The organism is Mesorhizobium sp. M0514 (genome assembly GCF_040321145.1).
GTDB lineage: Bacteria > Pseudomonadota > Alphaproteobacteria > Rhizobiales > Rhizobiaceae > Mesorhizobium.
The window spans coordinates 53,905-100,707 of sequence record NZ_JAMYQZ010000011.1; the positions used below are offsets into that span (position 1 = coordinate 53,905).

Annotated in this window: 44 protein-coding genes and 1 tRNA gene (1 of these 45 only partly in view); 25 read left to right on the forward strand and 20 right to left on the reverse strand. The window is 62.5% G+C overall.

What is annotated here, in order from left to right:
* Nucleotides 1–1,204 carry the 3' portion of an Asp-tRNA(Asn)/Glu-tRNA(Gln) amidotransferase subunit GatB gene (gatB, locus tag NKI61_RS07395; protein ID WP_023688375.1) on the forward strand. It extends 296 nt beyond the left edge of the window, so the window shows 1,204 of its 1,500 coding nt (coding positions 297–1,500); its start codon lies beyond the left edge, outside the window; it ends in the stop codon at nt 1,202–1,204.
* 4 nt (nt 1,205–1,208) lie between these two features.
* Nucleotides 1,209–1,697 carry a GNAT family N-acetyltransferase gene (locus NKI61_RS07400; protein ID WP_023710580.1) on the forward strand — a complete coding sequence of 163 codons (489 nt, stop codon included), beginning with the start codon at nt 1,209–1,211 and terminating at the stop codon, nt 1,695–1,697.
* A 16-nt stretch (nt 1,698–1,713) separates the two neighbouring features.
* On the opposite strand, the gene NKI61_RS07405 is transcribed toward NKI61_RS07400, so the two are convergent.
* The 4 genes from NKI61_RS07405 to panB all read right to left on the reverse strand — a co-directional run bounded on the left by NKI61_RS07405 (nt 1,714) and on the right by panB (nt 6,381).
* Entirely contained in the window at nt 1,714–3,114 is a 1,401-nt protein-coding gene (locus tag NKI61_RS07405; protein WP_352839093.1) for an ArnT family glycosyltransferase, read from the reverse strand.
* Between the two features lie 182 nt (nt 3,115–3,296).
* Nucleotides 3,297–4,457: a helix-turn-helix transcriptional regulator gene (locus NKI61_RS07410; RefSeq protein ID WP_023715794.1), complete on the reverse strand. Its 1,161-nt coding sequence runs from the start codon at nt 4,455–4,457 to the stop codon at nt 3,297–3,299.
* A gap of 224 nt (nt 4,458–4,681) precedes the next feature.
* A complete protein-coding gene (gene panC, locus NKI61_RS07415) occupies nt 4,682–5,539 on the reverse strand; it encodes a pantoate--beta-alanine ligase (protein WP_352839104.1) in 858 nt (285 codons plus the stop codon).
* An 11-nt stretch (nt 5,540–5,550) separates the two neighbouring features.
* Nucleotides 5,551–6,381, reverse strand: coding sequence for a 3-methyl-2-oxobutanoate hydroxymethyltransferase (gene panB / locus NKI61_RS07420; protein WP_023715792.1), 831 nt, complete (start codon nt 6,379–6,381; stop codon nt 5,551–5,553).
* Between the two features lie 322 nt (nt 6,382–6,703).
* On the opposite strand from panB, the gene NKI61_RS07425 reads away from it, so the two are divergent.
* From NKI61_RS07425 to NKI61_RS07435, 3 genes are all read left to right on the forward strand, one after another.
* Nucleotides 6,704–7,102 (forward strand): NADH:ubiquinone oxidoreductase subunit NDUFA12, encoded by a 399-nt coding sequence (locus NKI61_RS07425; protein WP_023667491.1) that lies wholly within the window; start codon nt 6,704–6,706, stop codon nt 7,100–7,102.
* Between the two features lie 115 nt (nt 7,103–7,217).
* Nucleotides 7,218–7,769, forward strand: coding sequence for a DUF2155 domain-containing protein (locus NKI61_RS07430; RefSeq protein WP_023681499.1), 552 nt, complete (start codon nt 7,218–7,220; stop codon nt 7,767–7,769).
* Nucleotides 7,770–7,844: 75 nt separating this feature from the next.
* The gene (locus tag NKI61_RS07435) at nt 7,845–8,228 is read left to right on the forward strand and encodes a hypothetical protein (RefSeq protein WP_023667489.1); all 384 of its coding nucleotides are present in this window, start codon (nt 7,845–7,847) and stop codon (nt 8,226–8,228) included.
* Between the two features lie 42 nt (nt 8,229–8,270).
* On the opposite strand, the gene aat is transcribed toward NKI61_RS07435, so the two are convergent.
* The 6 genes from aat to NKI61_RS07465 all read right to left on the reverse strand — a co-directional run bounded on the left by aat (nt 8,271) and on the right by NKI61_RS07465 (nt 13,620).
* Complete coding sequence (gene aat / locus NKI61_RS07440; protein WP_023681498.1) at nt 8,271–8,888, reverse strand: leucyl/phenylalanyl-tRNA--protein transferase; 618 nt, start codon at nt 8,886–8,888, stop codon at nt 8,271–8,273.
* Between the two features lie 27 nt (nt 8,889–8,915).
* Nucleotides 8,916–10,259 carry an acetyl-CoA carboxylase biotin carboxylase subunit gene (accC, locus tag NKI61_RS07445; RefSeq protein ID WP_023681497.1) on the reverse strand — a complete coding sequence of 448 codons (1,344 nt, stop codon included), beginning with the start codon at nt 10,257–10,259 and terminating at the stop codon, nt 8,916–8,918.
* 10 nt (nt 10,260–10,269) lie between these two features.
* Nucleotides 10,270–10,734 (reverse strand): acetyl-CoA carboxylase biotin carboxyl carrier protein, encoded by a 465-nt coding sequence (gene accB, locus NKI61_RS07450; protein WP_023681496.1) that lies wholly within the window; start codon nt 10,732–10,734, stop codon nt 10,270–10,272.
* Between the two features lie 26 nt (nt 10,735–10,760).
* Nucleotides 10,761–11,195 (reverse strand): type II 3-dehydroquinate dehydratase, encoded by a 435-nt coding sequence (aroQ, locus tag NKI61_RS07455; RefSeq protein ID WP_023667485.1) that lies wholly within the window; start codon nt 11,193–11,195, stop codon nt 10,761–10,763.
* A gap of 150 nt (nt 11,196–11,345) precedes the next feature.
* Nucleotides 11,346–12,149, reverse strand: a complete 804-nt coding sequence (locus NKI61_RS07460; RefSeq protein WP_023735368.1) for a DsbA family protein — start codon at nt 12,147–12,149, stop codon at nt 11,346–11,348.
* 58 nt (nt 12,150–12,207) lie between these two features.
* Entirely contained in the window at nt 12,208–13,620 is a 1,413-nt protein-coding gene (locus NKI61_RS07465; protein ID WP_023691221.1) for a M48 family metalloprotease, read from the reverse strand.
* Between the two features lie 144 nt (nt 13,621–13,764).
* Here NKI61_RS07465 and NKI61_RS07470 point away from each other — a divergent pair, with 144 nt between their 5' ends.
* A complete protein-coding gene (locus tag NKI61_RS07470) occupies nt 13,765–14,913 on the forward strand; it encodes a pyridoxal phosphate-dependent aminotransferase (RefSeq protein ID WP_023805263.1) in 1,149 nt (382 codons plus the stop codon).
* A gap of 11 nt (nt 14,914–14,924) precedes the next feature.
* Nucleotides 14,925–15,854 (forward strand): glutaminase, encoded by a 930-nt coding sequence (locus NKI61_RS07475; RefSeq protein ID WP_023667481.1) that lies wholly within the window; start codon nt 14,925–14,927, stop codon nt 15,852–15,854.
* A 93-nt stretch (nt 15,855–15,947) separates the two neighbouring features.
* On the opposite strand, the gene NKI61_RS07480 is transcribed toward NKI61_RS07475, so the two are convergent.
* The gene (locus tag NKI61_RS07480; protein WP_352839094.1) at nt 15,948–18,863 is read right to left on the reverse strand and encodes an Rne/Rng family ribonuclease; all 2,916 of its coding nucleotides are present in this window, start codon (nt 18,861–18,863) and stop codon (nt 15,948–15,950) included.
* 648 nt (nt 18,864–19,511) lie between these two features.
* On the opposite strand from NKI61_RS07480, the gene NKI61_RS07485 reads away from it, so the two are divergent.
* From NKI61_RS07485 to NKI61_RS07505, 5 genes are all read left to right on the forward strand, one after another.
* Nucleotides 19,512–20,771, forward strand: coding sequence for an N-acetylmuramoyl-L-alanine amidase (locus NKI61_RS07485; protein WP_023738932.1), 1,260 nt, complete (start codon nt 19,512–19,514; stop codon nt 20,769–20,771).
* A 213-nt stretch (nt 20,772–20,984) separates the two neighbouring features.
* A complete protein-coding gene (locus tag NKI61_RS07490) occupies nt 20,985–23,441 on the forward strand; it encodes a penicillin-binding protein 1A (protein WP_352839095.1) in 2,457 nt (818 codons plus the stop codon).
* 130 nt (nt 23,442–23,571) lie between these two features.
* Nucleotides 23,572–24,703 (forward strand): peptide chain release factor 2 gene (gene prfB, locus NKI61_RS07495; protein WP_352839096.1). Its coding sequence is split into 2 segments (ribosomal slippage): nt 23,572–23,637 and nt 23,639–24,703, totalling 1,131 coding nucleotides; the frame shifts between segments, so codons are not numbered across the junction.
* A 118-nt stretch (nt 24,704–24,821) separates the two neighbouring features.
* On the forward strand, nt 24,822–25,241 hold the full coding sequence (locus NKI61_RS07500) for a GFA family protein (RefSeq protein WP_023691227.1): 420 nt from the start codon (nt 24,822–24,824) through the stop codon (nt 25,239–25,241).
* A 288-nt stretch (nt 25,242–25,529) separates the two neighbouring features.
* Nucleotides 25,530–25,928, forward strand: coding sequence for a hypothetical protein (locus NKI61_RS07505; protein WP_023729805.1), 399 nt, complete (start codon nt 25,530–25,532; stop codon nt 25,926–25,928).
* 54 nt (nt 25,929–25,982) lie between these two features.
* Here NKI61_RS07505 and NKI61_RS07510 read toward each other — a convergent pair whose 3' ends face one another.
* The gene (locus tag NKI61_RS07510) at nt 25,983–26,852 is read right to left on the reverse strand and encodes an NmrA/HSCARG family protein (RefSeq protein ID WP_023667473.1); all 870 of its coding nucleotides are present in this window, start codon (nt 26,850–26,852) and stop codon (nt 25,983–25,985) included.
* A gap of 103 nt (nt 26,853–26,955) precedes the next feature.
* On the opposite strand from NKI61_RS07510, the gene NKI61_RS07515 reads away from it, so the two are divergent.
* From NKI61_RS07515 to NKI61_RS07530, 4 genes are all read left to right on the forward strand, one after another.
* Complete coding sequence (locus tag NKI61_RS07515; protein WP_023681487.1) at nt 26,956–27,846, forward strand: LysR family transcriptional regulator; 891 nt, start codon at nt 26,956–26,958, stop codon at nt 27,844–27,846.
* Between the two features lie 147 nt (nt 27,847–27,993).
* Nucleotides 27,994–28,362, forward strand: coding sequence for a GFA family protein (locus NKI61_RS07520; RefSeq protein ID WP_023667471.1), 369 nt, complete (start codon nt 27,994–27,996; stop codon nt 28,360–28,362).
* Between the two features lie 151 nt (nt 28,363–28,513).
* Nucleotides 28,514–29,086, forward strand: coding sequence for a YiaD family glycine zipper/OmpA-like lipoprotein (locus tag NKI61_RS07525; protein WP_352839097.1), 573 nt, complete (start codon nt 28,514–28,516; stop codon nt 29,084–29,086).
* 237 nt (nt 29,087–29,323) lie between these two features.
* Complete coding sequence (locus tag NKI61_RS07530; protein ID WP_023691231.1) at nt 29,324–29,932, forward strand: hypothetical protein; 609 nt, start codon at nt 29,324–29,326, stop codon at nt 29,930–29,932.
* Nucleotides 29,933–30,170: 238 nt separating this feature from the next.
* On the opposite strand, the gene NKI61_RS07535 is transcribed toward NKI61_RS07530, so the two are convergent.
* Together NKI61_RS07535 and NKI61_RS07540 are read right to left on the reverse strand one after the other, a co-directional pair.
* Nucleotides 30,171–30,440: a DUF2798 domain-containing protein gene (locus NKI61_RS07535; RefSeq protein ID WP_023667468.1), complete on the reverse strand. Its 270-nt coding sequence runs from the start codon at nt 30,438–30,440 to the stop codon at nt 30,171–30,173.
* A gap of 47 nt (nt 30,441–30,487) precedes the next feature.
* Entirely contained in the window at nt 30,488–31,372 is an 885-nt protein-coding gene (locus tag NKI61_RS07540) for an NmrA/HSCARG family protein (RefSeq protein WP_023691232.1), read from the reverse strand.
* Between the two features lie 119 nt (nt 31,373–31,491).
* Here NKI61_RS07540 and NKI61_RS07545 point away from each other — a divergent pair, with 119 nt between their 5' ends.
* The gene (locus NKI61_RS07545; RefSeq protein WP_023691233.1) at nt 31,492–32,385 is read left to right on the forward strand and encodes a LysR family transcriptional regulator; all 894 of its coding nucleotides are present in this window, start codon (nt 31,492–31,494) and stop codon (nt 32,383–32,385) included.
* A gap of 166 nt (nt 32,386–32,551) precedes the next feature.
* Here NKI61_RS07545 and NKI61_RS07550 read toward each other — a convergent pair whose 3' ends face one another.
* The 3 genes from NKI61_RS07550 to NKI61_RS07560 form a co-directional block, all read right to left on the reverse strand.
* Complete coding sequence (locus NKI61_RS07550; RefSeq protein ID WP_352839098.1) at nt 32,552–34,165, reverse strand: DEAD/DEAH box helicase; 1,614 nt, start codon at nt 34,163–34,165, stop codon at nt 32,552–32,554.
* 192 nt (nt 34,166–34,357) lie between these two features.
* The gene (locus tag NKI61_RS07555) at nt 34,358–35,125 is read right to left on the reverse strand and encodes an NAD kinase (RefSeq protein ID WP_023681482.1); all 768 of its coding nucleotides are present in this window, start codon (nt 35,123–35,125) and stop codon (nt 34,358–34,360) included.
* Between the two features lie 445 nt (nt 35,126–35,570).
* Entirely contained in the window at nt 35,571–38,546 is a 2,976-nt protein-coding gene (locus tag NKI61_RS07560) for a caspase family protein (protein WP_352839099.1), read from the reverse strand.
* Between the two features lie 285 nt (nt 38,547–38,831).
* Here NKI61_RS07560 and NKI61_RS07565 point away from each other — a divergent pair, with 285 nt between their 5' ends.
* The 5 genes from NKI61_RS07565 (at nt 38,832) to NKI61_RS07585 (ending at nt 44,232) form a co-directional block, all read left to right on the forward strand.
* Nucleotides 38,832–39,866, forward strand: a complete 1,035-nt coding sequence (locus NKI61_RS07565) for an extracellular solute-binding protein (protein ID WP_023688398.1) — start codon at nt 38,832–38,834, stop codon at nt 39,864–39,866.
* A 97-nt stretch (nt 39,867–39,963) separates the two neighbouring features.
* Entirely contained in the window at nt 39,964–41,391 is a 1,428-nt protein-coding gene (locus NKI61_RS07570) for an amidase (RefSeq protein ID WP_023688399.1), read from the forward strand.
* 69 nt (nt 41,392–41,460) lie between these two features.
* Nucleotides 41,461–42,150, forward strand: a complete 690-nt coding sequence (locus tag NKI61_RS07575; protein WP_023688400.1) for a TetR/AcrR family transcriptional regulator — start codon at nt 41,461–41,463, stop codon at nt 42,148–42,150.
* A 166-nt stretch (nt 42,151–42,316) separates the two neighbouring features.
* The gene (locus NKI61_RS07580) at nt 42,317–42,844 is read left to right on the forward strand and encodes a DUF2569 family protein (protein WP_245260196.1); all 528 of its coding nucleotides are present in this window, start codon (nt 42,317–42,319) and stop codon (nt 42,842–42,844) included.
* Between the two features lie 197 nt (nt 42,845–43,041).
* Entirely contained in the window at nt 43,042–44,232 is a 1,191-nt protein-coding gene (locus tag NKI61_RS07585) for an IS481 family transposase (protein ID WP_352839100.1), read from the forward strand.
* 43 nt (nt 44,233–44,275) lie between these two features.
* Here NKI61_RS07585 and NKI61_RS07590 read toward each other — a convergent pair.
* Nucleotides 44,276–44,351: transfer RNA gene (locus NKI61_RS07590), tRNA-Thr, on the reverse strand.
* Between the two features lie 158 nt (nt 44,352–44,509).
* On the opposite strand from NKI61_RS07590, the gene NKI61_RS07595 reads away from it, so the two are divergent.
* The 3 genes from NKI61_RS07595 to NKI61_RS07605 all read left to right on the forward strand — a co-directional run bounded on the left by NKI61_RS07595 (nt 44,510) and on the right by NKI61_RS07605 (nt 45,533).
* On the forward strand, nt 44,510–44,692 hold the full coding sequence (locus NKI61_RS07595) for a hypothetical protein (protein WP_023667458.1): 183 nt from the start codon (nt 44,510–44,512) through the stop codon (nt 44,690–44,692).
* A gap of 120 nt (nt 44,693–44,812) precedes the next feature.
* A complete protein-coding gene (locus NKI61_RS07600; protein WP_352839101.1) occupies nt 44,813–45,022 on the forward strand; it encodes a hypothetical protein in 210 nt (69 codons plus the stop codon).
* A 202-nt stretch (nt 45,023–45,224) separates the two neighbouring features.
* On the forward strand, nt 45,225–45,533 hold the full coding sequence (locus NKI61_RS07605) for a BA14K family protein (RefSeq protein ID WP_023667455.1): 309 nt from the start codon (nt 45,225–45,227) through the stop codon (nt 45,531–45,533).
* A 76-nt stretch (nt 45,534–45,609) separates the two neighbouring features.
* Here NKI61_RS07605 and NKI61_RS07610 read toward each other — a convergent pair whose 3' ends face one another.
* Both NKI61_RS07610 and bhcR read right to left on the reverse strand, forming a co-directional pair.
* Nucleotides 45,610–46,020 (reverse strand): hypothetical protein, encoded by a 411-nt coding sequence (locus NKI61_RS07610; RefSeq protein ID WP_023706967.1) that lies wholly within the window; start codon nt 46,018–46,020, stop codon nt 45,610–45,612.
* Nucleotides 46,020–46,803 (reverse strand): HTH-type transcriptional regulator BhcR (gene bhcR, locus NKI61_RS07615; RefSeq protein ID WP_352839102.1); only part of this gene is annotated, 784 nt, incomplete at its 5' end. The genes NKI61_RS07610 and bhcR, both read right to left, overlap by 1 nt.

Sequence of the window (46,803 nt, forward strand, 5' to 3'; positions counted from 1 at the left end):
CTATTTCTATCCCGACCTGCCGCAGGGCTACCAGATATCGCAGTTCAAGCAGCCGATCGTTGGCGAAGGCACGATCGTCATTTCGGTCGGTCCCGACCGGCAGGGCGAGTTCGAGGATATCGAGATCGGCATCGAGCGCCTGCACCTGGAGCAGGACGCCGGCAAGTCGATGCACGATCAGCATCCCACCATGTCCTATGTCGATCTCAACCGCTCCGGCGTGGCGCTGATGGAGATTGTCTCCAAGCCCGACATGCGCTCCGCCGACGAGGCCAAGGCGTATGTCACCAAGCTGCGCACCATCGTGCGCTATCTCGGCACTTGCGACGGCAACATGGACGAAGGTTCGATGCGCGCCGACGTCAACGTCTCCGTTCGCAAGCCCGGCGGCGAATTCGGTACGCGCTGTGAGATCAAGAACGTCAACTCGATCCGCTTCATCGGCCAGGCCATCGAGTTCGAGGCGCGCCGCCAGATCGCCATCCTCGAGGATGGCGGCAAGATCGACCAGGAAACCAGGCTGTTCGACGCCGTCAAAGGCGAGACGCGCTCGATGCGCAGCAAGGAAGAGGCGCATGACTACCGCTACTTCCCCGATCCCGACCTTTTGCCGCTGGAGTTCGACCAGGCCTATGTCGACGCGCTGGCCAAGGAGTTGCCGGAACTGCCCGACGACAAGAAGGCGCGCCTGATCTCCTCACTTGGCCTGTCGACATACGACGCCTCGATCCTGGTGTCGGAAAAGCCGATCGCCGACTATTTCGAGCAGGTGGCCTCGGGCCGCGACGGCAAGCTTGCCGCCAACTGGGTCATCAATGACCTGCTCGGCCAGCTTAACAAGGCCGGCAAGGGCATTGAAAATGCTCCTGTAACACCGGAGCAGCTCGGTGCCGTGATCGACCTGATCAAGGAAGGCACCATCTCCGGCAAGATCGCCAAGGATCTGTTCGAGATCGTCTGGAACGAGGGCGGCGATCCGCGCCAGTTGGTCGAAAGCCGCGGCATGAAGCAGGTCACCGACACCGGCGCCATCGAGAAAGCGGTCGACGAGGTGATCGCCGCCAACCCCGACAAGGTCGAGCAGGCTCGCGCCAAGCCGACCATGGCCGGCTGGTTCGTCGGCCAGGTGATGAAAGCCACCGGCGGCAAGGCCAACCCGCAGGCGGTCAACGATCTGGTCAAGGCCAAGCTCGGTATCGAATAGAACAATGTTCGTCCGCACCGCCAGCGAACGTGACCTTGCCGCTGTCCGCGCGCTGCTGGTCGAAACCTGGCACGCAACCTACGACGCGATCTATGGCGCCCAGCGGGTGATCGAAATTACCGACGACTGGCATTCGATCGCCTCGCTCAAGGCGCGGCTGACAAGGCCGAACTCGGAATTCCTGGTCGCCGATGACGGCAAGCGTATCGGCGGCATGGCTTTTGCCGCCGCAACGACGGATGCGAAGATCGTGCTGCTGAACCAGCTCTATGTACTGCCGGCCTGCCAGCGGCAAGGCATCGGCCAGGCCTTGCTGGACGAGGTCGAAGCCAGCTTTCCCGAGGCGAACAGGTTGCGCGTCGAGGTGGAAGAGGCCAACGTGCCGGCCATCGCCTTCTACCGTTCGAAGGGATTTTTGCCGGTCGGCAGCACCGCCGATTGCGGCGGCGGTTCGGGGTTGCCGGCGCTGATCTTCGAGAAACCGCTGGGATAGGCGCCCGACGAAACGCTCAGTGCTGTCCTTTCAGCACGACCAGATAGCCGCGTTCCACCGGCTGCCGGAAGGCGATCTGTTCGGATGTGCCCGGATCTTTCGATTGCTTTTCGATGACGTAGCCGCCGGGGTGAGACTTGAGCCATTCCTCAGGCTTGTCGGCGTTCTCGAATGGCTTCTCTATTCGCCCAAGGAAACCGACCTCGCCCTGATAGTCGTAAGCGACGGCCCAGTCGGCGTCCTTTCGTTCGTCGATGAAGCTCGCCAGCGGCGTGAGATCGTAGCGTTTGAACACGGTCGCCGAGGCGGCGGCGTGGCCGATGGCGAAAAGGGCAAGCATGACAAAGGCCGTCGCCCTCAGCCTGGCGACTGAAATCTCGGCCATGAAGTAGCCCAGCAGAATGGTCGCGAACGGTAGTGCCGGCACGACATAGTGCGGCTGCTTGCCGGATATGGCACTGAAGACCAGCAGCACCGCAATGAACGAGAACGACAGCAGGCGCAGGGCACGCAGATCCGGGGATTTCGTGTCGATCAGGCTGCGTATCCGGGCAGCCGGCTTTAGCCGCCACACCGGGGGGATAAAGGCCCAGGGCACGAACATGAGCGGCAACAGCATCAGGTAAAAGTAAAACGGCCGGCCATGCGAATTGTGCAGGCTTCCGGTAACCCGACCTGCCGACTGGTTCCACACGAGATCGTAGACGAAACTGCCCTTGGTCAGGATGGTCGCGGGCGCCAGCCATATGGCGACCGGGACAAGGGCGGCGAGAATTGCCAGGCCGGCTCCGGCAAAGAACTGCAAAGGGGCAAGGCCGGCTCGCCGGTCACGCCAGAGGGGATAGAGCAGGACGGGCGCGCCGATGTGAATGAGCACCACCGGGCCTTTGGCCAGCACGCCGAGCCCGATGAAGAGACCCGCCAGCACCGCCTGCCAGCGGTTGCCGGTCCTGGCGAAGCCCAGCAGCGCCAGCAGTGCGGCGACCACACAGGCCGTCAAAAGCATGTCGAACAGGATCAGGGTCGAATAGATGACAAAGACGGTGCTGCCGGCCACCAGCCAGGGGATGCGGCTGGCGATGTCCTGGCGCTCGGGAAACAGGGTTTTGGCCAGAAGCGTCGTCAGCCAGATGACCAGCGACGAGGCGGCGAAGATGACGAGCATCGCCGCCGCGCGGCTCACACCGAAGATGTTCCAAGAGAGATCGATGAGCCAGAACAACAGCGGCGGCTTCTGCAGATAGGGCGCAAAGTTCATCGTCGGTACGAAGACATGTCCACCGAGATACATCTCCCAGGCGACGCTGAGATAGCGCGTCTCATCGACCGGCAGTAGCGGACGAAAAGCGAGCGCGATGCAAAGCAGGGCCAGCAGGAAGAGGTAAGGCAGCAGCCGTTCAATTCGTGTCGGTATCAAGTTCGGGGACCGCCCAGGAAATGGTTTCCACGTCCGGTCGTGCATGATGCACCGTCTCCGGACCGGAGCAGAACCGCACCATGATTTTGGCCGAATTGCAACGATGCCGGCTTGGTATTGTGGATTACGCCTGCGTACCGGCAAATAGTTGAAAAATTTGACGATTGGCTCCGAGTATGGCTTCAGGCCGAGCGCAGCGGCGGCGTCAATTCGCGCATCAGGAGTTCCAGCTCTCGCTGGTCGCCGGTGGCGGTCTTGTCGAAGATGGTTGCCAGCTGTGATTTGACGGTGCCGTCCGAGACGCCGCTGGCAGCCGCGATTTCACGCCGTGTCAGCCCGGCGGCGACATGGCCGGCGACACGCTTTTCCGCTGCGGTCAGTCCGAACAGCGCAGCGATCGCTTCCAGCGCCGGCACTGATGCGGCGCCGGCGGCGGCAATGAAGATGGCCGCGGCGGCGCGCGGCGACATGCGGGCCGAAATGTCGCGTCGCGCCAGAGGCATGACATGCGCCACCGCCGGAGACATGGCCTTCACCAGCGGAATGTTGATGCCGGACGGTCCGAGCGCGAATTCGTCGCGCGTGCCGAGCTGGACGGCGCGGCCGATGGCGGTGTTGGCGTTGGCATAAGCGAAGGACAGCTGGCCGCGCACCGAGGACACTGAGGCGGTTTCGGTGAGCAGGGCTTCGGCTGCCCGATTGGCGAAAATGATCTGCATATCGTCGGCGACGATCAGCACCGGATGGTCGAGGCTCTCGAGGATGGAGCGAAAGACGTCGGCCTTGCGCCGCTCGGCCTCGAACAGGTCGCCGATGGTCACCGCACGCCGGACATGGGGGGCGAGCCTGGACATCAGGTCGATATCCCTGGCTGAAATCTGGGGCCTGTCCTTGTCGGTAACCACCATCAGCGTGCCGGTGCGCGCCGGCTGCTTCATCAGCGCCACCCAGAAGAAATCGTCGAGACGGTTGGGTTCCACCCACTCGCGCACGATGCGGCTTTCGAGCCAGTTCTGGCGGGCGTCAGGGCCTTGCAGGGCGTAGACGCTGTCGACGGTCAACGGTATGTCGACTTCCATCTTCGGCACCGCCTTGAAAAAGGGCACCTCGCAGGCGTAATCGCGCTGCAGCGGTTCAAGCAGGACCGGATCGCCGCAGGAAGTCGAAAACCGGGCCGAGTTGCTCGCCGTATCGACGACCGCCAGCATGGCAAGCCGGCCGAACGCCAATTTGCAGATTGATTCAAGCGTCGATGGCCAACGGCCGACATCGACAATCGAATCATAGATCGCTTCGACGATCTGCGGCAGGGCGCGACCGAATATGTTGGCCTGGATAGACACGTAGAGCCTCGTAAGTATTGCAGCGTAGTGGCAGGTCACACACTGTCTCCGCCTGGGGTCGCACACAACATAGCCGGGCTGGTTACGTCTGTGAAACGTCTCACAGCGGCGTTCGGTGTATTGTGAGCGCTTACGGGCTGGCCAGAACATGCCTGATGAGCCGTTGTCTAAGAGCGCTCGGGCCGGTCTGCGATACAAATCAAAGTGAACGGAATTGGAATTTCTCAGGGAATAAATGAGGAAACTTCCACATTGTCGATCAACCTGGTTCTGCCAAGCCACGCCGCGGCAAGCAGGCGGCCATCGCCGTCACGCCGCCACGAGGTGAGCGTCAGGCCCTCGCGCGCGGCGACATAGTCGACGCTGTCGAAGCCTGCCTCGAGAAGCGCGGCAGTGGCTTTACCGGTAACGCCGTTTTCATCGGCACCGGCCGCGAGCGCTGCCGCCGTCTGGCGCAAGATGACATTGAGCTGTCGCGCGACGTCGAGTTCGGCGGCGTCGAGATAGGCGTTGCGCGACGACATTGCCAGGCCGTGCGCATCGCGCACGGTTGGCGCGCCGACGATGTCCACCGGAAGGTCAAGATCGCGGCAGAGCTTTCGGACGACGCAAAGCTGCTGGTAGTCTTTTTCGCCGAAGATGGCGTAGTCGGGCAGGGCTTGCAGAAAGAGCTTGGCCACGACCGTGGCGACGCCCTCGAAGAAGGTCGGCCTGAAATCCGATTCCAGGCCAGAAGACGGGCCGCCGACCGAAATCTTCGTCGCAAAGCCTGCCGGATACATCTCGGAAACCGTAGGCGTGAAGGCAAGCTGTGCGCCGGCCTCGGTCAGCCGGTCGAGATCGCGGGCCAGCTGACGCGGATACTTGTCGAGATCTTCAGTGGGGGCGAACTGGGCCGGGTTGACGAAGATCGAGACGACGCAGCGATCGGCCGTTGCGAGCGCGGCCCCGACCAGCGAGATATGGCCGTCATGCAAAGCGCCCATGGTCGGCACCATGGCGACGCTCAGGCCTTCGCGCCGCCATTCGCGGATCTGCGCGCGAAGGCCGGGCACGGTGTCGACGACGAGCGGCTGGCGGATGGGGGGCCGGTTCATGCCTTGTCCTTGTCGCTCGCGGCTGAAAAGACGTGGCCCGGCCCGGGGAAGGTGCGGCTGCGCACCTCCGCTGCGTAGCGCGCTGCGGCATCGGCGACCACGCTGCGCAAATCGGCGTATTCCTTGACGAATTTCGGCACCCGGTCGACCGTCAGGCCGACCATGTCGTCGATGACCAGGATCTGGCCGTCGCAATCGCGGCTGGCGCCGATGCCGATGGTTGGAATGGCAATGCGCCGGGTGAGGTCGGCGGCAACAGTCTCGACCGTGCCCTCGATAACCAGCGAAAACGCGCCGGCCTTTGCGACCGCGTCGGCGTCGCGCATGAGCGCGGCCACATTCTCCGGCGTGCGGCCCTTGATCTTGTAGCCACCGTCCTTTTCCACCGATTGCGGCTGCAAGCCGATATGGCCCATCACTGGAATGCCGGCCGCGACGATTGCCGCGATCTGGAGGGCGACGTCGACGCCGCCTTCCAGCTTCACCGCCTGGCAGCCGGTTTCCTCAGAGATGCGGCGCGCCGAGGCAAGGGCTTGCGCGGCCGAAGTCTCGTAGCTGCCGGCCGGCATATCGACCACCACGCAGGCCTTTGATGAACCGCGCATCACGGCCTGGCCATGGGCGATCATCATCTCCAGCGAGGCGCCGAGCGTGGTCTTGTGGCCATGCAGCACCATGGCAACGCTGTCGCCGACCAGGAGAAGGTCGACATGATCGTCGAGCAGGCGGGCGACGGGATAGGTGTAAGCGGTAAGGCATACGATCGGCACGCCGCCCTTGCGGGCGCGTATTGTCTCCGCACTGATCCTGGCGACAGCTAAGGCCATTCCTCACCTCCCGCAGCCGGCGTTGACTACAGCGCCGCGCCCCGTGGACGCGCAAAGGACGCTGTAGCACTTGGGTTTGCGCATGATCCTTTCCGAAAATCGATTTCGATTTTCGGGGTCATGCGGCAGCGCCGGGCGATGAGAGCTTTAGGAAGACGCAGCCGGCTTGGCAAGCGTCGGTTCGCAGGTGCGAAATGGATCGGCCAATCACCGAGCGTTTCGGCATGCCGTCAGTGCCGCAGGCGCCGCAAAACCCTTGCCTTCGCCAAGGCCTGACGCCATAAGCAGGGACAGCCACCGCCGCGCGCCCGCGAGGATCTGAATGAAAACTTTCCTTCTGCAGTTTTTCACCTGGTGGAACCGCCAGACGCTGGGAACCCGTTTTCACACCTGGCGCCACGGCAACAAGGTCGGCCAGGATGGGGCCGGCAACGTCTACTACGAAGGCGGCGTCGATTCGGAAGGCCGCACCCGCCGCTGGGTCATCTACGCCAATTATTCGGAGGCGTCGGCGATCCCCCCGGGCTGGCACGGCTGGATGCATCACCGCGTCGATGTGGCGCCGCCAAGCGACGACTATCGGCCGCGCGAATGGGAAAAGGCGCATGAGCCGAACCTCACGGGAACACCGGCGGCTTATCGCCCAAAGGGTTCCGTGCTCACCAATCAGCACCGTCCGCAGGTGACGGGCGACTACGATGCGTGGACGCCTGGTTCTTGACCGCCGGCCGGTCCTTTGTCGCCACAATTGGCGTTTAGCTGCTTGCTGATATGACAACGGCGAATAGCCTTGGGCGTGACAGAATCACCCGGGCCCAAACCACCGGTATCTCCGCATGAACATTTTCAGCCTGACATCGATGGCCGGACTGGCGGCAATTGGCGCTGTCGCCATGTTCCCGACAGCGTTTGCCGCGGCGCAGGCGCCTGCGGCAGCACCCGCAATCTCCGATCGCATCACCAATCCGGTCGCCGAATTTGCCGGCATCGACAAGATCACCGGCCGTATCATCACCTTCGATGTCTACATCGACGAAACCGTGCAGTTCGGCGCTTTGCAGGTGACGCCGCGCATCTGCTATTCGCGGCCGGAGAATGAAGAGCCGAAGACCGATTCCTTCGTCGAAGTCGACGAAATCACGCTCGACCGCAAGATCCGCCGCATCTTCACCGGCTGGATGTTCGCCGAGAGCCCCGGCCTAAACGCCGTCGAGCACGCCGTCTATGACGTCTGGCTAAAGGGCTGCAAGCAGAAGTCGGATGTGCCGCCGCCCGACGCGGCCAATGCCGAGACGCCCAAGGTCGACACGTCCAAGCCAAAGCCCGCCGCTGCTCCGGCCGCCGAACAGCCGGACCCCACGGAGCCTGACGCGACCAACACCAACTGATCCTCCGGAACCGTCATGGCCACCATGCGTTGGGCCATGGACGACCGCGCATTTGCGTGCTTGGAGGATATTCTGATGTCGGACAGCAAACGGATCACGGCCAGCAAAGACGACCTGCTCGAACTCGAAAAGGGGTTCTGGACGGGCGACGAAGCTTACTACGCCGCCAATGTCGACACAGAATGCCTGGTGGCATTTCCTGAGATGGCACAGGCAATGGACAATGCCGATCTGGCCAAGACCGCGACCAAGCCCAACCGCTGGCGCGACCTTCAGATCGACCTCAAGGGTATCATCGAGCCCGGCAGCGACATTATCATGCTGACCTATGAGGCTCATGCGACACGAGAAAACGGCGAGCCCTACGCCGCGCTGGTCAGCACTGGCTATGTCCACCGTGTCAACGGCTGGAAGATGATGTTCCATTCGCAGACGCCGATGGAAACCGCGAAGGGCTGACCCCTTTCACCGGTCGAGCCGGCTCGGCCGCTCGGTCTCCGATCAGGGATAAAAAACGGCTTCGCCCTTCAGCGCGTCGGCCAACATCTTCTCGTATTTGACGCGCGGCACGTCGACCGCGCCGAAGCGTTTGAGATGCTCAGTGGTGAATTGCGTGTCGAGCAGGGCAAAGCCGCGCGCCTTCAGCCGCTCGACCAGATGATACAGGCAGGTCTTGGACGCGTCGGTTTCCCGGGCGAACATGCTTTCGCCGAAGAACACGCGACCGAGCGAGACGCCATAGAGGCCGCCGACCAGCCGTTCCTCGCGCCATGCCTCGACCGAATGGCAGTGCCCCAGACGGTGCAGTTCGATATAGGCTTCGCGGATCGGCGCGTTGATCCAGGTCGAGCGGCGCTCCTCGCGCTTTTCGGCGCAGCCGTCGATCGTCGCCTCGAAATCGAAATCGAAGCGGATGTCGAACGGGTGCTTGCGAATTGTCTTCCGCAAGCTCTTCGGCGTGTGGAAGCCATCGAGCGGTATGATGCCGCGCGTCTCCGGCCGCACCCAGAACACTTCCGGGTCGGAAGCGCTCTCGGCCATCGGGAAGACGCCCGAGGCATAGGCCTTGAGCAACAGGTCGGTCGGAATGCGATAGCCGGGAGCGTAAGGACGGGTCATCGCGGCATCATAGCGGCAAGTCGGGCGCTATTCCTCTTTGGCCAGATACTTTTCCAGCCAGTGGATGTCGTAGTCGCCATTGGCGATATCGGCATTGCCGACCAGGTCGCGAAACAGCGGCAGCGTCGTCTTGATGCCGTCGACGACGAACTCGTCGAGCGCCCGGCGCAGCCGCATCATGCATTCGACGCGGTTGCGGCCGTGCACGATCAGCTTGCCGATCAGGCTGTCATAATAGGGCGGGATCTTGTAGCCGGAATAGACACCGGAATCGACGCGGATGCCGAGACCGCCAGGCGTATGGAAATGCGTAATCGTGCCGGGCGAAGGCGTGAAGGTGCGCGGGTCCTCGGCATTAATGCGGCATTCTATGGCGTGGCCGTTGAACTTGATGTCCTCCTGGCGCACCGAAAGCCCGCCGCCGGAGGCGACGCGGATCTGTTCGTGGACGAGATCGATGCCGGTGATCGCCTCCGTTACCGGATGCTCGACCTGCAGCCGCGTGTTCATCTCGATGAAGTAGAACTCGCCATTCTCGTACAGGAATTCGATGGTGCCTGCGCCGGAGTAGCCGAGGTCGGCGATGGCCTTGGCACAGATATTGCCGATGCGGGCGCGCTCCTCGGCGTTGAGGGCCGGCGAGGGCGCCTCTTCCCAGACTTTCTGGTGGCGGCGTTGCAGCGAACAGTCGCGCTCGCCGAAATGCACGCCGCGGCCGGCGCCGTCGCCGAATACCTGCACCTCGATGTGGCGCGGCTTTTCCAGGTATTTCTCGATGTAGACGGCATCGTCGCCGAAGGCCGCGCCGGCCTCCGTGCTGGCTGTCTGCAAGGCGATCTCGAGATCGGCTTCGGTAAGGGCGACCTTCATACCGCGCCCGCCACCGCCTGCCGAAGCCTTGATGATCACGGGATAGCCGATCTCGGCGGCAATGCGCCTGGCTTCCTTCTGGTCGGTGACGGCGCCGTCGGAGCCCGGCACAACCGGAATGCCGAGCCGCTTTGCCGTGCGCTTGGCCTCGATCTTGTCGCCCATGATGCGGATATGGTCGCCCGACGGACCGATGAAGGTGATGTTGTGGGCGGCGAGAATGTCGGCGAACTTGGCGTTTTCCGACAGGAAGCCATAGCCCGGATGCACGGCATCGGCGCCTGTGATCTCGCAGGCTGCGACGATCTGGTGGATGTTGAGATAGCTGTCGCGCGACGGCGGCGGACCGATGCACACGCTTTCGTCGGCGAGCCTGACATGCATGGCGTCAGCGTCGGCGGTCGAATGCACGACCACGGTCTGGATGCCGAGTTCCTTGCAGGCGCGCAGCACCCGAAGCGCGATTTCGCCGCGGTTGGCGATGAGGATCTTCTGGAACATCCGGCCCGCTCTATTCGATCACGACGAGTGGCATGCCGTACTCGACCGGCTGGCCGTCCTCGAACAGGATCGCCGTCACCGTGCCGGCGCGCGGCGAAGGGATCTGGTTCATCGTCTTCATCGCTTCGATGATCAGCAGCGTCTGGCCTTCCTTGACCTTCTGGCCGACTTCGATGAAGGCCTTGGCGTCGGGCGAGGGCGCGAGATAAGCGGTGCCGACCATCGGCGAGGGGACCGCGTTCTTGGACGGGTCGGCCACTGCTGGTGCGGCAGCCGCGCCCGCCGCGGGCTGCTGCGCTGCCGGAGCATAACCGGCCTGCGGGGCGGCGATGGCGTGGACGGCCGGCGCCTGGCGCGACACGCGCACCTTCAGGTCGCCGAGCTCGACTTCGATCTCGGTGAGATTGGTGTCGTTCAGTATGCCCGCGAGATCGCGGATCAGTTGCTGGTCAACACCGGTCTTCTTTATCGACATTTTCGAGCCTTCTGTTTGTGGGCCGGTCATAGGCGTGCCGCCAGCGCCTGCAGCGCCAGCGAGTAGCCAAGCGGCCCGAACCCGCAGATCATGCCGACAGCGACCGGCGCGACCATGGAGACGTGGCGGAATGGTTCCCGCGCGTGGATGTTGGAGAGGTGAACTTCGGCGACGGGCAGCGGCGCGACAGCGCGGATGGCGTCGTGAATGGCAATCGAGGTGTGGCTGTAGGCACCCGGATTGATGACGATGCCGGCTGCCTTGTCGCCGGCTTCCTGGATCCAGTCGACGAGGTCGCCCTCATGGTTCGACTGGCGAAAATCAATCTCGAGGCCAAGCGCGGCGCCCGCCTGCTTGCAGTCGTCGGCGATCGCGGCAAGCGTCTTGCCGCCATAGATGCCCGGCTCGCGCTTGCCGAGCGCGTTCAGGTTGGGGCCGTTCAGGACGAAAATCGTTTTCAAAAATGCCGACCTTTTCCGACGCCGGCCTCAAGCCGGCGCGCAGGGCCTTCTATAATGGGCATAGCCGCCCGCGGAAAGAGCACAAGTGCGATCTTTCACTGTCCACAACAGGCGGAAATGTGCCCGTGAGAAATAGGCTCGCGTGCAAGATCAGAGCGCGGCTTTCGCCGCCTCGATCTTTTCAGCCAGCACTTCCTGGCCGAGCGCCCCGAACACCACCTCATTGCCGACCACGTAGGAAGGCGTTCCGGTGATGGCCAGCTTGTTGGCGAGGTCGAAGGTCTTGGAGAAAGCCTCGGTGATGGTCGGATCCTTCATCTTCTCGCGCAATTTCGCCTCATCGGCGCCTAGCGACAGCGCAACCTTGATGGCCGCCGCCTCGGTGGCGCGGCCCTGGCCGCCGAGCAGGGCGTTGTGGAACTCGCCGTATTTCTCCGGATGCATCAGGTGGAAAGCCATCGAGACGATGCTGGCCTTTTGCGAATCCGGCCCGAGGATCGGGAATTCCTTGAGCACGAAGCGCAGCTCCGGATCGGCCTTTGTCAGAGCCTGCATGTCGTCGATGGCGCGTTTGCAGAAGCCGCAATTGTAGTCGTAGAATTCGACGATGGTGACCTTGCCCTCCGGATTGCCGACGACGCCGTCGAAGGTCGAGTTGAAAATCTCGGACTTGGCCTTCTCGATGACGCCGAGGCTGGCGATGCGCTGCTCTTCCTTCTGCTTGGCCTCGAGCGCCTCCTGCACTTCGAGCAGCACTTCGGGGTTCTTCAGGAGATAGTCGCGGATAATGCCCTCGACCTCGGTGCGATCGATCTTGGTGTCGGCCGAGGCGGTCTGCACGGCCTGGGCCGTGCCGGCCTTGGCCACCTGCGGACTGCCGGCGACGAACCCGAAAGCCAGCATGGCAAGAGCAGCCGCCACTCCCGTCGTGCCGAGCAATATTGCCTTGTTCATCGTCTGATCCTCTTTACCGGTTCCGGTCTATCCTAGTCGCCGCGGGCGACCGGAAGGTTCATTTCTTGAGTTTGCCTGAAGGGTTGTAGTTTATGATGTCCTGCGCCCGAATCCAGCCGGGTTCGCCACGCTTCAAGTCCTTTTGCGCGCGCATGGCGAAAATTTTCGCATTCGTGTAATCGCCGGAATAAAAGTGGCCCTCGGCGGTGGCGAGTTCCGCCGCCGGAATGTTGCCAAGCTCGCCATAGGCCTGGGCGAGATAGCGGTATCCGACCGTGTTTTCCTTGTCACGCCCGAGGCCGTTGTTGATCTGCACCACCGCCTTCTTCAGCGAATCGGGCGTGCCGATGGCCATCAGCGCCTGGCCGAGAGAAACGGGCAACAGGCCCGACCTCACCGGATCGAGGCTGACCGCCTTGGCATAGGCGTCCGCGGCGTCCTTGGGCTTGTTGGCCTTCATCAGTATGTCGCCGCGCATTTCCTGGAAGTAGGGGTTCTTCGGCTGTTCCTTGATCAGTGCATTGGCCTTGGTCAGCGCCGCACCCAGATTGCCGTAGAGATAGGCCATCTGCGCTTCGCCATAGCGCGAGGCGAGGCTGCCCGGGGCCTTGCGGATCAGCCGCGTGGCCGCGGCTTGGCCGCCCATATAGGCGGCGATCTTGATGCGCATCATGTCGTGCCGCTGCTGCAGTGCCGGGGGATCGACCTTGTCGACGTTAGGGCTCTGCTTGACCAGCACTTCGAGATTGGCGATGCGCTCCTGCGGCATCGGGTGGCTGATGCGGTAGGGATCGACCTGCGTGCCGGAAAGCGACAGCGCGCTCTGGAAGCGGGCGAAGGTCTTCAGCATGCCCATGCCGGACTGGCCGGTGGCATTGAGATAGGTGATGGCAGAGCGGTCGGCGGTCGACTCTTCGGTGCGCTGGTAGGCAAGAATGCTGCGCTGCGCCATCTCGCCGCCGCCCGCGGCGACACCCATGCCGGCGCCGGCAAGGCCGCGGCTGTTGGTGGTGGCGCCGGCAACGATGGCGCCGGCGCCAAGCAGCGTGGCGATGATGGCCATGGTCTTGGCGCGCTCGAGCTGGTCGCGCAATTTCTGCTGATGGCCGCCTGCGATGTGGCCGGCCTCATGGGCGATGACGCCGATGATCTCGTTGGGCGTTTCTGCCTGCATCAGCGCGCCGGTGTTGATGAACAGCCGGCGCCCGGTGACGAAGGCGTTGAAGCTCTGATCGTTGACCAGAACGATATCGACACCGTCATTGGCAAGACCGGCCGCCTTGAAGATCGGCCGCGCATAGTCGCGCACCAGCGCCTCGATCTCGGCATCGCGCACGACCGGCACCGCCTGCGCGAAGGCCGTCACCGAGCCGGTGACAGCGACGGCGGCGGCAAGCAAAAGCGTCGCGAAGCCGCGCGCTGTCTTCCCGATGGAAGATTTGGACATCGTCGATTTGGGTCGGCTCAGCATGAGGTCCACTGGTAAACGAGCGGGCGAACGATGAAAAGTCACGGCACCGAAACTAGGCGAACTTGTGATCCTCACATCAATCGGGCATTTGTGCGGCGCTGCCGCCGGTTCATGGCTTCGAGCGGCGGGCCGGACGGAGGTCAAATGGTAGTTTCGCTGTCGCGCCGCGGTGAAGTCGAGCCGTTTCACGCCATGGACATTCTGGCCGAAGCCAACCGGCTGAAGGCGACGGGCGTGCCTGTCGTCTCCATGGCCGTCGGCCAGCCATCCGATCCGGCGCCCGTGGGCGCGAGGGAAGCAGCCGCAAATGCGCTGAGGATCGGACGCATCGGCTATACCGACACGCTCGGTCTGGCGGATCTGCGCAAGGCGATCGCCGCGCATTATGGCGACCACTACGGGATCGATGTCTCGCCGAACCGGATCGCCGTGACCACGGGATCGTCGGCCGCCTTCAATCTGGCCTTCCTGGCGATGTTCGATCCCGGCGACCGCGTCGCCATCGCATCACCCGGCTATCCGGCCTACCGCAACATCATGGCCGCGCTCGGCATCGAGATCGTCGAGATCGAGCTCGGCACGGACGCCTACCTGCACGCCGAGCATTTGAAATCGGCGCACCAGGAAAAACCGCTGAAGGGCGTGTTGTTCGCCAGCCCGGCCAATCCGACAGGTGCGGTCATTCCCGTCGACGAGTTGTCCGCACTGGTGAGGACAGCCGAAGAACTCGGCATCGCGGTGATATCGGACGAAATCTATCATCGGCTGGCCTATGCCGCGCCCGACACCACTGCGCTGGCCCATGGCTCAGGCGTGACGGTGATCAATTCCTTCTCGAAATATTATTGCATGACCGGCTGGCGCATTGGCTGGATGGTGCTGCCGGAAGCTCTGGTGAGGCCGATCGAGCGCATCGCCCAGAGCCTCTACATCTCGCCGCCGGAACTGTCGCAGATCGCGGCGATCGAAGCCTTCAAGGCGACGCAAGAGCTGGAAGCGGTAAAGGCGCGCTACGCCTGGAACCGCGAGCTGTTGATGCGGCGCCTGCCGGAACTCGGATTTCCCTTGGCGGCGCCGATGGACGGCGCCTTCTACGCTTTCTGCGATGTTACCCGGCATACCAATGACAGCATGGCCTTTGCGCGCAAGATGCTGGCCGAGGCGCATGTGGCGGCTACGCCCGGCCGCGATTTCGATCCACTTCAGGGCCACCGCACGATGCGCTTTTCCTATGCCGGCAGCCATGACGACATGGTCGAGGCGATGGCGCGCATCGAGCGCTGGCTGAAATAGCGGGGACGAGCATGCCGGATCTTGAACAAGCGCTGGCCGATGTCGCCGCCGAGATGGCCGAGCGCACCGATCGCGGTGACGTCGCCACCTACATTCCGCAGCTCGGCAAGGTCGATCCGAAGAAATTCGGCATTGCCGCCGTGACCAATGACGGCCGCGTGCTGGTCGCCGGCGACGCCGACCAGGCGTTTTCGATCCAGTCCATCTCCAAGGTGTTTACGCTTACGTTGGCGCTCGGCAATGTCGGCGACGCGCTGTGGCAGCGTGTCGGACGCGAGCCGTCGGGCAATCCGTTCAACTCGATCGTGCAACTCGAGCATGAGAACGGCATTCCGCGCAATCCGTTCATCAATGCCGGCGCCATCGTCGTGTCCGACATACTGCTTGCCGGCCACCAGCCGCGCGAGGCGATCGGCGAAATCCTGCGCTTCATCCAGTTCCTTGCCGATGACGAAACCATCATCATCGACCGCGAGGTCGCGGCTTCCGAACGCGCCACCGGCTATCGCAACTTCGCGCTTGCCAACTACATGAAATCCTTCGGCAATCTCAACCATGCACCGGAGCTGGCGCTGGGCGTGTACTTCCACCATTGCGCCATCGCCATGAGCTGCCGGCAATTGGCGCTGGCCGGCCGCTTCCTCGCCAATGGCGGCAGAAACCCGGCAACCGGGCACTCCGTGGTGTCTGCCGAGCGGGCGCGGCGCATCGGCGCCATGATGCTGACCTGCGGCCACTATGACGGTTCCGGCGATTTCGCCTTCCGTGTCGGCATTCCCGGCAAAAGCGGCGTCGGCGGTGGCATATTGGGGATCGTGCCGGGTGTGGCTTCACTCGCCGTATGGTCGCCGGGCTTGAACGCCAACGGCAATTCCAAGTTGGGGTCGATCGCCTTGGAAAAACTGGCCAGGATGATGAACTGGTCGATTTTCGCCCCCTGACGCCTTCCATCATTCGCGCATGAAAAAATCCCGCGCCGTGGTTTGAATGGCGCGGGATTTTTGTCAGGAACCTATCTTAATCGGCTGAATAGCTTAGAAAAAGCCCTTCCGCTGCCACCAGCCGGCGCGCTTCGGCTTTTCCTCGGCCTTTGCCTCGTCGGCAACGCTGGAGGAAACCACCGGCACCGCGGAGGTATCCGCGGCCACGGCTTTGCGCCGTGACGGGCGAGCCTTGGCGGGCTCGTCGTCGACGGTCGTTTCCGTGGCGGCATCGGCCGCAGCGGGGGCGGCAGCTTCGACGGCAGCTTCCGGTGCAGCCTCGGCCGCCGTCTCATCGGCGACTTCCACCACAGCCTTCTTTGCCCTTGAAGCGCGCTTCTTCTTCGGCTTTTCGGCTGGAGCGTCGTCGTTCGCCGCGGCGGGAGCCGCCGCTTCTTCAACCGCTACGGCTGCTACGGGCTCGCTTGCGGCCGTTCCGACTTCAGCTGCCTCGGCCACCGAGGCGGTTTCGCCGGCTTCGGTCTCCGTGCCGTCTTCGCGACGATTGCGCTTGCCGCCGCGCTTGCCGCGACGGCGCTTCTTGCCCTGGGCGTCATCTGATGCTTCCACCATTTCGACGGCGCCAACCTGGGCTTCGTCTTGCTGTGTTGCATCGTCATCGCCTGGTTCAGCGGCAAAGTCGTCGCTTGCCGCCGAAACCGAAGCACCTTCGGCGCCATGCTCGCGATCGCCATGTTCGCGTTCGCGATCCTTGCCGCCGCGCCGCCTGCGGCGCTTGCGACGCTTGCGATCGCGGCCTTCGCCGTCCTCAGCCGATCTCGGCTGCTGCTGCGATTGCGGCTGCGCCTGGCGCGGCTGCTCGGCCTGTACCACAACCTCGTCGTCTTCCTCCTCGATGACGATCTCGTCCTCGGGCTCTTCCGGCTCGACATAGGCCGGGAAGGTTCGCGCTTCGACAAAGCCTTCCGGCTTTTCGGCAATGGCGCCGCGGAAGATCGCGTAGTGCTGCACACCGACCGTATCATCGGCCTCGACGGTGATGGTCAGGCCAAAGCGGCTTTCGAGTTCCACCAGCGTGCCGCGCTTGTGGTTGAGCACATAGAGAGCGGTCGCCGCCGGAGTCCGCACCGTGATGTGGCTGCGCGAATCCTTGAGCAGGAATTCCTCGATCGCCCGCACCACCATCAGCGCCACCGACGAATCGGAGCGCACATGGCCAGTGCCGCCGCAATGAGGGCACGGCTTCATGGTTGATTCCAGCACGCTGGCGCGGATGCGCTGGCGCGACATCTCCATCAGGCCGAAATGCGAGATGCGGCCGACTTGGATGCGGGCTCGGTCGTTCTTGAGGTGATCCTTCAGCCGCTTCTCGACGGAGCGGTTGTTGCGGTTCTCCTCCATGTCGATGAAGTCGATGACGATCAGGCCGGCGAGATCGCGCAGCCTTAATTGCCTGGCGACTTCTTCCGCCGCTTCAAGGTTGGTGTGGAGAGCGGTGTCCTCGATCGAGTGCTCCTTGGTGGAGCGGCCCGAATTGACGTCGATGGCGACCAGCGCCTCGGTCTGGTTGATGATGATGTAGCCGCCGCTCTTCAGCGTCACCTGCGGCTGCAGCATGCGGTCGAGCTGCGCCTCGATCCCGTTGCGCACGAAGATCGGCGTCGTGTCGCGGAACGGCTGAACGACCTTGGCGTGGCTCGGCATCAGCATGCGCATGAAATCCTTGGCCTCGCGGTAGCCTTCCTCGCCGGAGACAAGAATCTCGTCAATATCCTTGTTGTAGAGGTCGCGCACCGAGCGCTTGATCAGGCTGCCTTCCTCATAGACGAGGGCAGGGGCGGTGGATTGCAGCGTCAGATTGCGGACGTTTTCCCAAAGCCGCATCAGATATTCGTAGTCGCGCTTGATTTCCGCCTTGGTGCGGCTTTCGCCGGCGGTGCGCAGGATGACGCCCATGCCCTGCGGCACTTCGAGATCGGCAACGACCTCCTTGAGGCGCTTGCGGTCGACCGCACTGGTGATCTTGCGCGAAATGCCGCCGCCGCGTGCGGTGTTGGGCATCAGCACGGAATAGCGGCCGGCAAGCGACAGATAGGTGGTGAGTGCAGCGCCCTTGTTGCCGCGCTCTTCCTTGACCACCTGCACCAGCAGGATCTGCCGGCGCTTGATGACTTCCTGAATCTTGTACTGGCGGCGCACCGGCTTGCGGCGGCTGCGCACCTCTTCCAGCGCATCCTCGGCGCCTACGGATTCGATCTCGTGGTCGTCCGGATGCGAGGACTGCACCTCTTCCAGCATGCCGCGGTCATTGTCCCCGGAGGTGGCTTCGCCGCTTGCCTCGCTGGACGACCTTTCGTCACCCGGCTCCGCCGCAGGGACAGCTTCGGAGATCACATCCGCTTCGACGCTTGCCGCAATCGATGTCGGGCCGCCTTCCGACGGTTCGCTCCCGGATGTCTCGGCGTCGGAGGCTTCGCTGTCGCCATGCCCGCCATGATCGTCATGCCCGGCGGTATTGGCCGCGGCATGCTCGGAAGCAGGCGCTTCGGAGACGGCATCGCTGCCGGCATCGCCATGTTCGCCGTTCTCATCATCGGCGCCGGCGTCGCGCTTGTGTTCGCCGCGCTCACGACCCTTGCCGCCGCGCCGGCGGCCGCGCCGGCCGCGATCGCGACTCTGGCGGTCGTCGCCGTCATTGTCCTCGTTCTCCTCTTCCTCCGCTTCCTGCGCTTCAGCGCGCAGCAAAGCCTGACGATCGGCGACCGGGATCTGGTAATAGTCGGGGTGAATTTCACTGAAGGCGAGGAAACCGTGACGGTTGCCGCCATATTCGACAAAGGCTGCCTGAAGGGAAGGTTCGACACGCGTTACGCGGGCGAGATAGATGTTTCCTTTGAGCTGCTTCTTGTCCTGAGATTCAAAGTCGAATTCTTCAATACGGTTACCGCGGATAACGACAACGCGTGTTTCCTCCGGGTGGGAGGCGTCTATCAGCATTTTGTTGGGCATTATTTCGTTTCCTCCCGGCAGCCGTCAGCCGCAGCTTGCGAGGCAAAGCCCGCTGCTGCGTGTCTGGGATGTGGGTGCCGGATGTCTGAATGTCCGCCGGACGCCGCTTGAGCGCCATGGCGGTGCCGCCCGCAGCCACAATGGCGCGGTTTGATGCGGACCTTTCCATGATTGCGCTTGAAGCCATCGTCACCAGCAGAACCTTTTGAACCAAAGCCCGGACGAACCGGACCAGCTTGTTTGCTCATACAGAGCCGGCACGGGAACAAACCCGGCCGTTTTCCTCACGCAGGCGATTCCCCCGCCACGGGCGCACACCTGCGAAATTCGTCGCGATCACCTGAAGCCTTTTCGCTGGAGCGAAAGGAGCCGCCTTTCATCTGACCTGTAGCAGGAAGCTGCGGGAGAAGCGGTTCCAGGATTGCAGTGATCCACCATCGCTTTTATGATTTGACGGGGTGGAAGGCAACCCCGATTTCGGATGCCGGCAAAAAGCAGTGCCGTAACGGAAGCACAGGCCTTAATCCTCAATGAAAAGGCTTGGTTAACCTTCTCTGGATACCAATCGTTAATCGAGTCTGCGGCCTTGACCGGCATTTCGACCAACCACGCGGGCGCAAGCGCCAAACCGGGAGCGACTGCAAAGAAATGGGACTGGCGGGCATCACAGACAAGGGCCATGGCCGTGCAGGCCGTTTCCTGCGCGCTGCCGGTGTGCTGTTGCTGCTGGCGCTTTGCCTTGCTTTTGCGCCGGTTTCACGCGCCGCCGATGCGCCACTCGGCGCCACCGCCTACAAGATGGCCGGCGACGCTACCAAGATGCGCATCGTCATCGATTTCGACCGCGAGCCCGACATCAAATGGTTCCTGCTGCGCGGCCCCAACCGGCTGGTCGTGGACCTGCCGCGCACCCGATTCGCCATTGGCGCGAAGGACGCCAAGGCCCGCGGCCTGGTCAAAGCGGTGCGTTATGGCGATCAGGGCGAGGGATCGCGGCTGATCCTGACCGGCAAGGGGCCGTTCTCGGTCGACAAGCTCGAGGTGCTCAAGAACGAGGACGGCGCAGGCTATCGCATCGCCATCGACATGTCGGCAGCCTCCGACCGCGAGTTCGACGAAGCCCTTGCCAACCAGGCGCTGACCACTGGCTCGACCGTCTCCACCGACAAGGGCTCCAGGGTCGGCACAGGGCCGATCTCCAATCCCGGGCATCGCTTCACCATCGTCATCGATCCCGGCCATGGCGGCATCGACGGTGGCGCCGAAGGCCTCAACGGCACCATCGAGAAGAACGTGACGCTGGCCTTCGCCACCGAATTGCGCGACAAGCTCGCCGCCGTCGCCAACTACGACGTGTTCATGACGCGCGATACCGACGAGTTCCTGCGGCTCGATGACCGCGTGCGCATCGCCCGGCAGCACGAGGCCGACCTTTTGATCTCGATCCATGCCGACACGATCAGCGTCAAGGGTATCAGAGGCGCCACCGTCTATACCGTCTCCGACAAGGCGTCCGATCCGCAAGCGCAGGCGCTTGCCGACCGTGAAAACCTCTCCGACCAGTTCGCCGGCATGGTGATCAAGGACGACAACAAGGAAGTCACCGACATACTGATCGACCTGATCCGCCGCGAGACGCATAATTTCTCGATGAGCTTTGCCCACACTCTGGTCGGCCAGTTGTCCACCAGCGTCGGCCTGATCAATAATCCGCAGCGTTCGGCCGGCTTCAAAGTGCTGAAAGCGCCCGATGTGCCGTCGGTGCTGGTGGAACTCGGCTATCTCTCCAACGCCAAGGATGAAGCGCAACTGCTCGACGCCGACTGGCGCGGCAAGGCGGCGCAGAGCATCACCAACGCCGTCGCCCTGTTTGCCTCCGCCAAGATGGGAACGGGAACCGGAGGCTGAGATGGTCGCCGCCGCCCACGACCGGAGGCAGCGTTGCACGACGACAACACCAGGCGCTTTTATTTCAGGTGGGGGATGCCTAAACCGGGCACTGCCGTATTTTGCCCACATGGTGGCGACATGGGTTTTCCATCACGGATCGGGACAGTTGCGAAGGCTTGCGCGAAAGGCGGCTTCGTCTAGGAAATTCCCGGACCTCGGACTGGAGCGGGCATGATTCGTCTTATCGGCTATTTCTTTGGTATCGGCACGACGCTGGCGCTTATCGTCGCCGCGGGCGTGGCGATATACATCAGCCATCTATCGAAAGACCTGCCCGACTACGAGGTTCTGGCCAAGTACGAGCCGCCGGTGACGACCCGCATCCATGCTTCCGACGGCTCGCTGATGGCCGAATATGCGCGCGAACGGCGGCTCTATCTGCCGATCCAGGCGGTTCCGGACCGGGTCAAGGCGGCGTTCCTGTCGGCCGAGGACAAGAATTTCTACAACCATCCCGGCATCGACATCACCGGGCTTGGCCGCGCCATCTACGTCAACCTGCAGAATCTGGGTTCGGGCAGGCGCCAGGTCGGCGCCTCGACCATCACCCAGCAGGTGGCGAAGAACTTCCTCTTGTCCTCGGACCAGACCTACGAGCGCAAGATCAAGGAGATGATCCTGGCCTTCCGCATCGAGCAGGCTTATTCGAAGGACCGCATCCTTGAGCTCTATCTCAACGAAATCTTCTTCGGTTTCGGCGCCTATGGCGTTGCGGGCGCGGCACTGACCTATTTCGACAAGTCGGTCAACGAACTCACCGTCGCGGAAGCCGCTTATCTGGCGTCGCTGCCGAAGGGGCCCAACAACTACCATCCCTTCAAGCATGCCGACCGCGCCATCGAGCGCCGCAACTGGGTCATCGACCAGATGGTCGAGAACGGGTACGTGACGCGCGAGGAAGGCGACAAGGCCAAGGCCGAGCCGCTCGGCGTGACGCCGCGTCGCAATGGCTCCTATCTGTTTGCGGGTGAATATTTCACCGAGGAAGTGCGCCGCCAGATCATCTCGCGCTATGGCGAGAACGCGCTCTATGAGGGCGGCCTTTCGGTGCGCACGACGCTCGATCCGAAGATCCAGCTCATCGCCCGCAAGTCGATGCAGAACGGCTTGCTCAAATACGACACGCTGCGCGGCTATCGCGGACCGGTGACGCATATCGATGCTTCCGGCGACTGGGGCGTGGCGCTGGGCAACGTCAAGGGGCTGGAAGACGTGCCGGAATGGTCGCTTGCCGTCGTGCTCGACAGCTCAGCGACCGGCCTTTCCATCGGCCTGCAGCCGACGCGGCAGATTTCGGGCGATATCGTCAAGGAACGCGTCGAAGGCGCCGTCAGGAAGGAAGACATGAGCTTTGCCATGCGCCATGTGGTCGATGGCAAGACGGTCAAGGCCAAGTCTCCGGCCGATGTACTGCAGCCCGGCGACGTCATCTTCGTGCAGAAGAACGAAGGGTCGGAAGGCGCCTACACGTTGCGCCAGGTGCCGGAAGTGGAGGGCGGCCTGATCGCCATGGATCCACATACCGGCCGCGTGCTGGCCATGGTCGGCGGCTTCTCCTATGCGCAGTCGGAGTTCAACCGCGCCACGCAGGCGATGCGCCAGCCGGGATCGTCCTTCAAGCCGATCGTCTATTCGGCCGCGCTCGACAATGGCTATACGCCGGCCTCTGTGATCATGGACGGACCGATCACCATCCAGAGCGGCACCACGACCTGGACGCCGAAGAACTATGACGGCACGGTGGCCGGTCCCGCGACCTTGCGCTCCGGCATCGAAAAGTCGCGCAATTTGATGACGGTGCGGCTCGCCAACGACATGGGCATGAAGCTGGTGGTGGAATATGCCGAGAGGTTCGGCGTCTACGACCATCTGGCGCCGTATCTGCCTATGGCGCTGGGCTCCGGCGAGACGACGGTGATGCGCATGGTGTCGGCCTATTCGATCATGGCCAATGGCGGCAAGTCGATCAAACCCTCGCTCATCGACCGCATCCAGGACCGCTACGGCAAGACCGTGTTCAAGCAGGACGAGCGCGGCTGCGAAGGCTGCAATGCGCCCGAATGGAACAACCAGCCCGAACCGGAACTGGTCGACAATTCCGAGCAGGTGCTCGATCCGATGACCGCCTACCAGATCACCTCGATGATGGAAGGCGTGGTCCAGCGCGGCACCGGCGCCACCATCGCCGAGCTTGGCCGCCACATCGCCGGCAAGACCGGAACGACCAATGACGAGAAAGACGCCTGGTTCATCGGCTATACGCCGAACCTCGTCGTCGGCCTCTACATGGGTTACGACACGCCGCGCGGTCTCGGCCATGGCGCCACCGGCGGTGGTCTGGCGGCGCCTATCTTCAAGGACTTCATGCGCGTTGCGCTGGACGGCACGCCGAATGTCGACTTCAAGGTGCCGGAAGGCATGAACCTGGTCGCGATCAACCGCAAGACCGGCATGCGTGCCGCGTCGGACGATCCCGGCACCATCATCGAAGCCTTCAAGCCCGGCACCGGCCCGGCCGACAGCTATTGGGTGATCGGCATGGGCGCCGACGGGTCCAACGGCGCCGGCGGACCGCTATCGCCGCAGGCTACGGAAGCCATCCAGGCACCCGGCGGCGGACTCTACTGACGACCTGATTTTTTACGTCGAATGGGCTGGCTTGTTGAGCCGGCCCATTTCGCTTTACAGGCAGCAATGCCGTGCCTATGTATCGCGCCGACCCAAGCGCCACTTCGAAAACAGGACGGAACAACCAGCCATGCGCGCGGAAACGCAGAATATTGTCGACGAGATCAGGCAGGCGATCACCCTGCTGAGGAGGCATCTTTGACTGGGATCAGGCTATAAAGCGGCTTGAATACCTGAACGTGCGCGCCGAGGATTCCAGCCTCTGGAATGATCCGCTGGAAGCGCAAAAGCTGATGCGCGAGCGCCAGGGCCTCGAAGACGGGATCGCCGGCGTCAAAAGCCTGACCCAGGCGCTGGAAGACAATATCGGCCTGATCGAACTGGGTGAGGAAGAGGGCGACCAGAGCGTGATCGCCGAGGCGGAAGCAGCCCTCCGCTCGATGCAGGGCGAGGCCAAGGCCCGCCAGGTCGAGACGATGCTGTCGGGCGAGGCAGACGCCAACGACACCTATCTCGAAGTCCATGCCGGCGCCGGCGGCACCGAGAGCCAGGACTGGGCCTCGATGCTTCTGCGCATGTACACGCGCTGGGCCGAGCGTCGCCGTTTCAAGGTCGAAGTGCTGGAAGTCCATGACGGCGAAGAGGCCGGCATCAAGTCCGCCACGCTCCTGATCAAGGGCCACAATGCCTATGGCTGGCTGAAGACCGAGTCGGGCGTTCATCGCCTGGTCCGCATTTCACCCTATGACAGCAATGCGCGCCGCCACACGTCGTTCTCCAGCGTCTGGGTCTACCCGGTCGTCGATGACAGGATCGAGATCGACGTCTCGGAATCGGATGTACGCATCGACACCTACCGCTCATCCGGTTCGGGCGGCCAGCACGTCAACACCACGGACTCGGCGGTTCGCATCACCCATATCGCCACCGGCATCGCGGTTGCCTGCCAGGCCGAACGCTCGCAGCACAAGAACAAGGCGAAGGCCTGGGAAATGCTGCGCTCGCGCCTTTACGAGGAAGAGCTGAAGAAGCGCGAAGCGGTGGCCAATGCCACAGAAGCGTCGAAGAGCGACATCGGCTGGGGTCACCAGATCCGTTCCTATGTGCTGCAGCCCTACCAGTTGGTGAAGGACCTGCGCACCGGCGTCGAGAGCACCAGCCCGTCGAGCGTGCTCGACGGCGACCTCGACGACTTCATGGAAGCTTCGTTGTCGCAGCGCATCGAGGGCGGTGCCGGTGAAGCCGTGGCCGACCTCGACTAGGATATGTCCATATTCAGGTGAGGCCGGCCTGCGAATGGCTGATTCCTGCGCTTCCGCCACTTTCGACTCGGCTGACTTGAATAAGAACATCCCTGGGCGGGGGAGCGAAGGAGGAACCATGACTCGCAGGCTCACCGGCAAATGCTTTTGCGGCGCGGTCCAGTATGAAGTGGCGGACGAGTTCGTCTATGCCGCCAACTGCCATTGTTCGAACTGCCGGCGCACCACAGGTTCCGCCTTCAAGCCCTTCGCCGGCATCGAGCGCGAGAAACTTGCCCTTGCCGAAGGGCATCACGGGCTCATCCATTTCGGCGATGACAGCGGCCACGATGCGCATTGCAGCCGCTGCGGCTCGTTGCTGTATTCGCTGGTCCGCGACGGCGCCTATGTCCATGTCGCCATGGGCACGCTGGTCGACGATCCGACGATCCGGCCGACCGCGCACATCTTCGTCGGCTCCAAAGCGCCATGGTTCACCATCGCCGACGACTTGCCGCAATATGAAGGGCATGTGATCGCCGGTCCAGGCGACGTATAGGCTGGAACCACATACGGCCAATCCCGTTGTTTCGTTGTCCGTCTGCCGGGATTTGAGCCTGGCCTTGGATCTCGTCAGCGGTTGCAGATAGCGGCGTAGATGTGCGGCCTCGCGCAGCAACTTCTTGCGCCGGCCAAGGAATCAGCCCAGCATCCGAGGGCTGGAAGAGAAAAAGCATTTATGGCCGGACGCGGCATATATCTGCGACCTGACGATCCGGCCACTGGGAAGACACGTTCCGGGAACGGGCAAGCGAAACGCTTGATGCTCGTTTGAAAGGAACGCTCCATGTCTGCTGCCACTCTCCGATCGGCCAGAGCCGTTCAACCGGCTGGCCGACTCCTGTTTTCAATGTTCGTGACCCCGATCTTTGCCATCGCGATGCTTGCGATGGCGGTGCTGACCGCACCCGCCTTCGCCCATGACGCCAAGCCCACGGCGGCGAAGCCGCAAGGCTGGAGTTATCCCTTCGCCTGCTGTGCAAACTACGACTGCCGCACCACCCATACCGGCGAGGTGCTGGAAAAGCCGGAGGGCTATGTCATCGCCGGAACGGGGGAGGTCGTTCCGATGAGCGACAAGCGGGTCAAGGACTCACCCGACGGCGATTTCCACTGGTGCGCGCACCAGGCCGGCCTCGACGCAGGCAAGACGATCTGCCTGTTCGTGCCACCGCGTTCCTACTGAGTTCTGTTGGCAGTTCTCATCGGAAGGCCGGCCTTGGTGCTGAAGGCGCTTGCGTCAGACGGAAGCAGCGAGTGCTGAGGCGAAGTCGCGATACGGCCGCAGTGGGCGACCCAGAAGTGCCGTCAGGCGCTCGACGTCGCCGGTCTCGGGCAGCATCCCGTCGGTAAAGAAACGCTCGCCCATCAGGCGCATGTCGTAGGCCATCCAGGCGGGCAGGAACTGCTTGAGATTTTGCTCAAAACCCTCCGTATTGTCGCCGCTGTAGCTGATCGGGCGGGCGAGTACGTCTGACCAGATTGCGGCAATGTCCGTCCCGGTCAGTGTCTGCGGACCGACGAGGTTGATCCTCTCGAACGCAAGCGGCTCCTTGGACCGTTCGCGACGCAGCAGCTCAAGAGCGGCGATCTCGGCGATATCGCGGGCATCGATCATGGCGAGACCCTTGGGGCCGATCGGCATTGGGTAGGTGCCGTAGCCGGTGATGACGTCTTCGACCGTCAGATCGTTCTGGATGAAGTAGGCCGGGCGCAAGATCGTAGCTTTGAAGTCCATCTGTTCGATCATTCGCTCCACGCCGAACTTGCCCGCGAAATGCGGCACGTTCACATAGACGTCAGCGTGGATCACCGAGAGATAGACGATCCGCTCGATGCCGGCCGATCGGGCGACATTCAAGGCGATCAAAGCCTGGGTGAATTCGTCCGGCACCACGGCGTTCAAGAGGAACAGCGTGGAAACGCCAGACATGGCTTTGCGCAGCGAATCGACATCGAGAAAGTCGCCTTGCACGACGGATACGCCTGCCGGAAAACTGGTTTTCGACGGATCGCGCACGAGAGCACGCACATCGGCGCCGCGCTTGGCGAGCTGTTCGACGACTTGGCGGCCGATATTGCCGGTGGCGCCGGTAACGAGAATGGTCATGGAATTTCTCCTGTTGGGTTGCTTGACAGCCCCAATATGTGTGGCTCACAAAGAGCCCAGTAGACGGCAATTTTAGACACGTCGTCTCACTGGTGGGACAGTCATGGATCTTTTAGCCCTTGCCGATTTTAACCTCGTGGCTCGCCATGGCGGCTTCGGCAAAGCGGCAAGGTCCACCGGCCGGCCCAAGGCAACATTGTCCCGGCGCGTTGGCGAATTGGAAAGCAGTCTCGATCTGCGTCTGTTCGAACGGGGTGCGCGTAACCTGAAGCTGACCGAAGAAGGACGGGCGCTCTTCGAGCGGACGGGGGCGTTGCTTGCCGAGCTGGACGAGACGGCATCGGCGATTGCCTCGGGCGGCCAGAGACCCAAGGGCAGATTGCGGATCAGCGCGCCTTTGCATTTTTCGCAGACTGCAATGGGGAGGATCGCCGCGGGATTTGCCCTGAGGTATCCTGAGGTGAGGCTTGAAGTGACCACCGAAGACCGGCATGTCGACATGATCGAGGAAGGCTACGATCTGGTAATCCGGGTCAATCCGGATCCCGATGAAAGCCTGGTCGGACGGGCGTTTCTCCGCGACCGCCTGGTCGTTGTGGCGAGCCCGGACCTTCCTCGCCCGGCCGATGGGCTCGCCGCTCCTGGCGTTGCGCGCGGGACAGGCGAGCGGCAAACATGGCAGGTGAAGACACCAGGTGGCCGGGCAACACTTAGAATCGAGCCGGTCCTCGCCTTGTCGACGCTCATCATGGTCCGGGATGCGGTGCGAGCCGGCATCGGCGCAGGACGGCTTCCCATTTCGTTGGTGGCCCACGACCTGGCTGACGGCACACTGGTGAATTGGGGGGATATTGACGGCCCCGAAATTTCTCTATGGACGCTCTACCCCTCCCGGCGGCTGCTCAGCGCGCGCGTGTCGGCGTTCCTGGATTTTCTGAAACAGGCTTTCCCAAACGGGACGCCGGACGAACTGGCCGCCTATATCGGCAGGTGACGACGATTGGGAGGTGACGACGGGCCTGCTTCAGCCAGAGCGCCGCTCGGCTCGATCGACCGGAGCCTGCTGACAGACAGTTGTCAGGAGCCTTCCTTTATGGTGCCTTGCCGCATGGGTGGCGGGCAACGGAGAGGAAAGCTTTTCATGACCATCAAGGCCAGCTGTCATTGCAAGGCGACGACGTTCGAGGTTTCGCAGGCGCCCGAGACGGTAACACAATGCACCTGCTCGTTCTGCTCCAAGCGCGGTTCGCTGTGGGCTTACTACGTTCCGTCGCAATTCAAGCTCACCAGCTCGCCGGAAAACGTTTCCTTCTATCAATGGGGATCGAAGACCGTCAAACACGGGTTTTGCGCCATTTGCGGCTGCGGCACCTTCACCGAAACGCCGGACTGGTCGACCGGAAAACCGGACTTCGACAATCCCAAGATCTCAGTCAATTCGCGGCTGTTCGACGATTTCGACCTCGACAAGGTCGAGGTGGTCGTCATTGACGGCAAGAACCTCTGGTAGGCCAGCACCAGCCACCGAAGCGGAAGTGTGGCGCGAGCGGGGAGAAGCCGCTTTCGCCGCTCGGTTTTTCGCCGCATTTCATGTTACAAGACCGGAGAAGGGCTTATATGCGCGAGCCGCAAAGGCCGCGCTTTGGAGAGGGACGATCCTTATGAAAAAGACTGTGCTCGTCGCCGTTGCGACGGCTGTGCTGGTGAGTGCCTGCACCACGACCGATCCGTACACCGGGGAGCAGAAGGTTTCGAACACCGCAGCCGGCGCCGGCCTTGGCGCCCTGGCCGGCGGCGCCATCGGCGCGACCATGGACCAGAACGAGGCTGAACTGCGCCGCCAGCTCGAAGGCACCGGCGTCAGCGTCACCCGCACCGGCGACCAGATCATCCTCAACATGCCGTCCGACATTACTTTCAACGTCGACCAGGATGCGGTGAAGCCCGGCTTCTACCAGGTGCTGAACTCGGTTGCGCTGGTGCTGAAGAAGTTCAAGCAGACCACGGTCGACGTGTTCGGCCATACCGATTCGACCGGTGGCGACGAACACAATTTCGATCTGTCGCAGCGCCGCGCATTGGCGGTCGCCAACTATCTCTCAGGCCAAGGTGTCGATTCGCGCCGCTTCGCCGTCACCGGATTCGGCAAGACCCGTCCGATCGCGTCCAACGGAACGGCGGCCGGCCGTGCGCAGAACCGGCGCGTCGAGATCCAGCTTTCGCCGCTGACCTGAATTGTTCGGCATCGAAATGCGAAGGCGGCCCCCGCAAGGGGCCGCTTTCTTTTTGGGCTCCTGTGGTCCGCCAAAAGGTCTAACGCATTAGAGATTTCTAATAATCCCTTTCCGGAGGCCTTGGAAGGGATTAGCATTGGTGCGGTTCCAGAGGGGATGGGGCGATACAAACGGCCATGCAGTCACTTAGTCGGCCCCGGTCCTGCACGGCCAGATAAGGAAATCTGGGAGGAATGCATGACAAGAACAGCTCGTCTTGGGCGTTGCGGCGTCCTCATTTTGACAGGTCTGGTCTCTGCTTGGTGCGCGGCGGCCACGGCTCGAGCCGAGGACGCCAACAAAGCCGACATCGAAGCGTTGAAGAAATCGCTCGCCAAATATGAAGACTACACGGTCGCCGTCCGCGACCTTTATCTGTCGACTGTCGGGTGCGTCTATTACAGCGGGGACAGGATCGAGGGCGCAATGGACTATCCGAAGGGCGCTATGGGCATCCATTTCGTCAACGTCCCGAGTGTCGGTCAGAAACTCGATCCGATGCGCCCCAATGTGCTGATCTACGAGCCGACCAAGAAAGGCTTGAAATTGGTTGGCGTGGAATGGCTGGTGCCCCTGACGCCAGACACCAAGGAACCTCCAAAACTATTTGGCCAGACCTTCATGGGACCGATGGAAGGGCACTATCCGCTCATTCCGAGGGAGTTCGTCCACTACGACCTTCATGCCTGGCTGTTCAGAGACAATCCGAACGGCATGTTCAGTCCGACCAACCCGAACGTGAAATGCAGCAAGGCAGAGTTTCCGATGCTGGAAAACCCGACCAAGATGATGCCCGGCCCGATGTGACGGACGGGCCAGGATAGGAGCGTGCCAAGAGTGCAAGCTGGCCGGCTGCATTTGAGAGCGCTCGGGAGTCAGGCTCGGACGACGATCGGCATGAGGGCCGGCGCGCATGAAGGCTGCCCGCATGAAGACAGGTATCTGGTCGCGGAAGTCGACAATGGCGCTGCGAGCCGTCAGTCGAAGGTAAAAGCGGCCCGCAAGGGCCGTTCTTGTTTGGCATGTCGGACTCCGTAATCAAGGCCTACGAGGTCGGCTGATCGACAATTGCCGCAACGATACGGCGCACGATCGGCAAGACCAGCAGCAGACTTGGAAAGCCCACTAGCCATGATGCTCCCCATGCATACGGCCAGGTCGCCACGAAACCGGTTGTCCAGCCCGCATTGATCAGCGTCGCTACCGCGGAAACAATGCACGACATCAGGATGGAAAGTACGAATGGCATTACCAGCGCATTGTAGGAGGCCGGTAGCTTCCTCGATTTCAAAACCTTGTGGGATGACGGTCGCATCACCTATCTCCTTCTCGAAAAGTGGAAGTATGCGCGGCTGGGCGCAGTCAGGCGGCCTGCGCCATTTGCTGGGCAAGGTTTCGAATAAAGCCGCGCAACGAACGCGGTTCGCGGCCCAGGGCGGCGCGCAATGTCAGACTGTTTCCGCCAAGGCCATAGTGGGCATAGTGGGCGTATATTTTGGCCAGCACCTGCATTTGGCGGTCATTGTAGGGAAGGCGTGCCTCGGCCGCCCACTCGCCAAATGTCGGCTCACCAGAAGAGATGGGTCTGCCAAGTTCCTCACTCATCATCGCAACGATGTCTTCCCGGCTGTGCATGCCGTCAGCGCACAGATCGAGGGTCGCGTAGGACAATCGCGCTTCGGTTAGGGCGATCGCCGCCACCTCAGCGACATCGCGGTAGTCGACGCGGGCCAGCTTCGCCGTCTTTGGAAACGGTTCCGAGAAAACACCATGTTCAACGACGGACGGCCAGGCCGCTGCGAGGTTCTGCATGAAATTGGCAGGGTGCAGAATCGTATATTCCATCGTCGTCGAGTAGAGAGCAGCCTCGACAGGCACCTTGCTGGCATGGTTCTTCAGTCGCGTATTGGTAGGCTGGATCACCGACGAGAAGACGAACTTTCGAACTCCTGCTCGCGTGGCGGCCTCAACCATGGCAACGCCCATGGCTGCTTCATCGGGAGCAAAAGCCGGCCCAATGTGAAAGACGCCGTCGACGCCCGCGACCGCCCTTTCGAGGCTCTGACGATTTCGCAAATCTCCTGTCGCAACCTCGGATGCCCCCACCTTCCGGGCCTTTTCGGCATTCGCAGGGTCGCGAACGAGCGCTCGAACATTGGCATTGCGGCGGACAAGTTCAGGCACGACAAGTCCCGCAACTCGGCCTGTGGCACCAACAACCAGAACAGTTGGATTGGCTACTTGCATGACGATTTCCTTCCATCAAGCCTGTCCTCGCGGGACAACTTGCAGAGAGGTACGACGTCGCAATTGTCGTTACAATTACCCGTTTTTGCGATATATTATGTCGAATGTCGGGAGAATGCATGAGCCGGATGGACGATTTCGAGGCTTTCATCGCGATCGTCGAGCATGGAAGTCTGACGACTGCCGCACATCGGCTGAACCGCTCGCTGCAGTCGGTCAGCCGGTCCCTGGCGGCACTGGAGCAATCAGTCGGCGTCGAGCTGATCCACAGGACAACGCGTCGCTCGACACCAAGTGAAGTCGGAGCAGCCTTTTTCAACCGGATCAAACCCGCGGTCGACGAAATAAACGACGCAAGACTTCAGGCGATCAATCAACGATCGGAGCCGGCAGGCGTCCTGCGCATCGGGGCGCCGGTTCTGTTTGGCCCGAACGTCCTGATGCCTGTCATCGCGGAATACATGCGGACATTTCCCCGGGTCGAGGTCGATCTTCAACTTTCCGATGGATTTGCCGATCTTGGCGCCGAAGGTCTCGACCTGGCAATACGCATCGGCGATTTGCCGGATTCTAACTTGAAAGCCAAACGCCTGGGAGCGTTGCGGCGCGTTGTGTTCGGCGCGCCTTCCTATTTCGCGCGGTGCGACCGGCCGGCCCATCCCTTCCAGCTGAGTGAGCACAGTTGCATCATCAGAACCGCTAACGAGCGTCCAGGTGAATGGACGTTTCAGATCGACGGGAAACCCCGGACCGTGAAGGTCGCAGGCGCTTTTCGCTCCAATCTGATGACCTCGGTCTATGCCGCCGCAATCCACGGACTGGGTTTGGGCTTCTCGCCTCTGTGGCAGATAAGACATTTGGTCGACGACGGTCTCGTCGAACTGGTTTTGACGGAATTCGAGCCGGCACCGGTGCCGATCCATGCCTTGTGGCAGGAAGGCCGGTCATCTTCGGCCAAGGTTCGGGCATTTCTGGATTTATTGGCATCCCGCCTGGAACTCAAAAGCCTGTAGCATCGACGGGTATTTGAAGCGCTCCAGGCCGGAAGAGATCGGGCAGATCGAGCCTGTCTTGCGATTACCGCGCATGGCGCTGATTGATCCTGAGCGGGCTCCAGATCTCGCATCCCAATCGCGTCCTGGAAAGCCGCGCGTCCTCGGGACGCCGCGGCTCATGGAATCAGACCTTGGCGACGATCTTCATGAAGGCCGGCATGTCGTCGCCGAAGCCGACGGTGCCGTCATTGTCTTCACCGCGGTTGTTGCCGCGGGCAGGGCGGCTGTTGCTGGCGCGCTGCGGCCTTGTGTCGCCGCGTTCCGGGGCGCGGTTCTCGTTGTTGCGATCGGAGACCTTGCGGTCGCTGTTTTCGGAGCGGATCGCTTCCTTGCGCTGATGCCGTTCGCCGATGTCGGCGACCGCGGCCTCGGCTACCACCGGCTGTTCCTCGCGCGCGGCATCTGCCGCTGGCGCGTCGTCGCTGCGCTTGGCATGGCGTTCGCGCGGCTTGCGCTCGCCACCCTCCTTGCGATCATGGGCCTTGCGGTCCTCGTCCTTGCGGCCGGCGCGGCGCGGAGCGCCACGGCCACGGCGGGGCGCTTCGTCCTCGCCGCCTTCGCTGGCGACCACGGTCGACAGGTCGCCGTCATGCCACTCGATCTTGTTGCCGATCAGCCGCTCGATGGCGTCGATGTATTTGGTGTCGGACTTGGTGGCGATGGTGAAGGATTTGCCCGAGCGTCCGGCGCGGCCGGTGCGGCCGATGCGGTGGACATAGTCTTCGGCGTGGATCGGCACGTCGTAGTTGAAGACGTGGCTGACGTCGGGAATGTCGAGGCCGCGCGCGGCGACGTCGGACGCCACGAGATAGCGCAATTTGCCATCGCGGAAATTGGCCAGCATCTGCATGCGGGCGCGCTGGTCCATGTCGCCATGCAGGGCGCCGGCGTCGAAATCATACTTCAGCAGCGAGCGGAACAGCTCCGCGACCTCGACCTTGCGGTTGCAGAAAATGATAGCGTTCTTCAGCTCGGCGTCTTCGGCCTTTATCAGATTGCGTAGCGTCTCGCGCTTGTCCCACGGCTTGGAGCCGGACTTGACCAGGCGCTGGATGATGTTGGTGGCAGCGGATGCCGCCTTGGAAACCTCGACGCGCACCGGCGCATGCAGGAATTTCTCGGTGAGCTTGGTGATCTCCGGCGGCATGGTCGCCGAGAAGAACAGCGTCTGCCTGGTGAACGGGATCATCTCGCAGATGCGCTCGATGTCGGGGATGAAGCCCATGTCCAGCATGCGGTCGGCCTCGTCGATGACGAGGATCTCGACGCCGTTGAGCAACAGCTTGCCGCGCTCGCGGTGATCGAGCAGACGGCCGGGCGTGGCGATCAGCACGTCGGCTCCGCGCTCCAGCTTCTTGTCCTGCTCGTCGAAGGAGACGCCGCCGATCAGCAGCGCGATGTTGAGCTTGTGGTTCTTGCCGTATCTGATGAAATTCTCTTCGACCTGCGCGGCGAGCTCGCGCGTCGGCTCGAGGATCAGCGTGCGCGGCATGCGGGCACGGGCTCTGCCTTTTTCGAGGCGGGTCAGCATCGGCAGCACGAAGGAGGCCGTCTTGCCGGTGCCGGTCTGTGCTATGCCCAGAATATCCTTGCCGAGCAAGGCATGCGGGATAGCGCCAGCCTGGATCGGCGTCGGCACGGTGTAGCCGGCATCGGTGACTGCGGAAAGGACCTTCGGCGACAGGCCGAGGTCTGAAAAGGTCAACGCTTCTGGAGCGGTCGTGGTGTCTGAGGACAAGAGTTGCTGTCTTTGGCTGGTTCGGGGAAGCGCAACGGCATCCGTCGCGGCAAGCACAGCGTGCCTGCAAGATTGGTATTGCGATTAGGCGCAAGCCCGCGATTTGTCAACAGAAACGGGCGGGATTGGCACGATTGTGAAAACGTAAGCTTAATCGCGATGCTTAATTAGGTAGTCACTCTTTGCGCCGGCTCAATAGCGAAATTGCTCGGCGAGAATGCGTTCGTTCCACGAATGGTTGGGATCAAACAGCAGCGTCGCCGTCGCAGTCGGCGATTCGCGGACCGTTACGGAAGCCACCGCCTTGACCTCGGTGTGGTCGGCGGCGGTGTTCACCGGGCGCTTTTCCGACTCCAGAATATCGAAGCGTACGGTCGCCTTGTTTGACAACAAGGCACCCCGCCAACGGCGCGGCCGGAACGGGCTGACCGGGGTCAGCGCGAGCAACGGCGCATCCAGCGGCAGGATCGGCCCGTGCGCCGAAAGATTGTACGCGGTGGAGCCGGCCGGCGTCGCGATCATCACGCCGTCGCAGTTCAGTTCCTCGATGCGGACCTGCTCGTCGACGGTGATGCGGATCTTTGCCGTCTGGTAGGACTGACGCCACAGCGCCACCTCGTTGATGGCGAGTGCCGAAACCGTCTCCCCCTCATGCGTCAACGCCAGCATTTCCAGCGGGCGGATCGTTTCGGCGACGGCGGCCGCGATGCGCTCGGTGAGGCCCCCGACGCGGTACTCGTTCATCAGGAAGCCGATGGTGCCACGGTTCATGCCGTAGACCTTCTTTCCCGTGCTCATCGTGTCGCGCAAGGTCTGCAGCAGGAAGCCGTCGCCACCCAGCGCCACCACCACCTGGGCGTCGTCGAAGGATGCCTGGCCATAGCGGGCCGACAGGCTCTCCATCGCCGCCTTGGCATCGGCAGTGTCGGAGGAGACGAAGGCGAGATTGGCTTTGCTCATGACATTCCGATGGCGGTCGGCCGATGGCGGTCGGCGGCGGTTGCGTGGGGTAGCATGGGCAAGCGCATCTGCAAAGGGAGGCATCGTCCGGCGCAGTTGCGGCCGCGGCGAAACGAAATCGGCGGCTCGCGCTTCATGTCGCCGGAACGGCGAATGTAATGGTTAAGAGCGAGCTTAAACACTCGTAAAGCCTGATCGATCATGTTAGCCGACAGAGGATGGGTGGCTGGGGGGCTAGCCAGTCGAGACCTGTCTATTGCCGGTGACACGCCTGATTATCGTCTTCCTTGTGATGGGAAGTTTCGCCCTTCTGTTTGCGGAGCTTGTGCGGCAGTCCGAAGACATGAGCTCCAGGCCGATGGCCTCACGCTGCGGCGGCGCCGGCGTGCCATGCCCCCAAAACGCGTTGTAGGCTGAAGCCAATCTGCAAACGAAGATCCGTCGCCTACTGCGCGACAATCCTCAGGTTGGCGTTGCCGTAGAATGTGTAGGCGAGATAGGTCGGATCGCCGGTCTGGTAGAATTCTCTGCGGACATCCTGCAGGATCTCGGCCAGATAGACCGGCCCGTCCGTGATCCGCGTGCTGATGCCGCCATAGAAATCGGTCGAGAAGGCCGCTGCCGCGCGGTCGGTCAGTGGCCACATGCCGCCGATGAAGCCGGAAGCGCCGCCCGCCAGCACTGCCGGACCCCAGCCCTGCACGAAGCCGCCGAGCATCTGCGAACGGCCGGTGTCGCAGGCGTTGAAAAAGTAGAACGGATTGCCCTTGCCATGCGCGGTCGCGACCAACGCAGCCCATGTATCCGGGTCGAGCGACTGATCGACGAGATCGATGGCAAAGACCGGCCGGCCGCTGCTCGGCTGGTTGACCTCGCCGTGACCGGAGAAATGAATGAAACCGGTCGAGACTTCACCGACCAGTTTCTCGAAAGAGATGAAATCGCCATCGAAGCGGCGGTAGCCGGCAAGCTTGCTCAGTGCCGCGATCTCGTCCTGCTGAAAGCGCAGCGACTGCTTGTCGACATAGGAGGGCGCGACGGCCGCGACGCCGGTGAAGGTCATGCGGTCGAGCGGGTTGTCGACCTGTGAGGCACTGCTGCGCGGAGCCCAGCGCGCCAGCCGGTAGCCCATGCCGAGAAAACCGTCGGCTATAGCGCCGTCGACGCTGCGCGGACGGATCAATTCCCAGGGCAGTGTCGGGCTGTTCGAGGTGATCTGGATCGAATGCAGCTCGCCTTTGCCGCGCAGCGACCAGAACACGTCCTTGAACGCTTTCGGCACATAGTCGCGGTAGAGCGCATCGCCAAAACCTTCGGCGGCCAGCGTGACAAAGCGCTTTTGCGCGCCCGGATCGCTGCTTGCGGCAGGCTGCTGCAGCGAAACCGCGCCGCGCAAGCTCAGGCCGAGCTGCAGCAGGCGGCGGTATTCGGAGTCCAGCCACGCCGCCATCTCAGGTGGCGTCGAGAAGGTATCGGTCACCGGACCGGCCAGATGCGGCGAATGGATGATGATCTGCCCCGAACCCAGCCCGCTCGGATCGTCATAGAGGATGGTCACGTCGAGATCGGGAACGTCATCGCCGCCCGCGCCGCCAAGCGTGACATCGCCTGTCACCGCCGGTTGCGGCGGCGCTGCGGCCAGCATCAGCATGGCAGGTGCTGCGGAGCGTTCGGCTGCGGCGCTCCGAGCGGCTGCCTCGACAGGCGCCGTGCGACGGATGACAACGGACCGCGATGCCGATCCCAGGAACCTCCCGGCGCTGTAGATGCGCGCGATGAACTGGGCCGGCTTGCTGTCCTTGGCGATCGGCCGCGCCTTGACGTCGAAGCGGACGAAGTCGCTGTCGCCCTGGCGGTAGAGCGTCGTCCGTCGGCTCCATTTGCCGCCGTCAGCGAGATCGAAGCCGGAGGCGAACAGATCGATATCGATCGGCCATTGCTCGGCTCCCGCCGGCATCGCCATGGCCAGGGCGCCATCTTCTGTCACCGACGAGCCCGGCGCTGCCTTTACCTTCACTTCGGGCGTCAATTGCTCCTCGGTCAGAGCGATCGAAACGGTCACCGTCCCGCCGGCGACAATCTCATCCGGCGCATCGATGGTTGGATGGCGCACCACCTCGACAGCGCCCGTCTCGGGTTGTGGAAGGGCGCCGCCGGAAGGAGGGCTTTGCGCCTGGTCGATGGGCGGCGGCGCTGGTTTCGGTTGCGCCTGCGCCTCCGGCTGACTTTCGGCGCCGGTCGCGGGTGGCGGGGCCGATGTCATGCCGTCCTCAGGGGGGATCCCTGCCTTATCGGGGGGCGGTTCGGCGCCGGTGGCTCCGCCATCCTGCGGATAGGTCCCGCCGAGATTGTTCTGGGCAGCGGCCGCAGCCGCGTCTTCAAGACGTTGCTTTTCCTCTTCGTATCGTTGCCGAGCCTGCTCTTCCTGCAATTGGCGCTGCTGTTCCTGGCGTTTGTATTCCTCGTAGAGCGCCGCCTCCTTGGCGCTGTCGCCCATCGCGGCATCGGGACTGCCGGAGCCCGGTGCAACGTCCATGGGGTAGGGCTCCTGACCGCTGCCATCGGCGTAGTCGCTGCCATCAGGCTCCCAACCGCCACTCCCGGAGATGTAGCCGCCGCTCGCCATCGCCGGCGGTGCCGGTTCCGGCACAAGCGGCAGCGCCGGTGCCGCGCCGGCCACCTGGTCCGGCGTCAGCACAAAGGCAGCGTCTGCCGAGCGGCCATATGCCATCCATGGCCACTGGGCGCCTGACGTTTTGTCGATAGTGGTTTGCCTGACCGAGGCGAGGATGATGGCTATGTCCGCGCCGCGCTTGACCAGCGCAGCGGTGAGCGCATCGGCAAATACGGTGACGGGGCGGGCTTCGTCCAGTGCAACGGTTCCGGGTTTGGCCGACAGGGCGACGATGGCGTGGGTGAGGGGATCGACCGCCGCCAGACCCTGCATCACGCCGGAAGTAGGGTTGTGGCCATCGCCGGGATTGTCGAGCAGAACCACCTTCAATGTCGGGGTTGCCTCGAGCGCCTGCATGAACAGATCGAGGGGCAATGCCGTCTGGTCGACCGTTTCCTTTGAATCGATCCGGGTGCCGCGCGTCAGTAAATAGTTCCTGCCGTTGGCCTGCGCGGTGTGGCCGACATAGTAGAAGATGCCGATTGAGTCCGGATTGGCCAGGGATTGGGCGAAATCATGCATGGCGCGCGCGACATCGGCGCGGTCGCCATCCGACACCTGCCGGACGGTGAAGCCAAGCGATCGTAGTGTCGCTGCAACGAGTTCGGCACTGAGGTCGGCGTTGGCGATTGCCGGTGAGCCCTCATAGGCCGGATTGGCGACAACCAGCGCTATCCGCTCTTCGCCGCGCGCAGCGGAGAAGAGCGCCATGGTCATCAGCAGCACGACCGCCAGAAAAAGGCGCATGACCGTGATCCAAGCCCTGCAGGCTGCGGCGCTCACGCCACGGCTTGCCCCAATTCATCAATGGCCCAACCTTGACCATATCATGTCGGCTTCGCCGGCGCACTGCCGGTGCCGATGATGCAGTTGTGTCGCTAAAAGATATTGACTGTATGTTTAGTAATTAATACCGTTGCCCGAGATACCGAGTTGGTCAGCCGGCATTCGCCAGTGAATGATCACCAGGACGAAGGGAACTTAGGGGCTCGAGGCGCAATCCCGCCGGTCCCAACAATGGGAGACACAAGCATGCAGTTGAAATCGACCGCCACGGCGCTCGGCCTGTCGCTGCTGGCGATGACCGGCATTGCCCGCGCCGAGGGCGAACTCCAAATCTACAATTGGGGCAACTACACCAGCCCGGACCTGATCAAGAAGTTCGAGGAAACCTACAAGGTCAAGGTTACCGTCACCGACTACGATTCCAACGATACGGCTCTGGCCAAGGTCCGCCAGGGCGCTTCCGGCTATGACATCGTCGTTCCATCGGCCAGCGTGATGCCGATCTGGATCAGCGAAGGCCTGCTCTTGGAAACCGATCCCAACACGATGGAGAACTTTAGAAACGTCGATCCGAGATGGGTCGACGTGCCGTTCGACCCCGGCCGCAAATATTCGGTGCCGTGGCAATGGGGCACGACCGGCATCTCGGTCAACAAATCGGTCTATGCGGGCGATCCGAACACCTCGGCGATTTTCCTCGATCCGCCGCCGGAACTCGTGGGCAAGATCAATGTCGTGCCCGAAATGGGAGACATCATGTTCCTCGCCATTGCCTATGAGGGCGGTAAGTACTGCACCGACGACAAGGTGCTTTTGAAAAAGGTGCATGACAAGCTCATCGAGGCGAAAGCGAAATGGCTGTCGCTCGACTATGCGGCCGTCGACGGTCTCGGCAGGGGCGACATTGCCGCCGGCGTCAACTGGAACGGCATATCGCTGCGCGAGCGGCTGGAGAACGACAAGATCGTCTACGGCTATCCCAAGGAGGGCTTTCCAATCTGGATGGACAATGTCGCGGTGCTCAAGGATGCCAAGAACGTCGAGAACGCCAAGCTCTTCCAGAATTTCATCATGGACCCCAGGAATGCAGCGATGATCTCGGCCTTCGCGCACTACGCCAATGGCATCAAGGGCTCCGAGCCCTTCCTGCCGGCCGATATGAAGGGCGCGCCCGAAGTGGATGTTCCGGCCGAATTTGCCGACAAGGGCCAATTCATGTCGGCCTGTCCCGCCGACGTCCAGGCGCTCTACACCAGGATCTGGACCGATCTGCAGAAATAGCAGCGCCGCCGGCCGAAGCTGACCAACATCGGGCCGCGCATCGCGGCTCGGCCATCCCCAATGCCAGATGCCGTAAAGCCGCCGCGGGAGATTTTTTATGTCCGATCTCGACCTTTGCTACATGCCGGCCAGCGAGGCGTTGCGGCTGTTCAAGGCGAAGAAACTGTCGCCTCTGGAACTGATGCAGGCCACCATCCGCCGCGCCGAGGCAACCAAGGCGACGATCAACTGCCTCACCTTCACGCATTTCGACGAGGCGATGGATCTCGCCAGAAAAGCCGAGGCGAAATACGCCAGAGGCGCCAGGACCGGCGCGCTCGAGGGCCTGCCGATCGGCATCAAGGATGAGAGCTACATCAAGGGCAAGCCGACCTCGCATGGCTCGCTGCTGTCCGGGGACGCCATTGGCGGCCATACCTCGACCATGAACGAGCGTGTCATGAAGGCCGGCGGCATCGTCCACGCCCGCACCGCGACGCCCGAATTCAGCTGCGCCGGTTATACCTGGTCGAAGCGCTGGGGCGTCACGCGCAACCCCTGGAACCCGGATTTCACGCCGGGCGGTTCGTCGGGCGGTTCGGCGGCAACGCTGGCCTCCGGCACGTCGTCGATCGCAACCGGCTCGGACATAGCGGGCTCAATCCGCATCCCTGCCTCGGCCTGCGGCCTGGTCGGCTTCAAGCCGCCTTACGGCCGCAATCCCGATGAGCCGCCGTTCAATCTCGATTTTTTCTGCCACACCGGGCCCTTGGCCCGAAACGTCGGGGATGCGATCCTGCTGCAGAACGTCATGGCCGGGCCGAGCCCGCTCGACATCGCCACGCTGCGCCCGAAACTGCGCCTGCCGCTCGACTACAAGCCGATCAAGGGTTGGAAGATCGCATTCTCCATGGATCTCGGGTCCTTCGAGGTGGATGCGGACGTGCGCAAGAACACGCTCGCTGCCTGCGATGTGTTCCGCTCGCTCGGCGCCACCGTCGAGGAGGTGGACCTCGGCTGGGGCGACGAGGTGCTCAAGGCCGGCATGGCCTATCTCGAACATCTCTTCGGCGCCTCGCTGTCGCCGCTGCTCGCCAAGAACGGCAAGGACATGACCAGCTATGCCAGGCAGTTCGCGCAGGACGGGCAGAAGTCGAAGGCGACGGATTTTGTCGCGACGCTCGATGTGGCGGCCAGGATGTACCTGACGCTGGGGCCTTTGCTGGAAAAATACGACGTGCTGATCTGCCCGACCAATGCGCTTCCCGCAGTGCCGGCGGAATTCGATCAGACCAAAGGCAAGGTCGAGATCAATGGACGAGAGGTGAACCCGTCGCTGGGCTGGGTGATGACGACGCCGTTCAACATGCTGAGCCGCTGCCCGGTTCTGTCGATCCCGTCGGGCCGCGCCGCCAACGGCGTGCCGACAGGCATCCAGATTGTCGGCCGCACCTATAGCGACGCTGACGTGTTCCGGGCGGGTATGGCCTATGAGACGGCTCGTGGTCAGTGGTACACGAATGCCGGGACACGCCCGGCGCTGTGAGTCCGCAGGGCGCCGGCATGCCAAGGCAGCGGCGGGATGTTTCGGCCGCCGGGGAAAGGCCTGACGACAATGGCGCAACGCATAGCCACTCCGGATGCGGGAAAAAGCAAGGCGGCCAAGGGTGCGGCGAACGACGCCGCGCCCAAGGACCGCCGGCGCGAGCGCGGCGAAGCGAGCGTCCAGCGCATCATCGACGCCACCATCGAGCTCATCGCGGAGGAGGGGCTGGCCAGCGTCACCATGCAGCGCATTGCCGAGCATGTCGGCTCGTCCAACGCACTGGTGGTCTTTCATTTTCGCAGCAAGGAGAACCTGTTCCGCGCCGTCCTGCAATATCTCAGCGACCAATATGACGCGCTGTGGCTGACGCTGGTGCGGGCGCCCGGCCTGTCGCCGGTGGAGCGGGTGTTGGGCGCGGTCGATTGCGCGCAGCGCTTTGCCCGGCAGCATCCGAAATGGGTCTCGGTCTTCGTCGTGTTTTCCAGCGACCGCAAGAGCATGCAGATCTACAATGAAATCGGCCTGCCGAGCGATCTCGCCTACACGGCCGAAGCGCGCGAGCTGCTGATCGAGATTTCACGCAGCGGCGGTTACACCGGCGTCGACATAGACACGCTGTCGGAGAGCCTGAACTATCTGGTGCATGGCGCCTGGTATTGGGACCATCTCAACCCGTCCAGCCGCGACACCGACGTGCTGCGCAAGACCATGCTGCTCCTGCTGCACCAGGCCTTTCCGCGGCATTTTGACTTGGGGTGAGATGCGGCCATTGCGAGCGACGAAAGCGTCCTCTGCAAACCTAAACCCGAAAATCTCTACGATGCCTTGATCTCTGTAAAAACGCTTGCACAATCCAGAGGTGCGAGCTAAACAACCCAGGGATGCATTCGAGGGTGGGTAAATGTGGCATTGGGCGATACTTCTGTTGCTGATTGGCGTGCCGGTTTTCTTCGCCGTCCGGTCGTCGCGCAAATCCTCACAGAGCCCAGATGACCTCGTGGGGTTCGGCGGCTGGCTGATCCTGCTGGCGATCAGCCTGTCCCTTTCGCCGTTGCGCACACTTGTCGATATGGCCAGTCTGGTCAAAACCTACCAACAGCTTGTTACAGTGCCCAACGGGGCCTTGGCCATCTATGGCGAGGCAGCCCTCAATCTGGCATTTCTGGTGCTTCAGCTGGTCGTGCTTGTTTCGATGCTGCGGCGAAGCCACCGCTTTCCGCAGCTGTTCATATGTCTGTGGTTCGCGATCCCTCTCTTGTTCGTACTGGACACAGTTTGGATATCGACTGTGCTTGGTGTCCCGGTAAACCGTTTGCTTGCCGGAGGAGCTCTGGTTACACCTTTGGCATCCTTCATAGTCACAGGGATCTGGGCCGCCTACGTCTACAGGTCGGTTAGGGTGAGGAACACGTTCGGCGATACGGCAGCCATACAGGCTGCCACATTTTCCTAGAAGGTCCGACGGCTGCGAGTTGGCCTGATGTCGTGCTGCCAGCTCCGCAGAATAGAACCGTCGGCAGTCCTCCTTCGTCTAACGAGCTTCGAGTGGCCTGCCACCCGAAGCTCGAAGAGCGTGAGCGGCCCGAGACATAGGTGACGATTTGTACCGGACACATGGGTAACACTTTTGGCTTTTGGCCGGAGGTGTTGATGCCGTGGAAAGAGTGTTCGGTGATGGAGGAACGTCTTCGTTTTGTGGCTCGTCTTCTCGACGGGGAAGGCATGAGCGATGTGTGCCGCGAGTTCGGCATCTCGCGCAAGACCGGCTACAAGATCTTCAACCGCTACAAGGAGGACGGGCTGGATGCGCTCACCGACCGCTCGCGGCGGCCGGTGCGCTACGCCAACCAGCTTCCCGACCAGATCGAGCGGCTGATCGTGGAGAGCAAGCGGGAGAAGCCGCACTGGGGTGCCAGGAAGATACGCGAGCTGCTGGTGCGCAGGCTGGCCGGCGACGTCCGCATCCCGGCCAGGAGCACCGTTCATGCCGTGCTCGATCGCCACGGCCTTGTGAGCCAGGCCCGCAAGAGGAACCGAGCGAACAAGGCCGTGGGCACGCAACTGTCCCAGGCGGTTGTGCCCAACGATCTGTGGTGCGCCGACTTCAAGGGCGAGTTCAAGCTCGGCAACCGCCAATACTGTTACCCCCTGACGGTCACCGACCAGGCCTCGCGCTACCTGCTGGCCTGCGAAGCCCTTGAATCGACAAAGGAGGTTCCGGTCCTCGAGGCTTTCGTCCGGCTCTTCAAGGAACGCGACCTGCCGGAAGCGATCAGAAGCGACAATGGCCTGCCCTTCGCCAGCCCCAACGGCCTTTACAACCTCTCGAAGCTGTCGGTCTTCTGGCTCAGGCTCGGCATCGCCGTCGAGCGCATCAAGCCCGGTCACCCGCAGCAGAACGGCCGCCATGAGCGCATGCACCGCACCCTGAAGCAGGAGACCACGCGGCCGCCGGGCATGAACGCCCTCCAGCAGCAGGCCCGGTTCGATGCTTTCATGAGCGAATTCAACGACGAGAGGCCCCACGAGGCGATCCAAATGAAAGTGCCAGCCGAGCTCTACAGAGCTTCTTCAAGAGCCTATCAAGGCCTCCCCGAGCTGGACTACCCCTTCCATGACAAGGACATTCTCGTCACCGCCTGCGGCCGCATCTGCATGCACAGGAAGAAGATCAACATCTCCACCGTGCTCGCCGGCCAAAGGCTCGGAATCACCGAAGTCGACGACGGCATTTGGCTCATCAGCTTCATGCACTATGATCTCGGATATATCGACCTGGAACAAAGGACCTTGCAAACCATCGACAACCCGTTCGGCACGAGGTTGTCACCCATGTCTTAGGTACAGAATGTTACCCATGTCTCCGGGCCGTACAGCGAAGGGGTGGTGCCCCCGGACGGAATCGAACCGCCGACCTTCGGTTTACAAAACCGCTGCTCTACCAGCTGAGCTACAAGGGCACGGCGCTCCGGTTAGCATATTTGGTGCGCCAGTAAAGACAAAACTCCGTTTTCGATCGCTGATGGACGCCGCCGAGGTGGGCGGGCCGCCATGCTGAAAACCGCCAATGCGATCCCTACATATCTCTCAGGTGCAAACGCATCGAACGGGGTGTCGCATGATCAGACTTGTCATCATCCTGCCGCTTGTCGTCATTGCCTGGCTGCTTGCGGTAAAGCTCATCAGGGACGTGAAGAGCGCCAATGTCGACTGGACCGGCATCGCCGCCATCGTCGGTTTTATCGCGATGGCGTTTTGGCTGCGGCATGTGACTGGGATGGGGATGAATGGTGAATGGTGAATGGGCGAACGCCTTTCGGACCATTGACTACTCACTACTCGCTCAAAACCTCGAACCTTTCACCACGTCACCGCGACTGATCTCCAGAGGCGAATGGTCGCCTCGATCAAGGAGATCATCATGTTGAAGCGCACTCTTACTTCGGGCCTGGTCGCCATCTTCCTCGCCAACGGCGCGCTCGCCGGTACCGTCCAGTCGTCCTCCGCTCACGGCCATCATCACCACCATCACAAGCACCACGACAAGCCCTGGTGGTGGTGGAACCATCAACACAAGCACCATCCCCACAAGCATCATCATCACCACGGCAAGGTGATCATCTTCCTTTGAGCGAGACGACCTGCCTCGCGGAAGGGCGGCTTCGGCCGCCCTTTTTTGCGTTGAGCGCTCGATCGATCAGATCTTGGTTTCCATCGGCTGATTTCCGGCCTTCAAGAAAAACCCAAATTCTTTCGAACCTTTTTCCGCGCCGAAACGACAGATGATCAAGAGGCGGATGGATCGCCTCTCGCAACGAAACAAGGAGATCGTCATGTTCACGCGCAAAATCGCTTCTGCCCTCATCGCCAGCACCGTCGCCGCCACCTCGCTGGTCGGCACCGTCCAGCCGTCGGCCGCCCACAGCCATCACCACAACCGCGAAATCGGCATCGGCATCGCCGCCGGCGTCGGCGGGTTCGTGCTCGGCAGCCTGCTCAACCAGCAGCCCCGCACCGTCTATGTCGACGACGAGGGTGGCTCCTGGCACGTCCGCCGCTGCGCCAACCGCTACGCCAGTTACGATCCGTACTCCGACACCTATGTCGGCTATGACGGCTACCGCCACTATTGCCGCCTTTAAGAGGAGGCACCCCCACACGGAAAGGAGGGGCTGTACGCAGCCCCTCCTTCCTGATTTGAGCGCGCCGCGGTGCGGGCTACGGTTCGGAGATCGGCAATCCCGCTGCACGGCAGATGCGGGCAACACTCGCATTCTGCGATTGATCGCCCATGGCGATGAGTTCGAAGCTGCTTCCTTCATCCGGATAGATCTTGGCGGCGAACGGTTGGCCTGTTGTATGACCACCGGACGACGTCTTTGCAGCGACATGGCCGCAGACCAGGATTTCGCGGCGGCCGTCGAGCGTTCGCTCGCCGGCACGCATCGTCCCGAATTTGGCGGATACAGGATCCTGCAAATGCTGGCGAATGCCGATCGTGATTGTCTCCTCCAAAGCGAGCGAGATCGGAATCTCGCTGACTTGCTGGGAGACAGGGGCGGGCTCGGGCGCCGTCGCCACGCATCCGCACAGTGAAGCGGCGAGCAAAAGCTGAAGCGTTCTCCGCATTATAATCGGAACCCGCCGATCATCCTCGTCACCTCAGCGGCGGCGTCGCGCACCAGCGGCCCGATCTCGTCCAGCCGCTCCATCGTCACCCGCACCGTCGGTCCGGAGACCGAGACACCGCCGATCGGCTCGCCGAACTCGTTGAAAATGGCGGCGGCCACGCAGCGCATGCCGGGATGCCGCTCCTCGTCGTCGACCGACCAGCCGCGGTGCTTGATGACAGCCAGGTCATGGGCCAGCGCCGAAATGTCGGACAGCGTCTTGTCGGTGAAGCGCTGCAGGCCCGACTTGCGCAGGATGGCGGCGACGCGTTCCGGCTCGAGCTGCGCCAGCACCGCCTTGCCGATGCCCGAGGCATGGAAGGAGCTGCGCGTGCCCGGGCGGAAGAAGGCGCGGATCGCCTGATGGGTCTCGACCTGGCTGACGAAAACGACGCAATCGTCCTCGGCGACGCCGAGATTGGCGGTTTCACCGGTCTTCTCCATCAATTCCTGCATGACCACGCGGGCCCTGTCGACAAGCTTGCGGCGGCGCAGGAAGGCGGCACCCATGCGGTAGGTCTCGACGCCGATCGACCACAGCTGGTCCGATGTATCGAACTCGACCATGCCGTGGTTCTGCAGCGTCGTCAGCATGCGGTAGGCGGTGGACGCCGCGAGCTCGCTACGCGCCGAAATCTCGCTCAGCGACAGGCCACTGCCTTCAGCGACGATGGCCAGGATGCGCAAGGCCCGGTCCAGCGACTGTACAGAACCGGCCTCGGACGGGCCGTTGAAAGCGCGC

What these genes read in the sequence shown, in the direction of transcription:
- NKI61_RS07475 (WP_023667481.1), top strand. Translation starts at nt 14,925, where the DNA reads ATGCCGGATCTTGAACAAGCGCTGGCCGATGTCGCCGCCGAGATGGCC.
- panB (WP_023715792.1), bottom strand. Translation starts at nt 6,381, where the DNA reads ATGGCCTTAGCTGTCGCCAGGATCAGTGCGGAGACAATACGCGCCCGC.
- NKI61_RS07575 (WP_023688400.1), top strand. Translation starts at nt 41,461, where the DNA reads ATGGCGCAACGCATAGCCACTCCGGATGCGGGAAAAAGCAAGGCGGCC.
- NKI61_RS07485 (WP_023738932.1), top strand. Translation starts at nt 19,512, where the DNA reads ATGGGACTGGCGGGCATCACAGACAAGGGCCATGGCCGTGCAGGCCGT.
- NKI61_RS07530 (WP_023691231.1), top strand. Translation starts at nt 29,324, where the DNA reads ATGACAAGAACAGCTCGTCTTGGGCGTTGCGGCGTCCTCATTTTGACA.
- NKI61_RS07435 (WP_023667489.1), top strand. Translation starts at nt 7,845, where the DNA reads ATGTCGGACAGCAAACGGATCACGGCCAGCAAAGACGACCTGCTCGAA.
- NKI61_RS07520 (WP_023667471.1), top strand. Translation starts at nt 27,994, where the DNA reads ATGACCATCAAGGCCAGCTGTCATTGCAAGGCGACGACGTTCGAGGTT.
- NKI61_RS07525 (WP_352839097.1), top strand. Translation starts at nt 28,514, where the DNA reads ATGAAAAAGACTGTGCTCGTCGCCGTTGCGACGGCTGTGCTGGTGAGT.
- NKI61_RS07400 (WP_023710580.1), top strand. Translation starts at nt 1,209, where the DNA reads ATGTTCGTCCGCACCGCCAGCGAACGTGACCTTGCCGCTGTCCGCGCG.
- NKI61_RS07565 (WP_023688398.1), top strand. Translation starts at nt 38,832, where the DNA reads ATGCAGTTGAAATCGACCGCCACGGCGCTCGGCCTGTCGCTGCTGGCG.
- NKI61_RS07570 (WP_023688399.1), top strand. Translation starts at nt 39,964, where the DNA reads ATGTCCGATCTCGACCTTTGCTACATGCCGGCCAGCGAGGCGTTGCGG.
- NKI61_RS07560 (WP_352839099.1), bottom strand. Translation starts at nt 38,546, where the DNA reads ATGCGCCTTTTTCTGGCGGTCGTGCTGCTGATGACCATGGCGCTCTTC.
- NKI61_RS07430 (WP_023681499.1), top strand. Translation starts at nt 7,218, where the DNA reads ATGAACATTTTCAGCCTGACATCGATGGCCGGACTGGCGGCAATTGGC.
- NKI61_RS07480 (WP_352839094.1), bottom strand. Translation starts at nt 18,863, where the DNA reads ATGCCCAACAAAATGCTGATAGACGCCTCCCACCCGGAGGAAACACGC.
- NKI61_RS07510 (WP_023667473.1), bottom strand. Translation starts at nt 26,852, where the DNA reads ATGACCATTCTCGTTACCGGCGCCACCGGCAATATCGGCCGCCAAGTC.
- NKI61_RS07470 (WP_023805263.1), top strand. Translation starts at nt 13,765, where the DNA reads ATGGTAGTTTCGCTGTCGCGCCGCGGTGAAGTCGAGCCGTTTCACGCC.
- NKI61_RS07605 (WP_023667455.1), top strand. Translation starts at nt 45,225, where the DNA reads ATGTTCACGCGCAAAATCGCTTCTGCCCTCATCGCCAGCACCGTCGCC.
- aat (WP_023681498.1), bottom strand. Translation starts at nt 8,888, where the DNA reads ATGACCCGTCCTTACGCTCCCGGCTATCGCATTCCGACCGACCTGTTG.
- NKI61_RS07555 (WP_023681482.1), bottom strand. Translation starts at nt 35,125, where the DNA reads ATGAGCAAAGCCAATCTCGCCTTCGTCTCCTCCGACACTGCCGATGCC.
- NKI61_RS07595 (WP_023667458.1), top strand. Translation starts at nt 44,510, where the DNA reads ATGATCAGACTTGTCATCATCCTGCCGCTTGTCGTCATTGCCTGGCTG.
- NKI61_RS07425 (WP_023667491.1), top strand. Translation starts at nt 6,704, where the DNA reads ATGAAAACTTTCCTTCTGCAGTTTTTCACCTGGTGGAACCGCCAGACG.
- NKI61_RS07515 (WP_023681487.1), top strand. Translation starts at nt 26,956, where the DNA reads ATGGATCTTTTAGCCCTTGCCGATTTTAACCTCGTGGCTCGCCATGGC.
- accB (WP_023681496.1), bottom strand. Translation starts at nt 10,734, where the DNA reads ATGTCGATAAAGAAGACCGGTGTTGACCAGCAACTGATCCGCGATCTC.
- NKI61_RS07585 (WP_352839100.1), top strand. Translation starts at nt 43,042, where the DNA reads ATGCCGTGGAAAGAGTGTTCGGTGATGGAGGAACGTCTTCGTTTTGTG.
- NKI61_RS07460 (WP_023735368.1), bottom strand. Translation starts at nt 12,149, where the DNA reads ATGAACAAGGCAATATTGCTCGGCACGACGGGAGTGGCGGCTGCTCTT.
- NKI61_RS07600 (WP_352839101.1), top strand. Translation starts at nt 44,813, where the DNA reads ATGTTGAAGCGCACTCTTACTTCGGGCCTGGTCGCCATCTTCCTCGCC.
- NKI61_RS07490 (WP_352839095.1), top strand. Translation starts at nt 20,985, where the DNA reads ATGATTCGTCTTATCGGCTATTTCTTTGGTATCGGCACGACGCTGGCG.
- NKI61_RS07500 (WP_023691227.1), top strand. Translation starts at nt 24,822, where the DNA reads ATGACTCGCAGGCTCACCGGCAAATGCTTTTGCGGCGCGGTCCAGTAT.
- NKI61_RS07535 (WP_023667468.1), bottom strand. Translation starts at nt 30,440, where the DNA reads ATGCGACCGTCATCCCACAAGGTTTTGAAATCGAGGAAGCTACCGGCC.
- NKI61_RS07545 (WP_023691233.1), top strand. Translation starts at nt 31,492, where the DNA reads ATGAGCCGGATGGACGATTTCGAGGCTTTCATCGCGATCGTCGAGCAT.
- accC (WP_023681497.1), bottom strand. Translation starts at nt 10,259, where the DNA reads ATGTTCCAGAAGATCCTCATCGCCAACCGCGGCGAAATCGCGCTTCGG.
- NKI61_RS07610 (WP_023706967.1), bottom strand. Translation starts at nt 46,020, where the DNA reads ATGCGGAGAACGCTTCAGCTTTTGCTCGCCGCTTCACTGTGCGGATGC.
- NKI61_RS07465 (WP_023691221.1), bottom strand. Translation starts at nt 13,620, where the DNA reads ATGCTGAGCCGACCCAAATCGACGATGTCCAAATCTTCCATCGGGAAG.
- NKI61_RS07540 (WP_023691232.1), bottom strand. Translation starts at nt 31,372, where the DNA reads ATGCAAGTAGCCAATCCAACTGTTCTGGTTGTTGGTGCCACAGGCCGA.
- NKI61_RS07505 (WP_023729805.1), top strand. Translation starts at nt 25,530, where the DNA reads ATGTCTGCTGCCACTCTCCGATCGGCCAGAGCCGTTCAACCGGCTGGC.